46 protein-coding genes and 1 pseudogene (1 of these 47 running past the window's edge) are annotated in these 57,671 nt (G+C 39.9%); 26 read left to right on the top strand and 21 right to left on the bottom strand.

Annotation, left to right across the window (positions count from 1 at the left end):
• Nucleotides 1-154 precede the first annotated feature (154 nt).
• The 5 genes from ABD985_RS00005 to recN all read right to left on the bottom strand — a co-directional run bounded on the left by ABD985_RS00005 (nt 155) and on the right by recN (nt 6,852).
• Entirely contained in the window at nt 155-1,441 is a 1,287-nt protein-coding gene (locus tag ABD985_RS00005; RefSeq protein WP_345368349.1) for a WD40 repeat domain-containing protein, read from the bottom strand.
• A 41-nt stretch (nt 1,442-1,482) separates the two neighbouring features.
• Nucleotides 1,483-2,367, bottom strand: a complete 885-nt coding sequence (locus ABD985_RS00010) for a DUF4625 domain-containing protein (protein WP_345368350.1) — start codon at nt 2,365-2,367, stop codon at nt 1,483-1,485.
• A gap of 119 nt (nt 2,368-2,486) precedes the next feature.
• Nucleotides 2,487-4,865, bottom strand: coding sequence for a TonB-dependent receptor (locus tag ABD985_RS00015; protein WP_345368351.1), 2,379 nt, complete (start codon nt 4,863-4,865; stop codon nt 2,487-2,489).
• A gap of 131 nt (nt 4,866-4,996) precedes the next feature.
• A complete protein-coding gene (locus ABD985_RS00020; protein ID WP_345368352.1) occupies nt 4,997-5,140 on the bottom strand; it encodes a hypothetical protein in 144 nt (47 codons plus the stop codon).
• Nucleotides 5,141-5,196: 56 nt separating this feature from the next.
• A complete protein-coding gene (gene recN, locus ABD985_RS00025; RefSeq protein WP_345368353.1) occupies nt 5,197-6,852 on the bottom strand; it encodes a DNA repair protein RecN in 1,656 nt (551 codons plus the stop codon).
• Between the two features lie 401 nt (nt 6,853-7,253).
• On the opposite strand from recN, the gene ABD985_RS00030 reads away from it, so the two are divergent.
• Nucleotides 7,254-7,898 carry an NUDIX hydrolase gene (locus ABD985_RS00030; protein ID WP_345368354.1) on the top strand — a complete coding sequence of 215 codons (645 nt, stop codon included), beginning with the start codon at nt 7,254-7,256 and terminating at the stop codon, nt 7,896-7,898.
• Nucleotides 7,899-8,090: 192 nt separating this feature from the next.
• Here the strand turns inward: ABD985_RS00030 and ABD985_RS00035 are convergent, their stop codons facing one another.
• Both ABD985_RS00035 and ABD985_RS00040 read right to left on the bottom strand, forming a co-directional pair.
• Nucleotides 8,091-8,897, bottom strand: coding sequence for an exonuclease domain-containing protein (locus ABD985_RS00035; protein ID WP_345368355.1), 807 nt, complete (start codon nt 8,895-8,897; stop codon nt 8,091-8,093).
• A gap of 89 nt (nt 8,898-8,986) precedes the next feature.
• Entirely contained in the window at nt 8,987-10,834 is a 1,848-nt protein-coding gene (locus ABD985_RS00040) for a M61 family metallopeptidase (protein WP_345368356.1), read from the bottom strand.
• Between the two features lie 168 nt (nt 10,835-11,002).
• On the opposite strand from ABD985_RS00040, the gene ABD985_RS00045 reads away from it, so the two are divergent.
• Together ABD985_RS00045 and ABD985_RS00050 are read left to right on the top strand one after the other, a co-directional pair.
• Nucleotides 11,003-11,761 (top strand): SPOR domain-containing protein, encoded by a 759-nt coding sequence (locus ABD985_RS00045; protein ID WP_345368357.1) that lies wholly within the window; start codon nt 11,003-11,005, stop codon nt 11,759-11,761.
• 173 nt (nt 11,762-11,934) lie between these two features.
• Nucleotides 11,935-12,864: a hypothetical protein gene (locus ABD985_RS00050; protein WP_345368358.1), complete on the top strand. Its 930-nt coding sequence runs from the start codon at nt 11,935-11,937 to the stop codon at nt 12,862-12,864.
• A gap of 127 nt (nt 12,865-12,991) precedes the next feature.
• Here the strand turns inward: ABD985_RS00050 and ABD985_RS00055 are convergent, their stop codons facing one another.
• Complete coding sequence (locus tag ABD985_RS00055) at nt 12,992-13,921, bottom strand: DMT family transporter (protein ID WP_345368359.1); 930 nt, start codon at nt 13,919-13,921, stop codon at nt 12,992-12,994.
• Nucleotides 13,922-14,169: 248 nt separating this feature from the next.
• Here ABD985_RS00055 and ABD985_RS00060 point away from each other — a divergent pair, with 248 nt between their 5' ends.
• Nucleotides 14,170-14,655 carry a hypothetical protein gene (locus tag ABD985_RS00060; protein WP_345368360.1) on the top strand — a complete coding sequence of 162 codons (486 nt, stop codon included), beginning with the start codon at nt 14,170-14,172 and terminating at the stop codon, nt 14,653-14,655.
• Between the two features lie 151 nt (nt 14,656-14,806).
• Here ABD985_RS00060 and trpF read toward each other — a convergent pair whose 3' ends face one another.
• The gene (trpF, locus tag ABD985_RS00065) at nt 14,807-15,427 is read right to left on the bottom strand and encodes a phosphoribosylanthranilate isomerase (protein ID WP_345368361.1); all 621 of its coding nucleotides are present in this window, start codon (nt 15,425-15,427) and stop codon (nt 14,807-14,809) included.
• 330 nt (nt 15,428-15,757) lie between these two features.
• On the opposite strand from trpF, the gene ABD985_RS00070 reads away from it, so the two are divergent.
• The 9 genes and pseudogenes from ABD985_RS00070 (at nt 15,758) to ABD985_RS00110 (ending at nt 24,284) form a co-directional block, all read left to right on the top strand.
• Nucleotides 15,758-16,072, top strand: a complete 315-nt coding sequence (locus ABD985_RS00070; protein WP_345368362.1) for a thioredoxin family protein — start codon at nt 15,758-15,760, stop codon at nt 16,070-16,072.
• 550 nt (nt 16,073-16,622) lie between these two features.
• A pseudogene (gene hisE, locus ABD985_RS00075) lies at nt 16,623-16,898 on the top strand (phosphoribosyl-ATP diphosphatase); the annotation flags it as partial.
• Between the two features lie 84 nt (nt 16,899-16,982).
• On the top strand, nt 16,983-17,378 hold the full coding sequence (locus ABD985_RS00080) for a response regulator (protein ID WP_345368364.1): 396 nt from the start codon (nt 16,983-16,985) through the stop codon (nt 17,376-17,378).
• 195 nt (nt 17,379-17,573) lie between these two features.
• On the top strand, nt 17,574-19,679 hold the full coding sequence (locus ABD985_RS00085; RefSeq protein WP_345368365.1) for a tetratricopeptide repeat protein: 2,106 nt from the start codon (nt 17,574-17,576) through the stop codon (nt 19,677-19,679).
• A 114-nt stretch (nt 19,680-19,793) separates the two neighbouring features.
• On the top strand, nt 19,794-21,098 hold the full coding sequence (locus ABD985_RS00090; protein ID WP_345368366.1) for a sigma-54 interaction domain-containing protein: 1,305 nt from the start codon (nt 19,794-19,796) through the stop codon (nt 21,096-21,098).
• Nucleotides 21,099-21,119: 21 nt separating this feature from the next.
• On the top strand, nt 21,120-21,644 hold the full coding sequence (gene lptE / locus ABD985_RS00095; RefSeq protein WP_345368367.1) for an LPS assembly lipoprotein LptE: 525 nt from the start codon (nt 21,120-21,122) through the stop codon (nt 21,642-21,644).
• Between the two features lie 447 nt (nt 21,645-22,091).
• Nucleotides 22,092-23,330, top strand: coding sequence for a hypothetical protein (locus ABD985_RS00100; RefSeq protein WP_345368368.1), 1,239 nt, complete (start codon nt 22,092-22,094; stop codon nt 23,328-23,330).
• A 21-nt stretch (nt 23,331-23,351) separates the two neighbouring features.
• Nucleotides 23,352-23,693 (top strand): preprotein translocase subunit SecG, encoded by a 342-nt coding sequence (secG, locus tag ABD985_RS00105; RefSeq protein WP_345368369.1) that lies wholly within the window; start codon nt 23,352-23,354, stop codon nt 23,691-23,693.
• Between the two features lie 132 nt (nt 23,694-23,825).
• A complete protein-coding gene (locus tag ABD985_RS00110; protein WP_345368370.1) occupies nt 23,826-24,284 on the top strand; it encodes a DUF4920 domain-containing protein in 459 nt (152 codons plus the stop codon).
• 81 nt (nt 24,285-24,365) lie between these two features.
• Here the strand turns inward: ABD985_RS00110 and ABD985_RS00115 are convergent, their stop codons facing one another.
• The 3 genes from ABD985_RS00115 to hemW form a co-directional block, all read right to left on the bottom strand.
• Nucleotides 24,366-25,457: an aminotransferase class V-fold PLP-dependent enzyme gene (locus ABD985_RS00115; RefSeq protein ID WP_345368371.1), complete on the bottom strand. Its 1,092-nt coding sequence runs from the start codon at nt 25,455-25,457 to the stop codon at nt 24,366-24,368.
• 217 nt (nt 25,458-25,674) lie between these two features.
• Nucleotides 25,675-27,294 carry an aspartate:alanine exchanger family transporter gene (locus ABD985_RS00120; RefSeq protein WP_345368372.1) on the bottom strand — a complete coding sequence of 540 codons (1,620 nt, stop codon included), beginning with the start codon at nt 27,292-27,294 and terminating at the stop codon, nt 25,675-25,677.
• Between the two features lie 179 nt (nt 27,295-27,473).
• The gene (gene hemW / locus ABD985_RS00125) at nt 27,474-28,604 is read right to left on the bottom strand and encodes a radical SAM family heme chaperone HemW (protein ID WP_345368373.1); all 1,131 of its coding nucleotides are present in this window, start codon (nt 28,602-28,604) and stop codon (nt 27,474-27,476) included.
• A gap of 45 nt (nt 28,605-28,649) precedes the next feature.
• On the opposite strand from hemW, the gene ABD985_RS00130 reads away from it, so the two are divergent.
• Nucleotides 28,650-29,768 (top strand): TRAP transporter substrate-binding protein, encoded by a 1,119-nt coding sequence (locus ABD985_RS00130; protein ID WP_345368374.1) that lies wholly within the window; start codon nt 28,650-28,652, stop codon nt 29,766-29,768.
• Between the two features lie 359 nt (nt 29,769-30,127).
• On the opposite strand, the gene ABD985_RS00135 is transcribed toward ABD985_RS00130, so the two are convergent.
• From ABD985_RS00135 to ABD985_RS00155, 5 genes are all read right to left on the bottom strand, one after another.
• Nucleotides 30,128-30,712: a TetR/AcrR family transcriptional regulator gene (locus ABD985_RS00135; protein WP_345368375.1), complete on the bottom strand. Its 585-nt coding sequence runs from the start codon at nt 30,710-30,712 to the stop codon at nt 30,128-30,130.
• A gap of 162 nt (nt 30,713-30,874) precedes the next feature.
• Nucleotides 30,875-32,179, bottom strand: a complete 1,305-nt coding sequence (gene eno / locus ABD985_RS00140; protein WP_345368376.1) for a phosphopyruvate hydratase — start codon at nt 32,177-32,179, stop codon at nt 30,875-30,877.
• A gap of 259 nt (nt 32,180-32,438) precedes the next feature.
• Nucleotides 32,439-33,689: an RluA family pseudouridine synthase gene (locus ABD985_RS00145; protein WP_425550427.1), complete on the bottom strand. Its 1,251-nt coding sequence runs from the start codon at nt 33,687-33,689 to the stop codon at nt 32,439-32,441.
• A gap of 286 nt (nt 33,690-33,975) precedes the next feature.
• A complete protein-coding gene (locus ABD985_RS00150) occupies nt 33,976-34,755 on the bottom strand; it encodes a tetratricopeptide repeat protein (protein ID WP_345368377.1) in 780 nt (259 codons plus the stop codon).
• Nucleotides 34,756-34,916: 161 nt separating this feature from the next.
• Nucleotides 34,917-35,798, bottom strand: a complete 882-nt coding sequence (locus ABD985_RS00155) for a prephenate dehydrogenase/arogenate dehydrogenase family protein (protein ID WP_345368378.1) — start codon at nt 35,796-35,798, stop codon at nt 34,917-34,919.
• 565 nt (nt 35,799-36,363) lie between these two features.
• Here ABD985_RS00155 and ABD985_RS00160 point away from each other — a divergent pair.
• The 5 genes from ABD985_RS00160 (at nt 36,364) to rfaE1 (ending at nt 41,938) form a co-directional block, all read left to right on the top strand.
• Nucleotides 36,364-37,665, top strand: a complete 1,302-nt coding sequence (locus ABD985_RS00160; protein WP_345368379.1) for a hypothetical protein — start codon at nt 36,364-36,366, stop codon at nt 37,663-37,665.
• Nucleotides 37,666-38,259: 594 nt separating this feature from the next.
• Nucleotides 38,260-38,892, top strand: a complete 633-nt coding sequence (locus ABD985_RS00165) for a glucosaminidase domain-containing protein (protein WP_345368380.1) — start codon at nt 38,260-38,262, stop codon at nt 38,890-38,892.
• Nucleotides 38,893-39,054: 162 nt separating this feature from the next.
• Nucleotides 39,055-39,405 carry a hypothetical protein gene (locus tag ABD985_RS00170; RefSeq protein ID WP_345368381.1) on the top strand — a complete coding sequence of 117 codons (351 nt, stop codon included), beginning with the start codon at nt 39,055-39,057 and terminating at the stop codon, nt 39,403-39,405.
• Between the two features lie 209 nt (nt 39,406-39,614).
• Entirely contained in the window at nt 39,615-40,841 is a 1,227-nt protein-coding gene (locus ABD985_RS00175) for a pyridoxal phosphate-dependent aminotransferase (RefSeq protein ID WP_345368382.1), read from the top strand.
• A 122-nt stretch (nt 40,842-40,963) separates the two neighbouring features.
• Entirely contained in the window at nt 40,964-41,938 is a 975-nt protein-coding gene (rfaE1, locus tag ABD985_RS00180; RefSeq protein ID WP_345368383.1) for a D-glycero-beta-D-manno-heptose-7-phosphate kinase, read from the top strand.
• Between the two features lie 210 nt (nt 41,939-42,148).
• Here the strand turns inward: rfaE1 and lepB are convergent, their stop codons facing one another.
• Together lepB and ABD985_RS00190 are read right to left on the bottom strand one after the other, a co-directional pair.
• Entirely contained in the window at nt 42,149-43,291 is a 1,143-nt protein-coding gene (lepB, locus tag ABD985_RS00185) for a signal peptidase I (RefSeq protein WP_345368384.1), read from the bottom strand.
• 545 nt (nt 43,292-43,836) lie between these two features.
• On the bottom strand, nt 43,837-44,613 hold the full coding sequence (locus tag ABD985_RS00190) for an NYN domain-containing protein (RefSeq protein ID WP_345368385.1): 777 nt from the start codon (nt 44,611-44,613) through the stop codon (nt 43,837-43,839).
• Between the two features lie 172 nt (nt 44,614-44,785).
• Between ABD985_RS00190 and ABD985_RS00195 the strand changes: the two genes are divergently transcribed.
• The gene (locus ABD985_RS00195; RefSeq protein WP_345368386.1) at nt 44,786-46,333 is read left to right on the top strand and encodes an NFACT RNA binding domain-containing protein; all 1,548 of its coding nucleotides are present in this window, start codon (nt 44,786-44,788) and stop codon (nt 46,331-46,333) included.
• Between the two features lie 663 nt (nt 46,334-46,996).
• The gene (locus tag ABD985_RS00200) at nt 46,997-48,502 is read left to right on the top strand and encodes a hypothetical protein (RefSeq protein WP_345368387.1); all 1,506 of its coding nucleotides are present in this window, start codon (nt 46,997-46,999) and stop codon (nt 48,500-48,502) included.
• 174 nt (nt 48,503-48,676) lie between these two features.
• Here ABD985_RS00200 and ABD985_RS00205 read toward each other — a convergent pair whose 3' ends face one another.
• Nucleotides 48,677-49,591 (bottom strand): acyloxyacyl hydrolase, encoded by a 915-nt coding sequence (locus ABD985_RS00205; RefSeq protein WP_345368388.1) that lies wholly within the window; start codon nt 49,589-49,591, stop codon nt 48,677-48,679.
• 402 nt (nt 49,592-49,993) lie between these two features.
• Here ABD985_RS00205 and ABD985_RS00210 point away from each other — a divergent pair, with 402 nt between their 5' ends.
• The 5 genes from ABD985_RS00210 to ABD985_RS00230 all read left to right on the top strand — a co-directional run bounded on the left by ABD985_RS00210 (nt 49,994) and on the right by ABD985_RS00230 (nt 56,461).
• Nucleotides 49,994-50,983: an aspartate-semialdehyde dehydrogenase gene (locus ABD985_RS00210; protein WP_345368389.1), complete on the top strand. Its 990-nt coding sequence runs from the start codon at nt 49,994-49,996 to the stop codon at nt 50,981-50,983.
• Between the two features lie 494 nt (nt 50,984-51,477).
• The gene (locus ABD985_RS00215) at nt 51,478-52,818 is read left to right on the top strand and encodes a Na+/H+ antiporter NhaC family protein (RefSeq protein WP_345368390.1); all 1,341 of its coding nucleotides are present in this window, start codon (nt 51,478-51,480) and stop codon (nt 52,816-52,818) included.
• Between the two features lie 288 nt (nt 52,819-53,106).
• Nucleotides 53,107-53,628, top strand: a complete 522-nt coding sequence (locus ABD985_RS00220) for a transposase (RefSeq protein ID WP_345368391.1) — start codon at nt 53,107-53,109, stop codon at nt 53,626-53,628.
• 473 nt (nt 53,629-54,101) lie between these two features.
• A complete protein-coding gene (locus tag ABD985_RS00225; RefSeq protein ID WP_345368392.1) occupies nt 54,102-55,517 on the top strand; it encodes a hypothetical protein in 1,416 nt (471 codons plus the stop codon).
• Between the two features lie 737 nt (nt 55,518-56,254).
• The gene (locus tag ABD985_RS00230; protein ID WP_345368393.1) at nt 56,255-56,461 is read left to right on the top strand and encodes a hypothetical protein; all 207 of its coding nucleotides are present in this window, start codon (nt 56,255-56,257) and stop codon (nt 56,459-56,461) included.
• Nucleotides 56,462-57,360: 899 nt separating this feature from the next.
• Here ABD985_RS00230 and ABD985_RS00235 read toward each other — a convergent pair.
• Nucleotides 57,361-57,671, bottom strand: the end of a protein-coding gene (locus ABD985_RS00235) for an NAD-dependent succinate-semialdehyde dehydrogenase (protein ID WP_345368394.1). 1,147 nt of this gene lie beyond the right edge of the window; the window shows 311 of its 1,458 coding nt (coding positions 1,148-1,458); the start codon falls outside the window, past its right edge; the stop codon is at nt 57,361-57,363.

Below are 57,671 nucleotides of genomic sequence, written 5' to 3' on the forward strand. Positions count from 1 at the left end.
GTGCTGCGTTTTCTCAACAGCCCGAAGGGCTACTCAACGAGCGAAGCTCTACTCAACCAGCGGCGTAAGCTGCCTCAACTGTCAGGTATTTATTCCAACTTAATAATCGCACCCCTACAGAATTACTTCTAAAGTATCAGGTACATCCCTTCGATTAATGATCGTGGTCGTGATCATGATCGTGCTCTCCTTCTAATGAGAACCCGTTCTTCATGATTTTTTCGATCGGGTGATCCAATGTGATTGTGTGTACGTGCTCCAGCTCATGGATTTCCAATACCTTGATCTGTGTACGGTTTGGAGCCAAAATGTACAAGAACTCATCTGAAGCCACTAGAATTGGATCCTCTTCCTCAGATAAACGTAATTGTGCGATCTCTGAATTTGCTGATCTTTCGTTAGATGCTGCAGGGATATTCGCCATCTCTACTTTTCTGGAAGCAACCTCTTCTCCATCATGTGCATCGAATACTCTTAGCATATTATCTGACGTATGTACGATGTAGTACTCCCCATTGAAGCTAAACATATCTCCTACGACATCAGCACCTTCGTAAATAGGCGTCAATGTTTTAGCAATAGGGTCAATCATAAATACACCCTGGTTTCTTGCTCTACCAAAGAATACATCAGCATTATCGTGACCTTTCAATGTACCGATCCAGTTCCCTGACTCGCTATTCAACTGCTCTGTGTTAGGGATAAGGCTAATGTTATTTTGGTTATCCACCAGGATTACTCCATCCGTTGAACCAAACACACCAAACTCTCCATTCACGGCATCTCCGTGGATTCTACCTACTTCCACTTCACTACCGTCTTTAAGTACCGTTCCGTCTGCATTCAGGAAGTGTACCACTTGTGGCAATACATCTTCGCTATTGGTCTTATAAGTGATCGCAAAAACACCATTATTCAATCGGAAGCCAGCTCCGTGGTGTGCTTCTGTACCTTCCGGCATCACTACTGCAGGAGAATAAGAAGGGATTTCCAATTGCATTTCATTGATATGAGTAAAGCTACCATCACCATCATTAAAAACTACACTATGGCTTCCATATCCAGCATAGTGTGTTGGCAAAGGAGCTTCTACATTTACATCCAGCAAACGAGGGGCATACTCATGTCCGTGGTCATCATGCTTTTCTACCCCTGAATCAAAAAACTTCAAACTATTTCCTGCACGATCAAGGATAGAAATATATCTTCCCGAACCACTTGTGTACAGATATGCTCCTTCAGGAAGTTCTTGCTCCAGGCTATATGTGATTGCTCCAGTATTGGCTTGCATCAACTCAATCTCTCCGTGGTGAATCAACGTCAAGCGCACCCAATCACTTTCCATCTCTGCAAAGTTTTCCTCTGCATCTACATGGTCATGATCACAAGAAGCTAATAGTCCAATTAGCATAAAGAATGGTAAGTAGAATAACTTTTTCATTTTAGTATTTGATGTTTGATTTTTGTTAGATGATTCAATGATTAAAATTCAATTCGTTTCAGACTGATATTTCCTGCCGTATCCTCAGCCCATACCACTAAGACCTCTTGGTCTTTGATTTGAATATTCTCGCTCAATAGTTCCTGTAAGCTTAGTTCTTGTGTACTTGGTAAAGGAGCTCCTGAAGTCGGTCTAAACTGATGTGGCCAGTTGGACTCTCCAAATACCCACTCTTGTGTTACTTCTCCTTCTTGCCAAGGGTTAACCCCTGCCCTGTTCTCGATGTATATCCAAACAAAACGCAGGTCGGTTGCCAAAGCATTCGCCTCATTTTTACGGATACTCAACTCCATCTGACTTAGATTTCTATTGGTCGTCGTATACTCAATTTGAGGCGCATAAGGACGCTGAATCAGCAAAGTCGTATGATAGGTGCTATTATCAGCGTAGCGGCTTTCATTTCCATTAAGGTCTGTTGCTTGTATAGAGAAGTGGTAAGGCCCTGCCAGAATATTCCCTGTTCCTATCTCTGGATTTCGGTCATCCAGGTAAATCATTAATTCCTCTCCATCAGCTGTAAATGTATTCGCACCCGCCAGGTTCTCCTCTGTCAATAGCTGATAATGTCTGAAGAGTATAAAGCTGAAATCGTTCGCAAATCTTCCATGAGAGTGCCCATCAAACCCACTATGGGACTGTAATTTGATTTGGCTTATGCCAGAAGGATCTGTCACCTTAAAGTGAATCGGAATGGCATTATCTTCAGCTCCCACCTCCTGAAAATACCCAGGAGCAATAGGGATATCCTCCGCAATGCTACTGATCTCAGGAGGCAACAGATCAATATCATCCTCTGATGTACCGCTCAGGCACCCACTAAAAGTCATCAATCCCAGTAGGCTTAGGATATGTACAAGTCTTATCATCTTTTGTCTGTTCATCTTTAAAGTACTACACAATTGCATTTACGACATTGTCGCAATAATAAATTACACAAAAGCCTTATCGGAAGAGGTTTCTTCCCACTTCATACACTATTTTGAAATTATCGTGATGAAAGAAGAGGCATTTGTAGTTTGACCATAAAATTCCTGCCTTGTTCAGGAAGATTAATCAATCGGTATCTACTGATATGGTTAAAATATGGTGTATTAAATAAATTCTCTACAATGAACTGAAACTTGAGCGTTCGATCAAAAAGCTCCCATTCGTGATTGGAAGACACATTAAATAGAAGTGCCGAAGGTGTTGTTTGCTCGTTTCTTGCCACTCGATTTTGCGCAAAGTAATAACGTACTCCAAAGGATAGCTCCGTCTTCAGCTTCTCACTGCTCTTAGAGAGTCCTTGATAATGGTACACATTCAAAATAGAGGCTGCTGGTGTTAGCGGAAGTGGCAACCCTTCATCCAGGTTCAAGTTTTGAACCATCTCGGCAACCAAATCAATCTTTAATGGCACCTTAAACTGATAAGACCCCGTAAACTCATAACCGTTATAGACGGCCTTATTCTGTTTATATTGCCACATGGTTCCTCCGGAAGGAAGAAAAGAATACTTTCCTGAAGGAGACAGGTAAATATAATTTTCATAATAGGCAAAGAAAGCAGAAGCATCCAACGACCATCCTCCTCGTTGATGAAGGATATTCAAATCTGCTTGATAGCCATTCTCCGGAACAAGCGTATTATCCCCAATCTCATGCCTGAAGTTTCCATGGTGCACCCCATTAGAGGCCAACTCTATGACCGTAGGGAACCTAAAGCTATTGCCCAGGTTCAACTTGATATGCGTATCCTTTGAAAGTAAGTAATTGACCCCTATCGCAGCACTGACATTACTGAAATTGCGATCAAAATCGGGAGTTCTTTCCATAAATTCCCCCGTAGGCAATAGTGTATTACCATCATACAACGGTTGTAAATGTTGAGAAACAGCATGAGAAGCTACATCATAACGCACCCCAAAATTAGCTACCCAATGTTCATTGAAGGTATACAAATGATGCTGAAATACTCCAATACTATTACTTGTATAAGCTGGAATCAAAAACTCAAATCCATCTTTACTATTCTCATTATACTGCCACTGCAGACCATTAATGACTTGATAATGGTCTCCTTTCGCAAAAGTATGTCGGAAGTTTGCGGTATAGGTATTAAGGTATAACCCCAAAGCTAAATTAGATATCAACTGATCCTGGGCAATCCCATGAGCCGCAGGAAAAGATAGCTCACGACGCTGATTACGTTGAAAACCAAGATCCAACTCCAACTTATGCTGCTTAGTCAAGGCATAAGAAGTATTGGAAGTTACCATTAAATGACTATTCTCCTGACGGGGGTATTCAATATTCCTATAATCCCCGGCATGTTGTAAGTTATATGATCGAGGAAGCCCAATCGCACCTGTGAAAATCCCTACTACCTGATTGAAACTGGCCACTTTCCAACTACTTTTCAAGCGAGGGCCATCATATCCAAAGCGAAGGGAGGCATGCAATTCTTTCCCAGCTGTATTTTTTAGTCTATGCTCATAAATAGGCAATATGTACCCCGCATATGTAAACTCTTCTGAAGGCACCCTATAATCTCCAAACGATTGATGAGTCAACCGTACATCATAATACAATCTATCCTGACGCCAACGGTATTGTAAAGAGTTGGAAAATGCGTGATTATTGGCTTGATACATGGACTGCCAGTTCAACTGACGACTCTCCGAAAGCTGAATAGGCTTATCTTCAATTCTGATAACTCCCCCCATTCCATCTGAGCCATATAGTAAGCTTACCGGACCTTTGATCAACTGCACTTGCTCTGCATCAAAAGGATCTATTTCTAATCCATGATCTGCTCCCCATTGCTGGCTTTCTTGCTTGATTCCATTCTGAGCAACCATCACCCGATTACCACTCATTCCTCTGATCACTGGCTTGGAAATTCCCACTCCTACATTCATGTTATTCACTCCTGCCAACGTAGAGAGACTCTCTGCAAAAGTTCCTTTAGTACTTTGCTGTAAAAAGTTTTGATCGATATTTTGGACAGAAAGCGTATGATCTACCTTAGCCTCAAGTATTCCTTGCTCTTGTACCTGTACTTCTTCTAAGGTTACAGAAGCCATACGAAGAGAAATCTCCAAGAACGTATCCGCACTCTGATTATTGACTTGTAGTGCCTTTGCCTGAAAACCTGCATGCGTCACCCATAAGCGATCTGGTTGCTCCGCACAATCTATTAGAAAATTACCTTCCTCATCAGTGAAAACCTGCTTTCCTTCTGGAATAACGCGTATAAGGGCAGCTGCTATGGCATGGTTCTGGTCATCCGTGACCTTACCTTGCAACCTAATCTGAGCACATACCATAGTATATGACACCATCAAAAAGATCGTAATTAGAAAAGCTCTGCCGTTAGTTCTCATTCTTATCATTCATCAAATTCCCCACCCTGTAGAAAGGAGGGATAAACATGCATACTTGCTACATATAAAATGCAACAGTGTCGCAAATATAGAAGAGGAAATAATTTTATGCAATGAAATGGCAAGTATTATTAAAGAAGGGAAAAGGTAAAAAGTAAAAGGTAGAAGGTAGAAGGTAGAAGGTAGAAGGTAGAAGGTAGAAGGTAGAAGGTAGAAGGTAGAAGGTAGAAGGTAGAAGGTAGAAGGTAGAAGGTAGAAGGTAAGTTACTTTTCATCCTTGTAAGTGAAGCACTCACAAGGATGAAAAACATTCATTAAAATGAAAAATTTATTAGCGAGCTTCAATCAGCTCCCGAGCACTATTGAGGGCCATCTCACTTGGGTTTTGCCCTCCAATCATTTGTGCAATTTCTTGTAAACGCTCCTGATCATCCAGCGTACGCATACGGCTAATGGTTTTTTCAGAAGAGTTGTCTTTATACACATAGTAGTGTTGATCTCCCAAAGCTGCTATCTGTGGCAAATGGCTAATGGTTATCAACTGATGCTTCTGACTCATTTCACGCATAATCTGCCCCATCTTGATAGCAATCTCCCCGGAAATACCCGTATCAATCTCATCGAAGATAATGGTTGGCAATGCCGTTTTGGTCGCCAGGATATATTTAACGGAAAGCATCAAACGAGAAAACTCACCACCAGAAGCTACTTCTTTTAGGGGTTGTGGTGCGCGTCCTTTATTGGCTGTAAACAGGATACTCACTTCATCGATTCCGTTAGTGGCTGGCTCCATATGGTGATGTTGCATCACGACTTTTCCTTCTGGCATCCCCAAGCTGGCCAGTAAACCATTTAGGGCTTCTGACATGGTTGGGATTACTTCCTGTCGCTTGGCTGAAAGTTGTTCGGCCTCATCCATATAGGCTTCCAATGCCACTTTTTTCTCTTGCTCGGCTTCCAATAAAGCATCATCAAATCCGACCACCTTATCAACCTTATCCTGAAGGTCATTTCGTACCGCCAATAATTCCTCTAGGCTTTGTACCCTATGTTTTTGCTGCAAGCTATAGATGGCATCCAGGCGATCTTTTAAGGTCGCTATCTGCTCTTCATCAAAGAATAAATCTCCTTCTTCTTTCTCTAGTTCAAAGACCAGGTCATTCAGTTCAATCAAGCAACTATCCAAACGTTCACTCAAGCCACCCAACACACTAGAATAAGACGCTAACGTTCTCAAAGAACTCAAGGCCGTTTTCATACCACTCTCTGCAGAGTATTCAGAACGCGTCAACAATTCCAGTGCCTCATTTAGGCTGGCCTTAATCTGCTCAGCATTCTCCAGCTTCTCCAGTTCCTGCTCCAATGCCTCCTGATCCAAGCCATCCAAATCGGCATCGATCAACTCCTGTAATAAGTGCTGGTGATACTCAAAATCACTTTTAACCTGCTCATGTTCTTCCAATAGCGTGCGATAGGCTGTCTCTGCCTTTCGGTAAGCCCTATAACGCTCTTCTACCCTTTTGAGCTCCTCTTGATGCTGCCCATACGTATCCAACAATCCCAATTGATAGACATTGGACCCTAATTGTAAGGTATCATGCTGAGAGTGGATATCCATCAAGCGTTCACTCACTTTTCTCATCACCTCCAAACGTACGGGAGTATCATTGATAAATGCTCTAGACTTTCCTGATGGGGTAATTTCTCGGCGAAGAATAGTGATTTCTTCATAGTCCAACTCCATTTCCTCAAAAAACTCCTGCATCTGGTATTCCTTCACCAAAAAGGAGCCTTCAATCACACACTTCGTGCTTTCGTCGAAAAGTACTTTGCTATCCGCACGGCCTCCCTTAAGCAGACCCAATGCCCCTAGCATGATGGATTTACCTGCACCAGTCTCACCGGTCACCATGTTTAGTCCTTTGGATGGCGACAGTTCTGTTTGTTCTATTAGTGCATAGTTCTTGATCAGCAGATGTTTCAGCATAATCTATGAATGTTGACGGGGTTTACTCAAAAAATTGAATATTAGCTTATAGAGCTTGTTGGGACGAAGACCTCTTTCGCCTCAGTCCGTTGGGCTCAAATTTATAATTATTTAGCTTATTTTATTAACAATGGTGGATTATTTTTTAATCTCCGTTCATTTTTTTAACACTACTGTAGATCCTTGGACAACCTTTTGTATATTATAAAGTTAACTCAATAGTGGTTGAGGTTGATACTGATACATGTTTATCGCTTATCGGTTATCGGTTATCGGTTATCGATTATAAACAATAAGCGATAACCGATAAGCCGTTACATAATGATTATTCCATAGACAGTAGTATAGGATTAACCTTAAACACTATAGAAACAGTAGATCCGCTTGAACCGTTGAATGTCATGAAAGAGATTTATCAATATATAGAAAACCTGCAACATTACTTAACCCATAGCCATTTACCCGGGATAGAAGCCCAACAGCAAATGGCCTCTACTCATCACAGTAGAAAATACCAACCTGCAGTACCCGAGGATGCCCGAGAGGCTGCTGTACTTATCTTATTACACCCTACAGAAGGTCAGTCACTCAAATTCCCTTTAATACAACGTCCGGTTTACAATGGGGTACATAGTGGGCAAATGGCCTTGCCAGGAGGGAAAAAAGATGAGGAAGATGTATCATTAATTCACACCGCCCTCAGGGAATGCCAGGAAGAAATTGGTATTACCATGACGGAGAATAATGTATTGGGAACGCTCAGCGAATTGTATATCCCCCCTAGCAATATGCTGGTTACTCCTGTCATTGCCTTTACGGATACTTCCAGGCTTTCTTATGATACAGACCAACGAGAAGTGGCCGAGGTCGTAGAAAGTAAAGTAGACACCTTGCTTCAGGAAGAGAATCAAAAAGTCGTGGATATACAGATTAGCGGCAATATATCTTTTGCGGCTCCTGCCTACCATATTAAGGGAAAAACCGTATGGGGAGCAACGGCGATGATCCTGAGTGAGTTTGTGCATATCCATCAGGAAATAAAATAACCGTTGAGGTCATTACATAACGTCAGTTATACTGCTTGTTGAATCGTTGAATTTCACCTTTGGTGAGTTGAATTGAGCTTCGCTCGTTGATTCGAGTTGAACTGTTGATTGATAATAAATATATGTACTCATACAACTTATCAACTCGAATCAACGAGCGAAGCTTAATTCAACGATTCAACAAATCAACAGTTATTTCTGCATGAAGAGACTTAGCTTTATCTCTGTCAACTTCTGCTTGGTATTCAATGGGAAGTCATTATTCTGAATCCAATCATAGTAGGCTGGATCTCTTTTCAACACCTCCAATACAGGCTGGTTTCTATATTTCCCGAAGTTAAATACAGCGACTCCTTCTTTATTATAAACCATTCTTCCGGCAAAGTCGACCAGGTTATTCATGGATAGTTTATGCAAAGCGGCAATATCATTTTTGACTGGCTCTACTTCCTTACCATCTTTATCCTTAATTGTCGCTCCTTCATAATGCTTCACCTGCGCATCCAATACCTCAAAGGTAGCCAGGGTATCCGCTTCTGCTGAGTGGGCATTGATCAACTCCTTATTACAATAAAACTTGTAAGCAGCCCCCAAGGTACGAGGCTCCATCATATGGAATATCTTCTGTGCATCTACAATCTTACGATTGCTTACATCAAAGCTTACACCAGCTCTTAAAAACTCCTCCACCAAGACTGGAATATCAAAACGCAATAAATTATACCCTGCCAAGTCTGCTCCTTTCAAAAAGTCTGCAATTTCTTTAGCCACTTGTTTAAAGGTAGGAGCGTCTTTAATATCCTCATCGTAGATTCCATGAATCAAACTTGTTTCCAATGGAATTGGAATAGTAGGATTAATTCTCAGCGTTTTAATTTTCTTCTCTCCATCAACCATTACCTTGACGATGGATATTTCTACAATTCTATCTTTAGCCGTATTGATTCCTGTGGTTTCCAGGTCAAATACTGCCAGTGGATTCCGAAGTTTTAAGTTCATATAACAACTGACCTATAGGTCTCTCTGATTAGTTTTAAATTTTCACGAAATTACTATTATTCCTTTAAAGTGAAAGTACCCGACAAGCTCTATTCTAGATCTCCTGCTCCCAACCATCGCTGTCTCATTCGTTTTTGTTCATCAGAAACTTCCTCCATTCCCTCCACTACATGCACTCTATGGCGATAAATAGGGCACACCTCTGCCTTTAATTGCTTTTTTTCTCCACCCCTTAAAACCAATACTGATAGCTGATCTCCTTCTTTTAATCGGCTAACTTCCTCATCCAATACCTGCAGAAAATCCTCTCCCTCTAAAGAACGCCCCTGCAACTCCAGTAATATATCTCCCTTCTGGTATCCCATACGTATTCCAGTGCTATCCATCTGCTCTATATCTGTCACGTATAACTGTCGTTTCTCATTAAGGTCGACTTCTACATTTCCCAAGGTATAATCCGCTTCTTTAAGCTCCAAAGCAAAACGAACCCCCACTTCTTCCAATAGTGCTGTCAAGGGTAAAGGCTCCCCACCTTCCAGGTAACGCTCATAAAACTCCTGAAAATAAGTGACACCACTCTCTTCGATCATCGCGGATATTAACTCCTCATCAGTAAACGGGTGATGCTCTCCATAACGATTAATCAGTGCAAAAAGTAGTTCTCTCAGCCCCATCTCACCTTGCGTATATTTTAATAGGGTTAGATCAATCGCCATACCGATCAAAGCTCCTTTTTCATATACATTGGGATACTGATCTTTATAGGTCGTGAGACATTCCTTGCTCAATACCGTAAAAGGTAAGCTGTCGTTATAGGTATTATGAGCGGCAATCGCCTTTCGCATCATTCGTTGCAAAAAATCCTCTCCCTCTATCAGTCCCTGATGTACTTGCATATGATGTGCCAGGTACTCCGTCACTCCCTCATACAGCCATAAGTGACGAGACATTTCAGGCTGATGAAAATTGAAGTAACGGATTTCTTTTGCATGTAGCTTTAAAGGGGTTAATATATGAAAGAACTCATGAGCGGCAATATCCGTGAGCACCTCTTCCATCAACAACCCTTTATATTCTGGCAAGAAGTAAAAGGAAGAATAATTATGTTCCAAGGCTCCACTTAGACCTCCCATAGTAAAATCGCCATTGAAGTAAAAAAGAAAAGCATAACGCTCTACTGGTAATTGCCCTCCTAAATAATCTTGCTGGGCACGTAACACCTTCTCCAAAATAGGTTGTAGCATCGTAGCTTTTAGCTCCCCATTCGTACTATATACCGCAATCTCTATCTCTGTTCCTTCCCCCAACATCAATTGCACCGTATCCGCCTTGGCATACAGTATAGGGCTATCGGCCAATTGCCCATAATTTTCGGTTTGAAATAAGTCCCATTCGTCTCGCTCATCCTGGTCTTTTAGGGCAGAAGCACCATAGAGTTCCGAGTCATGCCTTACGCTCAACTGATAAGGATACTCCTCATACCCTTCAAAATAACCAAAGAAAGCAAAAGGGTTGATCACATAGTTCTCCCCTTGGGTGATATTACTGCCAGCCGGTGGGAAAATACCTCCTCCATCCTTGAAGTCCCAGGTATCATTCACCTGATAGACCACTTCCCGAAGACGACTAGGTTGGGTACATTTCCAGCTATTCTCCCCTACTTTATGCCCTTTTAGGCTTTTTCCTTTCTCATCCAAAAAGCGTAATCCAACCACAAAACGACCATAATTACCATAAGCATAAGTTCCTGGAACCACTGCAGGTAAGTGAAAAGTTACTTCTTCTTTTTCTTTTAGAGAAGGCACCTTTAATCTCACCGTCAAACGATCATTTTTGACCTTATTCAAATCCAGTTCATAGTGATATGAAAACGTTTCTTGCCCCCTTACCTGTACCGACAAAAACAACAACATCAACCATAACCCTACCCTATTCATAATTCAAACACCCTATTTTAAAACCCTTTATTCTTTTAAATAACATTTTTCTATTTTCCTACTCTAAGCACTCCTTACGTAGGAAAATTTGTTATTGATCACATTAAATTATATTTTCAAACCCGAGAAGGAATCCCAAAAAGCCAACAGCTAAAATCAATGATCTTTATGTTAAAAAAGATACACATATTCAAAGCCATTACCGCTGCTATTTTATTGACCAGCACCCCCATTCTTGCGCAAGAACCCATGGAAGGCCCTGTAACAGGCGTAGCCATTCCAAGTGGAACTGCTGACACTTACGAGGATGTGGGAAAGATAACCGCTTTCAATTTAAAGAAAAAAGTTCCTATTCTTAGGGAGCAAAAGCAAAGACTTTTACAGGAAAGAGAGTCACTAATGAATCAGAACAAGCAATTGTCTTCTGAAAACCAATCGCTAATGGAGCGTGTCGTAGAGCTTGAACAAAATATTGCTCACTTGGATGCACAACTGACCCAGATGCAACCTAAAGTACAAGCCTATGAGGAAATGCAGGTAGAATTGGCTCGACAAGACTCTCTCAAAAAGGCGGGTGTACCTGCTCCAGATGATAATAGGTTTTGCGCTAAAAAGCATGGGAAGCTACAGGTTGACCGTTCTTACTTTACAGATCTAAAAAGTCAGGTAATCTCCAATGGATGGGGACTACAGATTTATTCTTCTCCTAGCTTATGCGATGCTCAAGAAGTTGCACTTCAGTTTGAGGCATCCCACAACTACTGGAAGACCTATGTCAAGGTAAAAGAAATCGATGGGCAAACCATGTATGCCGTAATTTATGGTTCTCTGAAATACAAAGAACAAGCCCAGTATTACTGTAATCAATTTATTAAGAAGGTAGCCAAGACAGAGGGCGAGCTTAATGCATTTTTGGTGCAACACTAAAAAAGATTCCCGCATTCTACTTTTTAGAAAGATTACTTATGACAATACAAGGTATATGGCTCTCCATATGCCTTTTTCTATGAAAAGTTCAAAAAAAGAGGAGTTAACTACAATGAGTAATAGGTATTACTCGTTACAATTAATGCAACAACCAGCTTACAAATGGGCAGCTTATGGTAATTAAAAAAATACTGGCTCCAAAGTCTCTAAAAGATAAACTATTTGCAGGGTTCTATTTTTATTCGGCCCTCTCCTTTCTCGTCACATTTCTTATTTTCAATACTTTTCGAGAAATGGAGGATACCGACCGTGCTGCATCTACGATTAATCAACTCTACGCCTATACGCTTAATATGGCTCATTATGGGGAGCAGTTTCTAGCATACGAAACGACCAATGAGCACTTTTTTAAGACAGGAAGTAGTGATATTCTCAATCAGCAATTTTCCTATCTCAAAAAGGTAAAGAAGCTCTCTACGGATATTCAATCCTCTAAGGGAAAATGGAAACACTCCTATCAAACAGAATTGGTACAGTTTGACCAGCTTATCGCTACCTATGAACGAACCTATACCGAAATTATTAAATCCATCAAGTACAAAGGCTTTATGGATTACGGGTTACTCGGTCATATGAAAGAGCAAATCAATTACTTGGAAGAGTCTTCCTACATCAATAAGGAGTATTTGCTGCTAATGCAGCATCAAGAAAAAGAATACTTGATTCGTGGGAATAAAGAGCACTTGTACAACACTCGAAGCTATGCCGCTCGTATCAAACGAGAATTGAACCAAAATCCCAATATCTCCATGGGAGAAAAGATTCGACTGACGGAACATCTCCGACGCTATAACTCTGCCTTTTTACAAGTTGTAGAAGAAGACTTGAAGGTGGGGTATAAAATGAACAAAGGACTAGTTCCGAGAATACAACAACTTACGAAAGATATCGGACACCTCGTAACCGCTATCAACGAGCAAGCCAAGAGTAAGAAGAACGATCTTTATGACAAAGCTCGAGTAGGGGTCGTTACTGCGACAACAATCTCTGTCATTTTACTACTGATTCTCAGCGTATCCTTCAATATTATCTTAAAGAGGTAAGAGGTAAGAGGTAAGAGGTAAGAGGTAAGAGGTAAGAGGTAAGAGGTAAGAGGTAAGAGGTAAGAGGTAAGAGGTAAATTACTTTATATCTTTTACTTTTTACCTTTTACCTCTTACTTTATACCTTTTACCCCCTTTTATTTCCAAAAATCTTTTTTGCTAGTGGAGGTGCAGTCAAGGAAGCAATGATGATTAAGGCTCCTGCATAAAAGTATACATCCATTACTTCTTGTTCTCCAAACAATAGTAAAGCGGCTACTCCTCCATATATGGGTGATAAATTGTGAGCGATAGACACCTGAAAAGGTGTTAAGCTACTCATCACTTTAATAATCGACGAAAATGCAATAATGGAGAATATAATGGCCAATACAACGACCAAAATACAATCTGTCAATGTAGGCACACTCCACAGCTCCTCTCCCGTGTTCAGGTAATTTTGGAATAAGGGTATCACCAAGATGGTTCCTATCCAAGCCCCTAGCATCTGATAGAAAGTAATTACTCGATGATGATATTCCTTGGAATACTTACTGCTCACTACGGTCACCAAAGCCGCAAAAAAGGCTGCTAATATCGCCATGACCATTCCCTCACTATAAGCAAAGCTGGAACTGAAAATCATATACACACCAAAGATCGCATTGAGTCCCATCATGATTTCATTGAAACGCAAATGGCGTAATCCCAAAAAGGGTGCGATCAAACTCACCCATAGCGGAGTAGTTGCTACTCCAACCAAGGCTACCGATGCATTACCAATCTTAGCGGCAATCACAAAGAAGATCCAATAAAAGGAGGTCATAACTCCTGTAAACAGCAACTCTAGTATACTAGACCACGGCAATCGAAAATGCAGCCGCTGTCGATAGATCAATATACCAAGTGTGGTAAAAGCGATAAACGTACGAATAAATACGATCTGTACAGAAGATAGTGAAATAAAGATATTGATACTGGGAATAAAACTATTCAGAAAGATCCAGAAGTGTAACTCCACCAGATGTCTATACTCTTCCTTGATCCCTTGTTTGTGTATTAGTTGTAAAAAGCGCACCGATTCTCCGTTGATTAATATGGTTTAGTAATTTTAATCTTAGAAAGACGTCCTATATAAAAAATAAATCCCATTCCTTTTCTAATTTTGAGACTCATTATGATTATCCAAAATCTCACAAGATAACACTTGATTGGTATGGGTATTGACATACCTATACTCCATTTTGTCTTTATTACAAAAACGGATAAGCACAAAAATAGGTATTTTAATTCAGGTATTTTTACCAAAAATTATTCCAGTAATTTATGAAAAAAAACATTACTTCAGCGATTGTAGCACTTTTTGCTATCTTATTTATGACAGGTTGTGGTATCGACCTTGATGTTGTACGAGGAGACCTTACCTTCTTTGCCAATGACTCTGCCGGAAATAGTGGAGGGATTATTTCTATCATTATTGAAGATATAGACACTCAAGATACGGTAGAGGAAGGAGAGCTTACGCAAAGCTCAACAGGACAAGGTATTGATTGCGACACCCCTTCTTCAGAAAGTGTGTTCAGTACTTCCCTTCCAGAAGGACAGTATATTATCAGAGCATTTGAAAGAGATTTTGATGGTGTAGACGGAGGAGTATTTACTCCACTAGATGGGCAAACCTTTGAGGTAAGAGGAGAAACTTGTTATCGTATCGAACTTGGTGTAGATGAGGGCTTTGACAATGCTCGCCTTGCTGGAGGCGTACGTCCAATGATGATCAAGAATGTGACGATTATGAGCACTTCTAAATAGTGATGTTGAATCGTTGAATCGTTGAATTTCACCTTCGGTGCGTTGATTCGAGTTGAATCGTTGTCTGACTTTCATTTTAAGCTCAATCAACCGTTCAACTCGAATCAACGATTCAACTCACCGAAGGTGAAATTCAACGATTCAACATCATTTAAGAGGCAAATTCATCCGTATCAATCGCCTCCAAAACATCTGCCAAGGCATCAAAATCATTCAAGCCAGTTTTGATTTCTACCCCTCCTTGCAATCCAATACCTTCCGGATGAACGGCATCCAATACCTCATTGACATTATCTGCATTCAGACCAAAACCAATAAAGACTTTATAGTCCTTTGCCAAGTCTGCAAGCTGTTGTTTTTGCTCAGCAGTGATTTCCTCACTTTCTGCAGTCAACAAGAAAAACGCCACTGTTGCACTATGCTCGGCCAAAAGTGTCTTTACTTCCTCTACCGATAAGGTGGCTACATCCACAGAAAGAATCAATGGTTTTTCATATTTCTTTAATGCTGGCAGCAGGGTCACATTATTGGTCTGTAGATAATCAATGGCTTCATACGCTGCAAGATCAATAATCGAACTTTCATTTAACTGCCCTACAAACTGGACTCCTGCAAGCCAACCTGCAATCTCTTTAAATACCTCCGCACTGATATGGTGAGGGTGCCCTGCGTCCAAAGGGAAACCAATCATGTCTACCCCCATACCGGCACAGTATCTACCGTCATGCAAATTATTTACCTCACTAACAATTACTCTGGTTTTTAAGGCCATAACTCCTGCTTATTATATTGAATCTTTAAATTTCGTTTTCTATTCTTTTTGGAGAATGAATACAAGTACCCCTTGCTCAAACTCTATCTGGAACCTTACAAAACTGATAATAAATCTTACAATTGTCAATATAAGTAAGTACTCTGAAACCTTTTGCTCCCTAACATCCGTTAATTACATCGTTTAGATTTATCTATAACGATATAAATAATAAGCATAGCGGGATATACTCCGAGATGCTACCTTTGTAAGGTCATCAAAGTAAAAGCCCGTACGGCTAGTGACATCGCAATAGATCATATATTCAAATACTTTATAAATATTATAGATATGGCTTACGTAGAAACAAACGATCAAGGGTTCAAAAATGAAGTTGAAAGCAACGAAAAAGTAATGGTGAAATTCTATGCAGGTTGGTGCGGGAGCTGTAAGCTTTTTAAAGGAAAATACCGCAGAATCTCTGAAGACGAGCAATACAATGGTGTAAAGTTTTTGTATATCAACGCAGAGGAGAACCCTGAAGCACGTAAAGCTGCAGGTGTGACCAACTTACCATTCTTTGCAACCTTCAAAAATGGCTCATTGGTAGCTGCCAATGCAACCAATAAAGAAGATGTTGTACGTGATATGATTACTGCCCTTTAATGGTATTAAATTACCTGAAACATACTATTTATCCCTATATTAAGGGGGTATAAATACCAAATTAAGTGTATTGAAATAGTGATATTTCAAATTAACCGAAGGTTCATCCGTAACCTTCGGTTTTTTTTTATATTTTCACGTCTTTGTTACATACGTATTACCTCTGAGAGGCATGAGAACACCTCGTCCTCCTATAAAAGAACTAATATTTTACATAAAATAATGGTTTAAACATTAAGCTTTCTGATAGAAACAAAGACACTACTTCCAAATGCATAAAGGCACAGAAGCTTATGGGTAATGGTTATTAATCATTTATCCTTCTTCCTTAGACCATTTGAACATAACACTTAACTATAGCAATCAATCCATTAGATTCAAGACACTATCCGAGACACCGTTTAATACCTTTAAGATTATTTTACGAACAAAATCAACACCTGTGAGTTAGTTCAATCTATATTAATTTTACGAGAAGTAGTATTAATACGACAAGCAACTCATTAGTTATTAGAAATAAAATATCATGAAAAACGAGCAAACACTACTATTTTTAAGTCAACTAGAAGAAATTATTAAGGATCGTCACGATAACCCTTCAGAAAAATCTTATACCAGTAGTCTTTTTGAAAAAGGAATTAATAAGGTAGCACAAAAGGTAGGAGAAGAAGCTGTGGAAGTAGTGATTGAAGCAATGGACGATAACATGGATTTGTTCCTTAATGAGTCTGCAGATTTGCTATATCATTACCTTATCTTACTTAGAGCAAAAGGGGTGGAACTTGCTGATGTTGTTGAAGTTCTAGCTGAGCGACATAAGAAATAAACTATTATGTTTTTTTCTTTTAAATCATTATTATTAATACTATAATACTACATAGTACAAACATAATCCAATATTCGATAACCTATGGTCTCTTCTGTTTTACTTATCGATGATAATAAAACTGACAACTTTATCAATAAGCGTATTATTGAGCTTGCCGGTTTTGCCCAAAATATATTCGTGAAGCAATCAGCGCAGGAGGCTCTTACTTTTCTGAAAGAAAATGCCGAAGACCATTCTGATTTACCAAAAATCATTTTTTTAGACATCAACATGCCTGTCATGAATGGCTTTGAGTTTATTCAGGCATTTGAAAACTGTCCTGCTGAGGTAAAGAACCATTGTAAAATTGTAGTACTCTCCAGTTCTAATAGCAAAATGGATGTCGATCAAATGAGTAATAGTCCTTATGTCATTAAGTATCTAATAAAACCGTTATCCAAGGACTCTTTGGCCTCCTTAGAGGAAAGCATACAATAATCTTTCCTATTCTAACAGAGCTATTTATACTTTTTTATTAAGAAGTTTCGTTATAACAACTAAATATAATTTTGTGAATTCCCTGAATAAGTCAACACTTATTCTATCTCAACGTATTCACTAAATGAACGGATTGGTGCTACATACCTTCATGATAATATACCTATGGTTGCTTTGCTAAAAAAAACATCAGAAATGAGTAACCCAATAAACATTCATTTTTCCAGAGCATTTTTTCAAATGCTGCTATTTATATGCTTACTTTTTTTCTTTAAGAATGGGGTAGCCCAAATGAGTGGTGAAGAAATTAAAGTGCTAAAACAGCAAGCCAATAAAGATAATGCCCCTAACTATACTTTATACCAAGCAGGCTTGGCTTATAAACAAGAAGGGAAAATCAAAAAAAGCTTAGATATATTAGAAAAAGCTCAACGTCATCTACCATCTTTTGTACTTCTCGGCGACATTTACCAAGAGGAACGTAAATTGCCTGACTCTATAGGCTTCTCTTACTATGTTAAAGCCACAGAAGCTATTTACCCTTTGCGTACAAAAGAAGACTCCGCTGCAAAAATTGCAGCCAACCTAAAAGCGGGTCATGCTTACTATCAGGGAAAAGGAATACAAGCAGATACCACCCTTGCCATCAAACACTATTTTGTAGCTTACGATATGGCCTCGGAAGAAAGTAAGCCTTTCCTGGATACCATTAAAAATATTATACAGTATATTCCAGAACTCTCCCTGCTCCCTTCTTCTGAAGAATACTTAGCCAATAGAGGATATGTAGAATACCTGGAAATCTCGGGCAATCGAATGATTACCCCTTCCAACAGCAAGAAAGAAATACAACAAGGAATCTCTTACCTGGAGCAACTTTCAGAAAAGGGGAATACTAAGGCCATGTTACGCCTGGGGCTACTTTATAAAAAAGGAATTGACGGTAAGTTATTAGCAGACCAACGAAAAGCCATATTATACCTTCTGAAAGCTTATAACCATGGAGACGAAGTAGCGACAATGACGCTGGATAACCTTGATATACGAACATTTATTGACCAAGACCATATTGATTACCTAAGATATATGGCTGACCGTTATCAAGACCCTAAAAGTTTCTTCCGTCTTTACGAGAAATATAAAGAAGGAAAGGATGTCACTCAGGATTACAAAAAAGCGCTAAACTACTGTAAAGATGCTGCCTATTTTGAGTATGTCCCTGCGATTATTGCCTTAGCTACAATCTATGAAGAGGGTTATCCAGCATTACCCAAAAAGTTAACGCTGGATGAACGCTATCAAAGAGCCTTGGAGTTATACACCAAAGCTGCTCACCTGAACGACCATTATGCCAAGTTCAAAGTAGGTTATTTCTATGAAAATGGACTCTCCGTTCCTACTAACCTTGGAGAAGCTATTAAATGGTACCTGGTAGCAGCCACGGAAGGAGTGGATCCTGCAAAAGTAAGACTATATGCGTTACAAGATAAGATTCCTCAATTTATTGATAAAGGAGACTTTACCTATGTACAGTTCTTGGCAAGTCAACCCAATGTAGACTCGGATGTATACCTTACATTGGGCAAGTATTATATGAATAAGAAAAGTGCTGTCTGCGAAGAATGGCTCTTGAAAGCTGCCAATAAAGAAAATGAGGAAGCTGTGATGATTTTGGCTGACCTCTATACGACCAATACCATTGGCATACCACAAGATCCCTTGAGAGCCAAAACCTTTTACCATAGGGCACTCAACCTAAATGTACATCAAGCTGACTTAGAACTGGCCGCCTTATATTGCTATTTTAGTCCAGCATTTACAGATGGGCCAAACCCTTATATGATGGCATTAGAACATTTAAACCGTTACAAAAACAAGAATCTCCAAAACCACGAGAACAACTTGCGTTTGTTAATGCTATCTGGTGATATTTATTTAAAGCTCAACGATCCTATTCCAGCAATACAAGCTTTTTCTGATTACATCAAATTATTCAGTATCGACCAAGACGACGAACCATTTAAGTTATTTGAAGCGCTTTATAAACGAGGAGAAGCCTTATTCTTAGCTCAAAAATATGATGCCATTCATTATGAAGCCGATATTGCTTTATCCCGTTTAGAAGAATTTAAGGGAACTTCCATTTTTAAACCAACGGAATACAATTATATCAAAGGACAATGGTTCTATCTACAAGCCAAAGTTGACTTTGCTCAGAATAAAAATGGATGTACTAAAATTATTCAAGCCAAAACGATGGGGGTAGATGTAGATTCCCGTTATCTGAATGTCTGTGAATAGTCTTTGCACAAGTACTTCATAAAAAAAGTAAAAAGTTTAACGATCTATTCCTATTGCCAAGGATAAAGCGTAATTTTGTCACTGTCAAAAAGTCAGCAACAAAATATTACGCAGATGGACACCCACGAAATTCAATCAGCAAAACAAAGATTTGGTATTATAGGCAACTCGCCTAAACTCAATTACGCCATACAAGTGGCCTTGCAGGTAGCCCCAACAGATCTTTCGGTTTTGATTACCGGAGAGAGCGGTAGTGGTAAAGAATCTTTTTCCAAAATCATTCATCACCTCAGTCATCGTAAACATGGTAATTTTATAGCGATCAACTGTGGTGCGATTCCAGAAGGAACCATTGACTCAGAGCTTTTTGGCCATGAGAAAGGTGCTTTTACGGGTGCTGCCGATAGTCGAAAAGGATATTTTGAGGTCACCGATGGAGGGACTATTTTCTTGGATGAAATAGGAGAAATGCCCGTAGGAACTCAAGCTCGTTTACTTAGAGTACTCGAAAACCAAGAATTTATTCGGGTAGGGTCATCCAAGGTACTTAAAACCAATGTTCGTGTTATTGCCGCTACCAATGTCAACCTGTTGGAAGCAGTACAAAAAGGAAAGTTTCGAGAAGATTTATATTATCGATTGAATACAGTGCCTATCGAAGTTCCTCCTCTGAGAGAGAGAGGCAACGATATTCTATTGCTATTCAGAAAGTTTGCCAGTGACTTTTCCGAGACCTATAAGGTAAAGCCCGTACAACTCACTCCTGATGCACAAGAGAGTCTATTACGCTATCGTTTCCCTGGTAACATCCGTCAATTAAAAAACATTGTTGAGCAAATTTCTGTACTTGAAATTGATCGACAAATTGATGGCTCTACCCTTAGCAAGTACCTTCCCAACCAAGGATCGACAGTTCCTGCTTTATGGAAAGAAGAGAAAAAAGAAGAAAGCTTCAGCGAGCGGGACTTATTGTACAAAGTGTTGTTTGACATGAGGAAAGACATGAATGAGCTCAAGAAACTCATTCTAAAAATGGCTCAGGAAGGACAATCTTCTCAGCTTATCGCCGAGCATCAACATCTGTTTCAGAATATGTCCAACTATGAACGAGGTACTGACACTTCTTCTCTTACACCAAGTAGCAGTAATCTCCCTGCCCCAAGTTCTTTAAGTAACCTATCTCCTTCTGCTCCTATCATCTATCATCCTGATGAAGAAGAGGAAGAGGACCATACCATTGAGTTTGACAAGGCTGAGATTTTACAGGAGAACGAGTCTCTTTCCTTACAGGATGTTGAGAAAGAAATGATTATAAAAGCCTTAAAAAAGCATAGCAATAAACGAAAATATGCAGCCAAAGAGCTTGGCATTTCTGAGCGTACACTGTACCGAAAAATCAAGCAATACGAAATTGAATAGTTTTCTATACTTCTTTTATCTATGAAGAGCAATAAATTTTTTAGCTGCCTCTCTTGCCTATGGCTTGTATTCAGTCTTAGTGGCTGCGCAGGGGTAAACTTTACTTTTACCGGAGTCAACCTTGATCCAAAGATCAAGACCTTTTCTGTGACTACCTTCTACAATGAAGCGCCTAATGGTCCCTCCAATATGGGGATTGACTTTTCTGAACGACTCAAAGAATACTTCCAAAGAAATACCTCTCTCAAACTCGTTGACAGAGGAGGAGACCTGGAGTTTGAAGGAACGGTAAATGGCTTTCGTGTAAGCCCGTTAGCTCCAGGAGCCAACGATCGAGAACAAGCGGAGCAACAGCGATTGACCGTGAACGTCAAAGTCAACTTTATCAACAACTATGATGATACCCAAAGCTTCAATCAAGCCTTTTCATTTTATGAAGATTTCCCTGCAGAGCAAAATGTACAGGATGTAGAGGCCGATTTATTGGATGTTATCTTCGAAGCGATTATTCTGGACATCTTCAATAAGTCTGTTGCTAACTGGTAGTAAGTCAGTAACTATGAGGGTGTAGGGGTGTAGAGGTTTTTAACTCATTATAAACTCCTACACTTTACACTACCCTTTGGATTATTATATAAAGTAACTCAGGTTCCTCTTTTAATCCTATTGAGTATAACCGTGGTCTCCTTGACTTCATGAGATATCTAAAGATATGACTCGGATACTTTTCAGATTCCTTATAAATAATATAATGAATCTACCATTTGTTAGCACTTTCTTTTGTAAATTACTTTTTATAAAAAATACAGTGGAAATAGCCACCTCTGTACTTTTAAAGGGCAATCTGCAATGTTAAATGGAGCCTTTTACTCTTAGAGTGCATCATATACAAACAAGAGGAGGGTCTTGTAGCCATAAAAACATTCTACTGCGACAACATCATTAGTAAACTTTTGCCCATTTGCCCTATATGCGAGAAATAGAATCATCACCGTGGACAAACAACGACTCATACACCTGGTAAATCACCCTAATCAGGCTGATGCACTAGACATCATGAACCTGAAATCGATTTGTGAGGAGTATCCTTACTTTCAAGCAGCTCGTTTATTACTAGCCAAAGCTGCGAATACCCCTGAACTGGTAAAAACAGCAGCAGCATTTACACAGGACAGAAGCATTCTCATGCAAATTATGAATAGTGAGTTTGATGCAAACATTAATCTCCCTAAGACTGATGCTATTCATATTTCTTCCGATGACATCAATGCTTTTGAGAAACTGTCAATGGAAGAGGATCAAGATCTGGAAACAACCGGGCAAGATGATGCTACGATCTCTTCTTCTATAGCCACAGAAGAAAGTATCTCCCCTGAAGAGGAGATTATTGAACCGACTCCTTCCTCTACTCCTGAAGAAATATCTTTTGATAGTATCTCTCAAGAGTTGCTTCCTAATGAAGAAGAAGCTACCACAGAAGAAGACAGTTCTACCATACAAGAAGCTGAAGTACCTTCCTCAGAGGAAGACGATATTTCTGACTATACGATCTCCAAAAACAAAGAAGGTATTCCTTCCGAAGATGAGATGCTAGCGCGTTTACAAAGCTTCGTTCGTACCCGTGAGCACCTTAGACAAGATAGTATTCCTGAAGAAGAAGAAGAGGATGAGGCGATCAACTTCTTGATGAAAAAAGAAGACATTAATACTTCCAAAGAGCTATCGCCTTCCCAAGAAGAAGAAGAGGTTCCTTCTCAAAAGCCTGTAAGGAAAAAACTTCCTAAACCGATAAGTAATAAACCTTCTGCATTGAAGAATGCATTCTTTGATGCTACTCCTAGCCGCATTCTTCCAGATAAAAGCTTACCAAAGCCTAAAGGAAATGCCTTGCTTCCCCCGGCTTCTATGTTCAACCTTCACCAATTCATTAGTGGATTTGAAAGCAAAAAGGATAGTCAAACTTATCAGAAAAAAATTATAGAACGCTTCCTACAAAAAAGCCCTGCATCACATAAAATGCAAGAAGAGGCCCTTACGGAGGCTCCACAGGAAGACCTTTCACAAAATGCAGCAGAGCTCAGTGGCCCTTTGGCGGAAAACTATGCCAAGTATTTGGAAAAAAAAGGTAAATATTTGGAAGCGATTGAGATTTATGAGTCTTTAATATTGAAAAATCCAATTAAAAAGGTTTATTTTGCCAAACGCATTGATTACTTGCGAAGTATTATTTAGAAATCATAAATAACTGCAATAATGACAAACTTTTTAATCATTTTTATTCTGGTAGTAGCAGTTCTACTTATACTACTGATTTTAGCGCAAGACTCTAAAGGTGGTGGTTTGACGGGTGCAGCTAGCAGCGCAAATCAGGTAATGGGTGCCAGAAGATCAACTGACTGGATCGAAAAAGCCACTTGGTGGTTGGCAGTTATTATGCTGGGATTAAGTATCGGCGTTAACTCTTTTTCAGTAGATAGCGACGTTGTCCCTGCTCAAAGAATCATCGGAGCTGGTGAGCAAACGGAAACGCTTTCTATCGAGCCTGAAGCTACCCCAGTAGAAACAGAAACTGAAACGCCAGCAGATGCTGAATAATGTTTATTTATAAGCATTAATATAAACGATCTTCTTTACTATAAGGAGATCGTTTTTTATTTTTAAGGCATTTAGAATCTTTGTCCCTCTCAATAGACATCATCTATCCTTATCTATAACTTAACTTTTACTATGAAAATCAAAACACTACTACTAGCTGCTTTGGCCTTACTTATAGGTACGTTTGCCACAGCTCAAGACACGGCTTACTACGGAGAAAAAATCAATAAAAAGCGTATTCTCTCCACCAAAAAGTTTTCATCTAAAATTGCTGATCAAGATTCCCTTACTGACATTAAACTAAAAGGAGAGATTTTGGATACTTGTCCTATGAAAGGCTGCTGGATGAAAGTACGTCTGGATGACAACTCTGAAATGATGGTCAAGTTTAAAGATTATGGCTTCTTTGTACCCAAAGGACTTAAGGAGGGTAATACTATCGTAAGAGGAAAAGCTATTCGAGAGGTGACCTCTGTAGCAGAGCTAAAACACCTGGCAGAAGATGCCGGAAAAAGCAAAGAAGAAATTGATGCTATTACAGCACCGAAAGAACGTGTGGTATTTTATGCCGATGGCGTAATCATTGAATAAATTTTCAATGATCAATTATTAATTTTCAATTTTCAATGATTGGTTATTGAAAATTGAAAATTAATAATTGAAAATTGATCATTATAAAGTTTCTAGTACGTCTGCTAACTGGTAGAAGATTTCCTTAGAATGTGTAGGGAAGTTCGCAATTCGAATTTGCTTATCTTTAAACTCTCCGTATCCTTTTCCTACAACAATACCGTGTGCTTCCAATTTCTCTATAACTGTTGCAGCGGTATAGTCCTCATCTATAATATCAGCGACAATCACTGTTTGAGAACGATGTTTTTCCTCCCTTACGAATGGCTTAAACTTCGTATGTCTCTCCAGCAATCCATAAATTGTAGCTGCCTTGAACACCGTTTCTTGTCGGATTACCTCGACTGTACGGCGGTTCATGTCTTCCGCTACCTTACCAAGCGTATAAATACCAATTACATTAGGAGTCGCCTGTGTCATATGCTTCTCTGCATTCTTCAGCATGGTGTCCATTGCATGATAAGGAGGCACAACCTGTCCCTTTTCTTTTAACGCCTTAAAGCGAGCTACACAGCGATCATTAAAGATCCACACTCCTAAGCCTGCAGGCAACCCCATTCCTTTCTGCACAGAGAAGAATAAACTATCAATCTGCTCAAAGTCAATAGGTGCATAAGGCACTGCCGATACCGCATCCACAACCAATAGTGCTTCTGGATGTTCCTTTCTTAAGGTATTGATATCCTCCACTGGCATGCAGGTTCCAGCACTTGTCTCATTCTGTGTCACACAGATCATCTCTGTTTCGGCAGGAATATTCGCCTCTGAAATATCAAAGCCTTCTCCAAAAGGCACCTCCAGTTTCTGGGCATTTCGGTTGAGCTCTTTAGCAAATTCATAGAAACGGCTAGAGAATGACCCATTGACAAAATGGTAGGTAGACTGCTCCGTGCAATTCGCTAGCAACAGTTGCCATACCTCAGTGGCAGAGCCTGTAAATACGATGTGATAAGAAGAAGGTATATTCAGTAATTGGCGTAATTGCGCAGTTGTAAATTGAAAAATCTCCTGAAACTGCTTACTACGGTGAGAAATAGATCCCAAGTCATTTCGTAAAGCATATTGCATATGCTCTGCGGCAGTGAAGTACAATTCACTAGGTCCTGGCGTAAGGTAATAGCGCTTGTTTTTCATGTAAAAAAAACTCTCAAAATGTTACAAATGAATTGCCCTAAAACTACAAAAAAGCCTTGTGTAAATTATACTTCCACTCTTACAAAAAAAGAATATCCCTATAAATAGGGAAAAGTCGTTTGATCACTGATGGAACAGCACACATAGAAAAAGAGAGAAGAAAGAAAGGGCGCCCCTTGTGGGCGCCCCTTCCTAAACCAATATGCCAAACAAGCTCTTAGAGCGTAGCAACAATTTGCGCACAGATAATAATCATTACCAAGGCAAATGGATATACGGTTGCATAAGCCACTTGTGGTGCATCGTTGTCTGTCATACCATCGACGGCACTAAGTCCTGGTGTACTCGTCATCCCACCGGTCAATGCACCAAGAATAGATAGGAAATTACTCTTGAACCAGAACCTCCCTAAGATCACCACTAGAACCATAGGGATTAATGTGATCAAGGCACCTATTCCAAATAACCCAAATCCATACTCTTCAATCGTCGCTACCAGCTTGGCCCCGGCACTTACCCCTACAGGTGTAAGGAAAAGCAACAAACCAAATTGTCTCAAGATGGAATTCCCTGCACTCGGTAAGTTCCATATAATCGGCCCTGTTTTTCCTTGGCGAGAAAGTAAAAGTGCTGCAATTAACACACCTCCTGTTAATCCTAATGAAAAAGTTCCTCCTCCTGGGATTGGTATATTCAACTTACCCAGTAAGACCCCTGCAATAATACCAAGCGCTACAGGCAAGAAACTCGTCGTTTCTACCTGTTTGATACTATCTCCTAACAACTGTGTCAGCCCATCTACATAACCTTTGGTGGAAGCAATCAATAACTTATCACCATAACGCAATCGTTGCGATGGCCTTGCTGAGATATCCACACCAGCCCTACGGATACGGGTTACCGTCGCCAGGTAGTTATCTTGTAGTGCCAGCTCTTTCAAACTCTTGTTTACAATATCCCTTTTGGACACCACATACCAACGAATTTCATATTGCCCACTTCTAGGAATTTTGATATCGGTAGGCTCTCCCAATAAAATCTCCACCTTTCTCAGAGCATCTTCTGTTCCTACTGCTCTGACCAAGTCTCCTTTATAAATGACCGTATCGGGTGTAGGAGACTTAGGCTCCTGGTCTGGACGCATTACCCTGGAGACATTCGCCTTGGTCATAAAACGAATATTGAGTTCTTTCAACGTTTTCTTGTGGGCATTTTCATTAGATACAATGAAATTCCTATTCAATACTTCAGGAAACTCTGAAGAAGTACTTTCTTCATACCTTTTCTCTTCAGTATCCAGATTCACACGAAACAGCTTTGGTGCTAACTTCACAAATAGAATCACCCCAATCACCCCGAACGGATATGCAATACCATACCCAATAGAAGCTACCGAGGACCCCGAAGCGTCAATAGCCGCTGCCAAACCCGGTGTACTGGTCAAAGCCCCCGTCAATAACCCTACGGCTAGCTTGAAATCTATATCAAATGCATAAGAGGAAACCACTGTTACTATACTTCCCGTCAATACCGTTAGTATGGCTAAAATAATTAAGTTCTTTCCTTGGGACTTGAAAGCCTCAAAGAAAGATGGGCCTGCCTGCATTCCAATTGTAAAAATAAAAAGCACTAATCCTACCTTCTGTACAATAGAAGGCATCGCCATCTGTAACTGTAATTTATCTAAAATGAAACCATAGAAAATCGCCACAAAAATCACTGCCGAAGCACCAAAAGAGATCCCCTTTACACTAATTTTCCCCAGCAAAATCCCCAAACCTATAATGAGAAATAGTGCCACATAATCTACTTGAAGTAGTTCAAGTATCTTTTCCATAAAGCTTTAATACAGTCTATAATCGTTCTACCATTGTTTGTCATAGAAAACACAAGTCTTCCAAGGACGAAGAAACGGCTAATCTCACTGTAGAACAATCACTAAAATCACCTATTGATATTAATCATAGTACAATTTATTTGGAAAATTTTACCATTGCCCAACGGCGTTGCCGTGGGCTATAATAAAAATAAATTCTCCGATACCATATCAGCCATCAGTTTTCCATTTTCTGTCAACTGCAATAAACTCCCCTTCCATCGAATCCATCCTTTTTGTTCCATATCTTTTAGGACCGCTTGAAATTGCTTAGGAATGTCTACTTGGTAAGTATTCTTTATATATGCCATATCACTACCCCACATGGTTCTCAAGGTCGTCAGAAGGTACTCATTGACCTGATCCTTCACTGTCAACTGCTCCCGCTCTGCAGGAATGATTCCTTGATGGATTTGTTGGGTATACTTTGAATTGTTGGCAATGTTATACTGCCTACTTTGTCCATTATAAGAATGTGCTGCAGGTCCAATTCCAAGATATTTTTTCTGCTGCCAATAAGCGGTATTGTGCTTCGAATACATCCCTGGTTGAGCAAAATTAGAGATCTCGTAATGCTCATACCCATTTTCTTTCATTACCTCTAGTAAACGTTCAAACTGCGTAGCTGAAAACTCATCTTCGGCAGGCTTGAAACGACCTTTCTTAGTCCAGTTTCCTAATACTGTTTTCTCCTCAATGGTAAGACAATAGGATGATATATGAGGAACTTTCAAAGCCATTGCCTTTTGAAGGTCCTCCTCCCAATACTGATGAGTATCTGCTGGAATTCCATAAATCAGGTCAATAGAAATATTTTCAATTCCGGCATCCTGTGCTAGCTTCACACAAGTATCCGCCTCTTGGGCGTTGTGTGCCCGATGCATCATTTTCAGGAATGGATCATGAAAGGACTGTATCCCAATACTCAATCTATTGATACCAACCTCTGCTAAATCCTGAAGTTTTGAGGCATTTAGATCATCCGGATTAGCCTCCAAAGTAATTTCTTCTAGCATAGAGCAATCATAGTATTGCTCCACTGCTTCCATAATCTGCTGTAATTCCTCCTTACTTAGCAAAGAAGGAGTCCCTCCCCCAAAGTAAAGGGTCTTCAATTGAGAAGGATTACCTAAATAATACTGCTGCATCTCCAACTCCTTTACAATTGCTTGCACAAGGTCTGTCTTCAACTTCAGGTTAGTACTAAAATGGAAGTCACAGTAATAACACGCCTGCTTACAGAAAGGAATATGTATATAAATTCCGGACATATAGATATTTTAATTATTTTTAGAGGGAGTAGGATTTTTAAGCTTATGACAAAGTTAAAGAGAAGAAACTTCATAAAAAAAGCAACCTCTGCTGCGGGGTTACTTGCTACGACAGGACTAACTGCTGCCTGCACCCAAAACACTTCAGAAAAAAGTACGCCTCATCTACAGACTTCCTCCAAAACCTATAAATGGAGATGTGTTACGATATGGCCACCCAATTTTCCTGTGCTTGGTACAGCCGTCAACGAGATGGCTAAAGAATTAGAAAAGTTATCTGGAGGACGATTACAGATACAGGTATTTGGTGCCGGAGAACTGGTCCCTGCCATGGAGGTATTTGATGCCGTACAGCTAGGTGCTGTACAAATGGGCCACTGCGCAGCCTATTATTGGTCAGGAAAAATGCCCTCTTCTGTATTTTTCACTTCTATTCCTTTTGGAATGTTAGCGGATCAGATGAATGCCTGGTTACTTCATGGAGGTGGTTGGGACCTTTGGAGAGAGCTTTATGAACCGCTAGGCCTTGTTCCTTTTCCTTGTGGAAATACAGGCGTGCAAATGGGCGGCTGGTTCAACAAAAAAATAGATACAGTTGACGACCTTAGAGGGCTAAAAATGCGTATTCCTGCATTGGGTGGAAAAGTCTTTGCCAAAGCGGGAGGAGCTGCCGTTCAACTAGCTGGAGGAGAAATCTATACTAGCTTAGAAAGAGGAGTGATTGATGCTACCGAATGGATTGGTCCTTATCACGATTATCTGATGGGATTCCATAAGATTGCCCAATACTACTATTACCCAGGGTGGCATGAACCAGGCTCTGTACTAGAGCTCATCTGCAATAAAAAAGCACTGGAAGAACTTCCCGCTGAACTACAGGAAATGGTAAAAAGTACTGCCTTGAAATACAATACATTGATTCATGCAGAATTTGAAGCCAAAAATAATGAATACCTTAAGAAGATTAAGGCCGAAAGTGACGCCAAGGTATTGCCATTCCCGGAAGAGGTATTGGCTCACTTAAAGCAATATGCTGAAGAGGAGTTATCCTTATTAGTGGATAGTGACCCTTTTGCTCAAAAGGTATACGATAACTTCAGGACATTTAAACAGGAAATCAATGCCTGGGAAGAGATTTCTTCCAATGTTATGAGGAAGTGGTAATTTCTAATATAAGTACACTGTTCAAAGTACTTGTTGATAATGTTTAAGAGCTTGTTTGGAACCACATCTTTTGGAATAAAATTCCTCTAATTTTGACTGATAAAACCCTGATTATCCCCAAATAGAACCACTATTAGGCTCAAATCAGGACTTTATCAGTCAATTTATAGAAGTTTTATTCTCAAAATATGGATTCCAAACAAGCTCTAATTGAGCTCCGCTCGTTCGTAATGTTTAGTTGTAATATTTCCATATACCTTATTAAGATATGACTAAACATTATAAACGACAAAGCAATTACGACACAACACTATCAACAAGTTTACTTTGGCATTATGTAACGAGTGTCAAATATTAATCTAGGGGCGTAATGCCTTCATACAAAGGTTTGTCACCTTGCGGGCATCCTCCTCGGTTAACTTCTCTTCTGAAAAAATCTTCTTCACCCTAGAAGAAGCATATTCAATACTGATTGCAGGGAATACTGACGTAAATTCCTCCAATGACAAGTTAGGATCTACCTCTCCCGATTTTTGTCCTCTTTCCAGTAGCTTATCGAAAGACTCAGGAATACGCAAGCGCATATCCTTTGACATCAAGAACGTATAGTCATTCATCAGCATGTTGATAAACATCGCTTTAGAAGGATTCTCGTTGGTCATCTCATAAATAGCCTTATTAAACTCAAAGATGATAGTATCAAAAGAGTTATTACTCTCCATGATTTCATACACCATTTGTCGGAACTGATCGATATGTGAGCCATATAGGAACTGTACTAAGGCTTTCTTGCTTGGGAAGTGTCGGTACAAGTAGCCATCCGCCACCTGTGCTTTCTTGGCAATAGACGAAACGGAAGCACCTCCGTACCCTTTCGTAACTACCATTTCTATTGTTGCTTGCTTAATTCTCTCTAGTTTCGTTTCGTCTATGCTTTTGGCCATATCAAAAAATTTGAGTTGATGAAGATATTGGTTTGAATATATTTTCAAACAAATTGATCCGGTAAAGCTATAAAAATTAGGCTTTAAAGAAAAGAAAAAAGCCTTGCAAGGAGGTTATCCCTGAAGGCTTTTTTCTGTAATTCAGTATTATAATGCTAAATATTACTTAGCAAAATCGAATTTCTGCTTGAAAGCACCCAATCCTAGGTATTGAGCAACTTCTCCTAGGCTCTCCTCGATTCTAAGCAACTGATTGTATTTCGCCATACGGTCAGATCTTGATGCAGAACCTGTCTTGATTTGTCCACAGTTCAACGCTACTGCCAAGTCAGCAATAGTAGTATCTTCTGTTTCTCCTGAACGGTGAGACATTACAGAAGTATATCCTGCTCTGTGTGCCATTTCAACTGCAGCGATCGTTTCTGTCAACGTACCGATTTGGTTTACTTTGATCAAGATAGAGTTTGCAACACCTTGGTCGATACCGTCGCTCAAACGCTTCACGTTTGTTACGAACAAGTCATCACCTACCAACTGACACTTGTCTCCTACCAGGTCAGTAAGGATTTTCCATCCTTCCCAGTCGTTCTCATCCATACCATCCTCGATTGAAGTGATAGGATATTTTCCTACTAGCTCCGCAAGGAACTCTGCTTGCTCCTTAGGAGATTTCACGCCACCTTTTGTGTCGTTGAATTTAGTGTAGTCATACTTTCCATCCACGTAGAACTCAGCTGAAGCACAGTCCAAAGCCAAAGTGATATCTTTTCCTGGCTCATATCCTGCGTTCTTGATCGCCAACAATACGCTATCCAATGCATCCTCAGTAGAATCAAATGCTGGTGCAAAACCACCCTCATCACCTACTGCAGTACTCAAGTTACGGTCATGGATAACTTTCTTCAAGTGGTGGAATACCTCAGCACCCATACGGATTGCTGTCGTGAAGTCTGTTGCGCTGATAGGCTGAATCATGAACTCCTGGAATGCGATAGGCGCATCCGAGTGAGAACCACCGTTGATGATGTTCATCATAGGTACTGGCAATGTGTTTGCAGAAACACCCCCTACGTATCTGTACAATGGAAGACCCAACTCAGCTGCTGCTGCTTGAGCTACTGCCAAAGAAACACCTAGGATTGCGTTAGCACCCAACTTAGACTTGTTCTCTGTTCCGTCAAGCTCAATCATGATCTTGTCGATCAAGTTTTGCTCGAATACAGAAAAACCGATCAATTCTTCAGCGATGATGTTGTTTACATTGTCAACCGCTTTGGTTACACCTTTACCCAAGTATGCATCCCCACCGTCTCTTAGCTCTACTGCTTCGTGTTCACCAGTAGATGCTCCAGAAGGAACTGCTGCACGGCCAATCTTACCGCCTTCAGTCCATACTTCTACTTCTACAGTTGGGTTACCTCTTGAATCAAGGATTTGTCTTGCGTGGATGTTTTGAATAAAACTCATTATTTATATAAAATTATTTGGTTTGAAACGAACTTTGCGACAATATAAACCCCATTACAGCACAAAAAACATGATAAATGTCAATTTTAAAGTTAACATTTCGCACAGAATAAGCTTTTTATTGACATCTTCCCCCAAAGGGCTCCTGATAATCAAAGAAGTATATAAATGTAACTCCTACACTAATCAGGAAAATATTTTTTAGGGATAAAAAAGAGCTGTTGACTCCTCAGAATCAACAGCCTATCCTTAGTTCTTACTATACATATTTCACGTACTTCTCCCACTTCTCGATCACCTTTACCATATCCTCCGGTAAGTCGGAATCAAACTGCATCCACTCCCCGGTTGTAGGGTGCTCAAACCCTAATGACTTGGCATGTAATCCTTGTCTTGGCAACAGCAATAAACAGTTCTCTACAAACTGCTTATACTTGGACGTACGAGTCCCTTTTAAGATCTTATTTCCACCATACATCACATCTCCAAACAGTGGGTGCCCCAAGTGTTTCATATGCACCCTGATCTGGTGTGTTCTTCCTGTTTCCAGGTTACACTGCACCAAAGAGACATATCGCATACGTTTCAGCACCTTGTAATGTGTGATCGCTCTCTTCCCATAATCTTCGTTAGGGTAAACGACACTGACCCTGCGATCATTCTGGCTTCTACCGATATAGTTATCAATCGTTCCTTGATCTTCTTCCGGCTCTCCCCATACCAACGCATAATAGGTACGCTCAATAGTATGGTGGAAGAACTGCTTAGCCAAATGGTTCATGGCTTGCTCCGTCTTTACAGTCACCAACAGTCCAGAGGTATCCTTATCAATACGGTGTACCAATCCCGGCTTGTCTTCTGCATTAAAAGCGGTAGGCAAGTGCTTCACATGGTGCATCAATGCATTTACTAAAGTACCACTCCAGTTATTATGTCCCGGATGCACCACCATTCCAGCTTCCTTATTCACAATAATGATTTGATCATCTTCATGAACAATACGAATAGGTATATCCTGAGGAACAATTTCTGTTACTCCTTTCTCTGGTGGCATAATCACCATGACTACATCACCACCCTTTACCTTATAGTTTGTTTTTACAGGAAGGCCATTAACAATAACATCTCCATTTCGAATGCCACTCTGAATTCGACTTCTGGAAAGGTTTGGAATCTTAAGGGACAAATACTTATCAATACGCAGCATAGACTGTCCCATGTCTACCTCCAAACGCATTTCATCGAATTTCTTATCCTCCTTTTTGGGGTGCAACGCCTCCTCTTGCTCATCGACCAGCTTTTCCCCCTCTGTGTCCATCTCTTCCTCCAGATAAAAGTCAAGTTCCTTGCCCTCCCCTTCTTCTTTGGCGACCAAAGGCGTCTCCTCTTTCTGGTCTTGTACTGGTGTGTTATAATCCTGAGTGTTACCCTCTTGGGATAGCTCCTCTTGCTCTTTATTTTTATCTGACATCCCTTTTTGCATATGGTTTTGAGTATAAGTCTCCAACATAATTATGTGGAGTATCGGTACGTACACTTGTTTGCAAAATAACGTACCTGCAAAGATAATGAATCTTATTAAGTTAGTCTAAATATGACTGCGCCATATAGGTATAAAAAAAACCTCCCAATGAAGGTTCATTGAGAGGTCTATTTTTTGTTCATAATGTTTAATTGAGCTTCGCTCGTTCATAGTGTTTAGTTGAGACAATTAAAATCCATTTCATGGATTTTTGAAACACAACAACTAAACATCATGAACGAGCGAAGCTCAATTAAACATCATGAACAATCAGTTATTTTTCAATCTTATCTTCTTCCTTCAATTGAAAGCCATTTTTGACAAACCCCACAAACTCACTCCACAGCTCTTTTTGAGAAAACACTCCCTTGATAATTTGCCAGTAATGCTTGGGGCGAATCGCCACAGCTTCCGTCTTAATGGTATGGGCAACCGTTTGGTCTGCTGCTGGGGTAGAAGCAGCCTCTGCCTCAGCTTGCTCCTTCTTCCATTCCTTGATCAACTCATCCATATCCGGACGTTCAAACTCCTGATCCTTATGCTGAATGCCGGCTAAATCATCTGCTTTCTGGAAACGTTTCTTAGCGGCTTCAATCTTCCCTGCCTGTTCTTCCAACAAGCCTAGGTTATTGTGTGCGATGGCATCCTCTGGATCTAACTTAAGCGCTTGCTCATAATCTGCAACGGCTCCTTTTACATCCTTCATGGCAGCCTTAATAAAGGCTCTACTAGAATATCTGTAAGCATTCTCAGGCTCTAGTTGCTGTGCCTTATCAAAATCCTTGATGGCCGCCTGACTATTACCAGACATATGTTGTACAATACCACGATGCGACCAGGCATCCGCATTATCAGGTACTAACTCCAATGCCTTATCGATATCCTGTAATGCTCCCGCAAGATCCTGTACTTTATATTTAGCCGCTGAGCGGTTATAATATGCTTCAAAATGATGAGGAGAAGCCTCTAGTGACTTATCAAACTCCTTAATGGCCAAGGTATAGTTCCCTTGTTCTATATATTGTAAAGCTTTCTTGTATGCTGCTTGTTCCATAATATATTTTCCTTCCTCTCTTAATTACAAGGTTCGCAATTACTATATAATCTGTTTGTTATCAAAAAAGTTTAAGTAAATAAGGGAAAAAGTAAAAGGTATAAGGTAAGAGGTATTCCAATACTATTACCTTATACCTCTTACTTTTTACCTTTTACTTTTTAATTTAATTTCTCCAAATACACACCAAGCTGTTCAATCAAATGAGTAGATACCTCTCGGTCTTGCTCATTCTGCTGGAAGTACGGTTGCATTTCCTCTATATAATTAACAAAACCTTGTCTATCCCGTGTTTGTATAATATCAAACAAGCGATTCATCTCATCCCTAAAAATTCTTACGACCTCAAACACATATTCATTATTCATTTGAATATCCGCATACAGCAAAGGGTTCTGAAGTACGTAACGGGTAAAGAAAACGATAAAGATACGGTAAGGAGGCGAGGCTACTTTTTTGATATCCTCAAAATCTCCCTCAAAACGTGCCAAAGTTCTCGCACTGACAAATACATTAAAGTGATTCAACCCTTGTACAATACCCATCATCTTGTCATGCTCTACATAAGGAATCTCATACAACTCTGCGCCATCGGCTTGTAGTAGATCCTTCAATCCCAATAGGGTATTGGCTTCTAGATTTTCCTGATGATTGAACAATACCACTTGTCCCGTCAGCGAATGTATTCTTGGGCCAAACATAGGGTGTATAGAACAGAATCCTAACTCCACTGCTGGGTATTGTTGTCTTAACTGCTCGTAATGCTCAATCAAGAATTTTTTCACACTACAAATCTCTATCAATACCTTTCCATGAAGCAAAGGGTAGATTTCTGTTAATACAGGCACCATAGAGGAAATAGGCACAGCCAACAGAATGATATCCGCATATTCTACCAATTCCTTATTGGAGGCCATCTCGGAATACTCATCCGTAGAAGTAAACGTAACCTCTACCTGTCTCGACCGAAAATACGTTACAAACCAGCTTCCCAGTCCCTGGCTTCCTCCTATCACTCCTATTTTCTTGCTCTGTAAGTTCACCTGTTATTGAAGTTTAAAAATTCTCTACTATTTAAATTAACCCAAAATACAGCCCTTTACACAGGCCTATGTATCATAATTGTGATTATTGTTGTAAATTATGGCATCTTGCCAATATCTATAGTAAGGACGTTCCTGAACGATTTCCTTCTATAATACTTCGGTAGACACCTCTATGTCAGCTGTAACGGGGCAAGTCATAAAAAACATGTGCTGATACAGTGTGAAAGGCACCTTGACCAAGGTCAGGCAAAGCAACCATGTAAAATTCTGTTTTTTTTCGAATAATGAAAAAAAATACAGTAATATTAAAAAAGAAGCAGACGATTTACCCTGCTAAGCACGTTACACCTCCTTTGAGAAGGAGTCTATATTAATGGATTGATTATTAAGTAAACTTATAGCTAAGTACTACTTCCAAATGGAGGAAGGAATAGGAACCTATGGATAGTAATCCTTTATCCTTCTTCCTTAAACCCCTTAAAAGTAACACTTAACTATAAGTTTGCTTGGCGTTCAGTCTACTAGAAAGTTATCAGTCTTATTTTCCAAGCAACAAACAACCATGAGTATCCAGAGTATGATTTTCGAGTTTGATATGCCAGAAGTATGTAATGGGAAGGCCTTGGATGACTATTTGGAAAATGGCTGGTTCCGAGATGGAAGTCTCATGTCTAGATATGAGATGATTCACTTTCGGGAACAAATCTACTCTGTCGTGCCTCTAAGGGCTCAATTGAATGGATTTTCATTTTCCAGAAGTCAACGTAAACTTCTTAGGCGAAATAGTTTCCTCACACAGGTAATCCAACCCATTACTTTTACAGAAGAAAAAGAGGAAATGTACCAAACGCACCGCATGCGTTTCAAGTCCAAGAACTCACCTAAAACCCTCAAAAGTTATTTTATAGAGGAAAGTAGTAATATGACTCCCTTTGAAACTTGGGAGCTTTCATTATATGATGGAGATACACTAGCAGGGGTAAGTTTCTTTGATGTAGGTGAAAAAAGTATTTGTAGTATTCTTGCCATCTTTAACCCTGCTTACGAGCCACAAAGCATTGGTATTACGACGATGCTGAGAGAGGTTGAATATGCCCTTTCCTTAAACAAGGAATATTACTACCCTGGGTATGTGCTGGACCAACCTTCTGTTTTTGACTATAAAAAACGCCTAAGCAACCTGGAGTTTTTCAATTGGGAAGGAAATTGGGAGTCAATGAACTACTTTGATCCCACCAAAGCGGCAAACCATATCATCCGCAGTAAGCTTACAGCAGTTTTACAGTTACTTGACCGTTCTGTCTTAAGACAACTCCATCTGGTACATAATGAACAGTTTTTCTATCATGTATGGCACCAGACTTTTGATCTGGCTGATGTCATCCCAGCACCTATGTACCTGGAGTGTATCACACCCTGGGCGCATAAATTGAATATTCAATATGACCTGAAGCAGAAAGAATATATTCTATCGCTACATCATTACTATGCCATTTTCGCTCAAAGTAGCGACCCTGAGGAGATTGCTGGGAAACTGATGGATATTTATCATGAGATGAATACCTCTGCCAGTTATCAGCAGAACCAATTGAGTAACTTAAAGCAACAAATAGAATATCGTCTATCAGAGGATAATCGTACACATCTTTACAGTAATGGAAATAAAACAGATGGTTTTATTGAACTGGCCGTAGAAGGAGAATACCTTACGCTATACATTTCATTCCTTACATCAGAAGACACCTATGAAGTAACAGCTAGTAATGGCGTGAGGGAAATACAGGCAGGTGTCTATTACTCCCTTCAGGAAGTGCTGGATGCCCTGAAGATTTGGGTCAATAAGAAAAGTTTAGGAAAGGTTTAGCTTTTGGTTTTTATTCAAAAGTTCCCTTTAAGATTAAATATTTGTTAACAAACAGGTTATATCTCTTAAATACAGAGGTATAAGATATACACAAGCACATCATTCGTTACTTCAACGTTAATGATGTGTTTTTTTTATGGACTAAAAAGACACTTTTAATCAGGGTGTAATATGTTATCTGTTGATAAAGCCCTCTCTCACAGTATTTAAAAATTTCAACAAGTGTGGATTCACTAGTCAATAAAGCAGGGAATACTCACAAGTTCCAAACAAACTTTCACAACTGAGTAAAATACCATATAATATTTTAAAATATCCTACTATATTCTTCAGCTCATAACAGTATATACGCTATAAAATGTACAAACGACACTTTATATAACCCTATAAAATTCCGCCATATTTAAATAGTACAATAAAATCATCTAAAAACCCTTATTTTTCTTCATTTATCCCTATAAAATGGGTTTTGTAGTTTGATTTTTTATTCTACCTTTGAGTTCCAATTAAGATTAAATCATTAGAATTTAGCCGCTGAAAATCAGCACTAAAGCCAATTATTAGCTTTAGATCATTTACCAAAATGTTTCTTCGATGAATAGACTGATCTGCGCACTAACTGTGTTGTGGGGTTTGTTGATCATCAATCAATCATTTGCCAACTCTGGTGACCCGTTGTTACCAGAATCCGAGAGACCATCTATCCGACTAAACACTACTCAGAAGGAGTACGTCACAAAGCTTTTTTATGCTTTTGACCCCGTTTGTCAGAAATATGGTATCAACACAAAAGTAGCCATTACCCAAGCAATTGTAGAACAAGGGTGGACATTGAGAGAAGACTTCCGAATCTTTAATATCATGTCCCTTTCCAAGGAAAACAGTAAGCTGGTTTATGATAATGGTGAAAAGCGCTACCGTCGTTACAGGGTATATGAAAACCTTCAAAACGCTATTGAGGATTATTGCAAAGTTCTTGCCAACTATCCAACATACCGCTCCCAAGGTTTATTTAATTCCATAGACCCTCGAAAACAGATCAAGGCGATCGTCAAAGGAGGCTATGCCACCAACAAAAATTATGAACAATTGTCCTTGAAGGTACTGTATCTAGTGGCTCCTATTGTGGATGAGCTCAGAACACTACAAGCCCTTGGGAACCAAGATGGTTTTAAGCAAGAAGTAGTGTATGGATATTCCATCAAGCAACCGCTTAACGAGATGTAAAATGAATTAAAATAGTACGTATAAAAGAATTAGGTCTTCGGGAATTTTTCCTGAAGACCTTTTTTTATTCCCTGAGTCGAAAAGTTAAATAATTGTATATGTAAAAACATTAATGTATTATTTATGACAACCTAATAGTTTACCCTAACCCCTACTACCACCATGTACCCATACCTCCTACCTTTGCTATTGGCTGGCTTATGGAGCCTTTCTCCTATTACAGAAAATACAACAGCCCAGGTTACCGTTGAGATTTTAAGCAAAACACAAAAACCACTCCCTGCAACACTAGACATCTTCAACGAAGATGGTGAGCTTCTTAAAAGCTATCAAGGTGATGGCATTATCAAAACTTCCCTCCCCCAAAAAAGCTACCTATTCAGTCTTACACATTGTGATCAGCAATATGATTTCAAAGGAAAGATTCACCGAAAGCAACAGCATATTGTTCTCGTTATAGAAGAAGGAGAGTGTGGGGTACAAACCATCCCTGAAGAACTCCCTGTCTTATAGATGTTGAATCGTTGATTTGTTGAATTTCACCTTTGGTGAGTTGATTCGAGTTGAATTGTTGATTGAATTCAACTCTCTGAAGGAGAAATTCAACGAATCAACACCTTTTCTGTAGCTCTGCATTATTTATTAATTTTTAGGGGTAAGTTTTTTGTTTTTTTTGTAACCTTACTCCATCTATAAACCAACAAACAAAGGATCGTTTTTTTATGAAGGAAGGATTAAACCCTCAAGGACTCTCGGAAAGAATCAATCGCTTGGAAGAGTCTGCGACTATTGTAATGGCTGTTAAGGCCCGTGAGCTTCAGGATGAAGGACACCACGTGATCAAGCTAAACCTGGGAGAGCCTGATTTCTCTACTCCAAAACATATACAAGATGCTGCTGTTGAAGCTATACAATCAGGACAGTACTTTAAATACCCTCCCGTACCGGGCTATCCTGAGCTTCGTCAGGGAATTGCCGATAAATTAAAAAGGGATAACCACCTTTCTTATGACCCAGCGCAAATTGTGGTCTCTACGGGTGCCAAGCAATCTATTGCCAATGCACTATTGAGCATTATCAATAAAGACGACGAGGTTATTATATTCACTCCTTATTGGGTTACTTATATTGAGCAAGTAAAACTTGCTGAAGGCACTCCTGTCCTTGTTGAAGGTACATTGGATAATGACTTTAAGGTAACTGCAGAACAATTAGCGAATGCGATTACGCCAAAAACCAAGGCTATACTCTACTCTTCCCCTTGTAATCCTACCGGAGCGGTATACAATGCGGCAGAACTTCAAGCACTGGCTGAAGTGCTGAAAGAAAGAGAGGATATTTATGTGATCTCTGATGAAATTTACGAATTCATCAACTTCGAAGGAGCTCACCATAGCATGGCTGCCATTGATTACATGAAAGAACGTACAATCATCATCAACGGCTTCTCTAAGGGTTATGCGATGACTGGATGGAGATTGGGGTATATGGCAGCGCCTATGCATATCGCGAAGGCTTGTAATAAAATGCAAGGGCAGTTTACCTCAGGAACTTGCTCTATCGCACAGCGTGCGGGTATTGCCGCGATCAATGGACCTATGGATAGTGCTCTCACTATGAAGGAAGCTTACCAAAGAAGAAGAGGGTTAGTAAAAGAAAGACTAGACCAAATCGAGGGAGTGAAAACCAACCTTCCGACGGGTGCCTTTTATATCTTCCCAGATATCAGTGCTTACTTTGGTACCTCTTATAAAGACTATACCATCAACAATTCCGATGATTTGGCAATGTACTTCCTGCAAGAAGTCCATGTCTCTACTGTAGCCGGAAGTGCCTTTGGTTCACCGAACTGTATTCGTATCTCCTTCGCTGCTTCTGATGAAGAGCTAAGAGAAGCTTGTGACCGAATCGAAAAAGCCTTGTCTTTATTGGAAAAACGTAATCAGTAAAAGGTCATAGGTTTGATATAATCTTTTCTTTTATCTTTGTGGGCGCAATAAATTTCGCCCTGATATTTAGGGGCGACCACAAGGGTCGCCCTTACCTTTTACCTTTTACCTTTTACCTTATTTTGGAAAAATTATTCGACTCTTTTAATCAGCTAAAAGTACTTATTATCGGTGACGTAATGATTGACTCCTACGTTTGGGGAAAGGTCTCACGCATCTCACCAGAAGCGCCTGTTCCTGTCGTAGATGTACAGCAACGAGAAAGCAGACTTGGAGGAGCTGCAAACGTTGCCAGAAATATAGCTGCGTTAGGGGCTACCCCCATTCTTTGTAGTGTAATTGGTGATGATGAGGAAGCCCATACCCTTGAAGGCCTGTTACAAGAAATGGAAGTTCCTACACACGGGCTAATCAGGAGCAAAGACCGAAAGACAACTGTAAAGCATCGTATCCTGGCCGGTTCCCAGCAAATTGTACGCATTGACTCAGAAGATACTCACCCTATTTCAGAAAGTGAAAGCCATGCGTTAGTCCGTAGGGTACAGGAATTACTGCAAGAAGCCGATGTCGTGATCTTTGAAGATTATGACAAGGGGGTACTGACACAGGAAAATATACAAGCCATCCTCCAAGTAGCCAACCAACTTGGTATACCTTCTACGGTAGACCCTAAGAAAAGGAACTTCATGCATTACGAAGGTGCTACCTTGTTTAAGCCTAATTTAAAAGAAATGAAAGAGGGCCTACAAGTAGACATGGAAGGAAGCGTATTAGAAATCGTTCACAAGGGTAGTCGATTACTGCAGCATCAAATGAAAGTTGACCACCTCCTCATCACCCTTTCCGAACATGGTGTATTCATTACCGACTTCAAAGAAGATTGGCACATCCCTGCTCATAAAAGAGAGATTGCCGATGTATCTGGCGCTGGTGACACTGTGATCAGTATCGCGTCCCTTTGTCTGGCTAAAGGCATTCCGCTGCCTCAAATTGCAGCCCTTTCTAACCTGGGCGGTGGACTGGTTTGTGAACACTTAGGAGTAGTGCCTATTGATAAAGCAAAACTGCTGGAGGAGGCTAAGAAGCTATATATTTAGTTGAATCGTTGAGGTAGCTTACGCTACTTGTTGAATCGTTGATTCGAGTTGAGTTGTTTGCTGATCTCAATAAACAATTCAACTCAAATCAAGACGCCATGTAATGGCGCAAAGCTTAATTCAACGGTTCAACTGACTATTATGAACAAAAAAACCTTCGATTCATCATCGAAGGTTTTTTTGTTCATAATATGTATTAGACGATCGGCCTTAGTCAACTAAATCAAATAAGCGGTCCCAACGGATACCATCAATATTTCCTTTAGACATCCAGATCATCATCGCTTTACCAATAATACGGTCCTCAGGGACAAAGCCCCAATAACGAGAATCTTCAGAGTTATGGCGATTATCTCCCATCATAAAGTAATAGTTCTGCTTGAAGGTATACTCTGTGAGTTCCTCTCCTCCCTGGAATAATTTACCATTATTGAACATTACCCCACTATTTCCTTCATATTGCTCAATGATCGTTCTATACAATGGAATAGTCGCTTCTGTCAACTCAATCTTATCTCCTTTTTTAGGAATATACAGTGGACCAAAATTGTCAATACTCCAATCATGGTATCCTGTAGAGTTTGCAAAAATACCACTCTTAGATAGTGGGTTAGATGCCAAATCTACTTTTTCAACCGCTGTAATAAAATCATATTTAGCCAATTGAGCAGCCTGATCTTCTGTCACAGACACCTGGTAAATATATTTCCCGTCATTACTCACCCTTGGCGTCAGATATTGCTGGTAAGCATAGGTGTTATTAGGGGAAGTAAAATAAGTATACAGGTTATTGTCATCCATAAACATATTAGAGAAACGCTGCGTAGACTCAATCTGATACCTTACCTGAAGGTCCTCTGGTTGCTCTCCCGCTTCTCCATTAATATGTACCAATTGATCAATAATTTGCAAGGTATCTCCAGCTATTCCCACACAGCGCTTGATATAGTTTAGCTTAAGATCTGCAGGGTGATCGCCATAGGTATTTGTAGGATCTGGCGTGTTGAATACTACTACATCTCCTCTTTTTACTTCTGAAATCCCTGGCAATCTATATTGCGGCAACTGAATCCAATCCAAGTAAGATGGAATATCCGTTCCCCAAATGGTCTGATGTGTCAATGGGACCTGTAAAGGTGTCTGAGGTGTTCTAGGTCCATAATGCACCTTGCTCACAAACAAAAAGTCTCCCACCAACAAACTCTTCTCCATAGACGCTGACGGAATAGTGTAGGCCTCAAAAAATGCCCATCGAATCAAGGTGGCAGCAATGACAGCAAAAACAATCGCATCCCACCATTCTCTCAACACCCCTTTTTTCTTTTTCTCTCTCTTCTTACTAAAAAAACTCATTTTATATTATGCTATGTTATAATCTTAGCTTAAAACCATTTCGAATATATACGAAAAAAAGAGAAAGGACAGCTATTGTATGTCCCTTTTTAACTTTCTTAAACAGAACGGAGGCAGGGAGCAAAATTAAATATCCTTCGTCGGGGCGACCACAAGGGGCGCCCATCCTTCATCAAAAAAAAGAGACATCTCACAAACATAAGACGCCTCTAACTAGCCAACATTCATTAGTGCATGTCACAAATATAAGCAATAGAATCTTATTGACAAATATTTAAACTATTAAAAGTTAATAATAATAACATATTTAATAAAATAAACATTAGACTTTATCACGGTTAGTTTCGTATAAGCAAAAGACTCTGAGCTCTTAACATAGGTCAGTGGTATGCTATAGCTTTTTTTAATTTTCAATGATTAATTATCAATTTTCAATAATTAATACACTCTAGAAGTAATTCAGTAGCCTTTTGGGTAATTCATTTTAATTAAAAATTGAAAATTGATCATTGAAAATTAATTTGCCCACTGTTCACTGCCCATTGTTATTTCACTCTGACATAAATCTGCTTGCTTCCTCTGGCCCCTTTACCAGAATCTCTCCTTTCTACTTCAAATACCTTCGTCATAGATTCCAGCATATCCGTCAGCTTATTGAACCCATAGTTTCTTGGGTCAAAGTCAGGACGTTTCTTAAGAATTAGCTCTCCTACTTGCCCTAAGAAAGCCCATCCTTCATCATCTCCCAAGTCATTAATCGTTGTTCGGAAAAGTTGAATCAGGCGATGATCTATCTTGTCCAAACCAGAGCGTCGGCGACGTGTAGTAGTTTTCTTGTTACTACTACTTGTTTTTGCAGGCTCTTGCTCCTCTTCCTCATGTGCATCTAGAATCTCTATATAGATAAATTTATCACAAGCCACGATAAAGGGGCGAGGCGTTTTCTTCTCACCTAGCCCTAACACAAACATGCTCGACTCTCTTAATCGTGTCGCCAATCGGGTAAAATCGCTATCACTGGACACTAAGCAAAAACCATCTACCTTACCACTGTGTAAAATATCCATTGCATCAATGATCATCGCAGAATCCGTGGCATTCTTGCCAGTGGTATAACTATATTGCTGTACAGGGGTAATGGCGTGCTCCAACAATACAGACTTCCATCCTGCTACGGTAGGCTTAGTCCAATCTCCGTATATTCTTTTAATTGTGGGATTACCAAACTTGGCCATCTCATCCATCATTCCCTTTACGTTCTTATAGGGCACATTATCTGCATCTATTAATACGGCTAGGCTTAGTTCTTTCTTATTATTCATATCGTGTTGTTCATATTGTTTAATTGAACTTCGTTCGTTCATATTGTTTAGTTGAGTTTATTGTTTGTTGATTATCCTTTAATTTATAAGGAAATTATCCGCATATACAATAAGTTTGAATCTGATTTACTCACAAGCAAGTATTCATACAACAAATCAACCACTACTGCCCGTGTTTAATAATTACTACTTTTTAAGACAACTAAGTGCTGCACTAGCACCTGCAGTTCAAGGACTCGAACTGGCTACTTGTTTCAGTCAAAACAAAGATGAACTCATATTGGGTTTCTGTGATGACAAGAGAGAGTTCTGGATACGAGCAGCCCTAATTCCCAATGTTAATCTACTGACATTCCCAAAAGACTTTCACCGCAGCAAAAGAAATAGTGTCGAACTATTCAAGGAAGTTCTTGGAGTAAAAGTACTTGGAACTACCCAGTACTTAAATGAACGTGCTTTCAGTATCGATATGGAGCAGGGTTATCAACTTGTTTTTAAGATGTACGGAAACCGTTCCAATATTATCCTCACTAAAAAGCAACAAGCTATTGCGCTATTCCAAAACCGACATCAGGAAGACTTACAACTAAATACCGCTACTTTAAACCGTCCTTTGGTACAAACCAAAGAACAGTTCTTAGCGGAAGGTTTGGGAAAGTGCTACCCAACATTAGGAAAAGAAGCTAAAGGATACCTCAAAGAGCAAGGATTTGACGACAGTACTCCAACAGAGCAATGGCAACTTGTAGAAAAGCTTATACAGCAACTGGAAGCCCCTTCTTACCATATTACCGAGTGGCAAGAAGTCACACAGTTTATTCTCTTTGAAGCTGGCAATGTTTTGAAGACGCTCAACAATCCCATAGAAGCCGCCAATGAGTTTTTCTATGAATATAGCCGAGACTTCTTCTTGCAACAAGAAAAACAGCCCTTGCTTAAAATGCTGCGTAAGAAAATCACACAAGGGGAGAATTATGTTCTGAAGAATCTACAGAAACTGGAAGAGCTGGAACATCATAGCCGACATGAGGAAATTGCCAATATCATTATGGCTAACCTACATCAAATTCCTGGCAGAAGTAAAAAAGTCACACTGTTCGATTTTTATCAGGAAAAGGATATCAAGATCAGGTTAAATGAAACCTTGACACCTCAGAAAAATGCTGAAAACTATTACCGAAAGGCCAAGAACCAGAAAATAGAGATCGAGCGACTTACGGAGAATATCAAACATAAAGAACAAGAGCTAGCAACCCTAAAAAAGCATATAGAGATCTTACAGGAGCTAAATAATGTCAAGGAGCTGAAAAAGTATGCCAAGGCAGAAGGTATTCTTAAACTGAGAGAGCAGCAGAATGAAGACCTATTCCGTAATTTCCATTTTATGGGATTCGATATTTTGGTGGGAAAAAGCGCTGCCAATAATGACCTGCTTACCCAGAAGTATGCCAAGAACAATGACCTATGGTTACATGCCCGGGATGTCAGTGGCTCTCATGTGGTGATTAAATATCAAGCAGGAAAAAACTTCCCTCTACCAGTGATTGAGAAGGCTGCTTCTTTGGCTGCTTACTATTCCCAGCGAAAGACAGATAGTCTCTGCCCAGTCATTTATACGCCCAAGAAATTTGTTCGCAAGCGAAAAGGAGACCCTGCCGGAGCGGTAATGGTCGATAAGGAACAAGTAATTATGATAGAACCAGAAAGATGGAGTGAGTAACGGGAGAAGGAAGAAGGAAGGTAACGTGTTAGCATAAAATATACAATCCTTCATCCTTCTTCCTTTACCCTAACAATTCTCGTAGACTATCTCTTTTTAGTTTGGAATACTTTTTGAACCACTCCCCTAACACTGTGTTCTATACAAGTGTATTTTTTAAGAAACCTGCTCTTTCATTTTTCTCCATTCAAAAAAAATAACAAACTCAAAAAAAACTTACATAAGCCCACTTGAAGAGATTTCACTCAAAAAGAATCACCCCATTCAGAGTATAACGCACTATGTTATTGAATGTTTCTTCCCTCAACTAGAGAATACACTTTATTAAAACAATCCTATTATTTCTAAGTATTAGAATGAAAAAGGTACAGTTATTGAATTACTTCCTACAAAAAAGTACATCATAGATTTCCTGAAAGATTTTTGCTTTTTCTCACCTGCTAATAAAAAATAGGGGATAACTAATACGCATACCTCCTGAAGCAAGACCACCTATTTAGGAACACTACTAGTGTACATTTTTTATGACTCCTCGATGCCTATCAGAAGTCTTTTTGAACTCGCAAATAAACTATAACCAAGCATATGATCACTCAATCAATTTCTAACGACAATATTGTTTATTGTGTAATCAGATATTCTCTATTGAAATCCTCTTTTATAATGATTTTAATGGTCTCTATCAATCTACTAAACCATAACGTAGGTTATGGACAAGTTACTCAAATCGGATGTGATATTACTGTAGGCAGTGCAGGTGCGAGTTCTTCAGAAATTCGGGATGCAATAACCACTGAAGAGTGTAGAAATCCAGATATTAGAGTAATGGGACCTCTCGTTGTGGATAATGGTACTGATTTTTCTTCTTTAGATGGTTCCAATATTATTGTTTACCCAGAAGGAAGTCTTGACCTGAATGGAAATGAACTAATTCTTACTAACGGCTCAAGCATTACCATCGAAAGGTTAGAGAATGCTTGTCCCAATCCAAATAGCCTTATCGGAACAGGTAGTATTAGTTTTTCTCGTTTTGAATGGAATGGAGGAAATCTTGGACTAGGAGATTGGTTCACCATTATTTTTAGATACTTACAAGCATTAGGTGAAGGAAAAAGCAGTGAAGAAGCTATCGCTATTGCTATTGAAGGTTTCGGGGAGAATGTTGTTATTCCTTCCGGAGAGAGTCTGGAAGATATTATTTGTGCTGGATATATTGATATCAATGGCCTTGGAAACTATAGCAATTACATAAAATCTTTTTCTGCCACTCTAGATGATGAAGTACTTCCTCACGTTGTTACTTTTGATTGGGAAACCTTTTTTACTGATGACAGTGGTCTAACTGCAACTTCAGTCTCTATTTCAGGAGGAGATAATGTTTCTGCTTCAACTTACAATGCATATACAGGATCTCCATCTATCTCCTCTGGAGGAGTCACTTTCACAGATACTGATGGCAGCAAAATCACAGACATTTATAATCACTACTACAAAATTTCTACCACTGTAACCTATACTGGAGGAGACATTACGGATACTGATGTATGCTCTTGCCAATATACCATTTCTAGTGGAACCGGTTTAGGGGGGCTCGCCATCACGGCATTACCGGTAGAACTCGCTTATTTCTCTGGAAATAGAGATAATGGCAATGTAGTACTACAATGGGCCACCACTTACGAAGAAAATAATGACTACTTCGAGGTGCAACGTTCCATAGACGGAAAAAACTTTCAGGAAATCGCTCAAATTGAAGGACTTGGGAAAGGTGAGTATGAAGAAATCACTGAGTATACCTATACAGACGAAAAAGCTCCTCAAGGTTTGATCTACTATAGATTAAAGCAGGTCGATATTGATGGAAAGTTTGAGTACTACAACTTAGTCATTAATCCATCGAGCAGTCAAAGAAGTATTAGTGTAGAAAACTACTCTGGGAACCCACATAAAGGAGGAGATCTACAGCTTCAAATGTATAGTCCTGTTACCCAACAAGTATATATGGTCTTAGTCAACCAACAAGGACAAGTTACCTATGAACGTCGAATAAGCATTAAGGGAGGATATACCCGTATACTAGTTCCTGAGCAGCAATTTAGCAAAGGGTTATCTATCCTAAAGATTATTACGGCCAATAAGCAACAGACCATAAAATTGATTAATCCGTAGATAGCAGGGGCGCCCCTTGTGGTCGCCCCCAATGCTGTTAACTTAAGGAAATAGTGCATGTAGAAAGCGTGGTGCAAACCCGCTTCAGGTCGTATCATTACATGACGTGGTCGACCCTACGACCAGTTTCTACCTTTTTACTTTCAGCTTAAATTGACAGCATTGTGGTCGCCCCTACCTCATTCGATAAGCAACTCCCCAACCAACCCCATCGGATCTGCCTGTAAAGGTCTTCAGCAACAGACTCCCCATCCATTGATCCGTAATACGATAACGTATCCCCACTTTTTGAAATACTAAGGGAATCCCCATCCCTTTCGGTTTGTAGACATGAGCACCAATCAATAATGGTATCGACACCCTCCCTAAACCAAACTCTACCCCAGAAAGCATCGCCAAAAGACTTTGTTGCTCCGGTATGCTCGTCTCATTCATTCGGTTGATAAATTGAATTTCTTCCCTAAGTGCTGGGCTATAACTCCATTCTGTTCCTATCACCCATTGATTACTAAATGAAAAAGGCTTTCGAGCCAATACGGACAAATTATAAAAAGGATAGCGTCCACTGTTTACCTCATAGGACTTCCACCCTATTTCAGAAGCGACTAACCATTGCCATTTTTTATGATACACAGGATAAGGCTTTGCTTGCGGTAACGTCTGGGAAGGAGCATACACAACACCTCCTTGTAAGGTCAACGTATTAATACCATCATTGGGCTGAGCTAATGATCCATTGGAGTAGTGTAATATTTTAATACTCCCCTCCAATTTCCAACCAGGAGCTATTCTTAAGTATTGCTGTATGCCTGTATACAACAAAAATGAAAAAGACTGACCAATCGCATTGTTCAATGGATTGTGCTGTACATCATAATGCTTCGGGGTATAAGCAGCTCCCAGACCCAAAGGAAAGTAGTACTCCAACCGCTTACTCCTCCAAATGGGCTGCTTATAATCCAAAGAAAAAGAATACAGTGACTCCACGACTGAACCAAAATCCAAAAAATGAAATGATATCCCCCATAACGGATAATGGTTAGCCACCTGCCATGGTTTTTGGCCATTTGTTTGCTTGAGATAGGACATTTCCACTCCCTTAGCTCTTAAATTCGAGAGGTGTGATGTATTTTCATTCCATAGGAAATAACTATAATTGAGGTTTGCTCCTATGTGAGGAACTTGAGTTTGTCCTCTTCCAATAATCGGTATTAGAAAAAATAGTAGGGGCACTATTAATCTTGCCTGTACAAGTAATTCGCTCGTAAGGCGTCTCCATATATCGAAAGTATATATCATCTCTATTAATTGAGTTGATAATTTACAACAAGTAACCATAAGCATGTTTTAAATAATACACGGAGTATTATTAGTCACAATTAGTGTTTTATTTACATTATAAAATACTCAAATATATAGGGTATTTGTTGTTATATTTCTACTTTTGAGTCGAATAGTTCAATAATTTCTCATAGATAAAGGAAAAAGTCAATGAAGTTAGCGTTAGTTGGTGCAACTGGTTTGGTAGGCGAGCAAATGTTACGTGTCATCGCCGAAAGAAAATTTCAATTTGATGAACTGCTGTTGGTTGCTTCTCCTCGTTCTGCAGGAAAAGTAGTAAGCTACCAAGGCAAAGAATATACGGTGGTCACTCCTGAAGATGCTATTGCGCAGCGTCCAGATATCGCCATTTTTTCTGCTGGTGGAGGAACCTCTTTAAAATATGCTCCTCTTTTTGCAGAGGCAGGCACTACAGTGATCGATAACTCTTCAGCATGGAGAATGGATCCTACCAAAAAGCTAATCGTACCAGAAGTAAATGCTGACGCATTGACAACAGAGGATAAGATTATCGCCAACCCTAACTGTTCTACCATACAGATGGTCGTAGCCTTGGCTCCTTTGCACAAAGCTTATAAAATCAAGCGTGTAGTGGTTTCTACTTACCAGTCCGTAACAGGCTCTGGAAAAGCGGCCGTAGACCAGCTATTCAACGAACGTAAAGGCGTAGAAGGAGAAATGGCTTACCCTCACCGCATTGACTTGAACGTACTTCCTCACATCGATGTATTCCAGGATAATGGTTACACCAAAGAGGAAATGAAGATGATCAAGGAGACTAACAAGATTATGAGAGACGATAGTATCCGTGTTACTGCTACAACGGTACGTATCCCAACTATGGGTGGACACTCAGAATCTGTAAACATAGAGTTTGAAAAAGATTTCGACTTGGCTGAGGTAAGAAAGATCTTGGAGGAAGCTCCAGGCATTATCGTACAAGACGACCCTGAAAACAATGTTTATCCTATGCCACTGAATGCGCACAATAGAGATGAAACATTTGTTGGACGTTTGAGAAGAGACGAATCTCAGGACAATACCTTAAACATGTGGATTGTTGCCGACAACCTTCGTAAAGGCGCCGCAACCAATACTGTGCAAATTGCAGAGTACCTGGTAGAGAACAAGCTGGTTTAAGTTGAGGCAAGAAATATTTGTTTATCGCTTATTGTTTATCGCTTATCGTTTAATAATGACGAGCAATAAACGGTAAGCGATAAATCTTTTATAGGCATTAGCAGAAGAATAAGAGATATTTATTTCATCCTTCATCCTTTATCCTTTATCCTTCATCCTTTATCCTTCATCCTTTATCCTTTATCCTTTATCCTTTATCCTTCATCCTTTATCCTTTATCCTTTATCCTTTATCCTTCATCCTTTATCCTTTATCCTTTATCCTTCATCCTTTATCCTTCATCCTTCATCCTTCATCCTTCATTAACAGCAAATTCCCCTATTATTCCCCGCCTCACTAGAATAATCCTATAAAACAACCCCTTGAACGAGGAGAAATCCCCCCTTCTTCCTTTCAGTGTTAGAATATACAACGCCCCTTCAGAAAACGTAAAAGGCAGAAACCCTTACCTTTGCATCTTTAACAAAGCAAAGAATAAACTAAACGATATACAGATGTCAAGCATCGAAACAACTGCAACGCCCGAGAAACAACAGGCTGTTCCGAAAAAAAGCGGAAAAGCACTACTGCCTTTGGGGGTATTTTTGGTAACGTATTTAGGCACTTCTATTATCACTGGAGACTTTTATGCCTTTCCGGCTATCCTGGCATTTTTGGTGGCGGGAGCATCTTCCCTTTTATTGGACTGGAAAACTCCTTTTGCAGAACGCATCGCGTTATTTGCTAAGGGTATGGGACACGGTGATATTATGCAAATGAGCTTGATCTTTATTCTGGCAGGGGCATTCGCACAGGTAGGTAGGGAAATGGGTGCCATTACCTCTACAGTCAACCTTGGACTTACGCTATTGCCGGCTGAGATCTTAGTCGCCGGCCTTTTTGTGGTGGCTTGCTTTATTGCTATTTCCATTGGCACTTCCGTGGGAACCGTCAGTGCCGTAGCACCCATAGGTGTTGCCTTAGCAGAGCAAATAGGACTTCCTTTACCCATGGTGCTAGGCGCAGTAATTGGAGGGGCAATGTTCGGAGACAACCTGTCCATGATTTCCGACACCACCATCGCCGCATCCCGTACACAGGGAGCCAAGATGAGTGATAAGTTTCAGGAGAACTTCAAGATCGTTATGCCTGCGGCAGTCCTAACCATCATCATTTACGTCGTTATGAACTACGGTAATGTCCCTTCTAGTGGAGAGGAATACCCTTACGAATGGATCAAAGTACTCCCTTATGTACTAGTATTATTAGCTGCCGTAGCCGGTGTACATGTGATGATCGTACTCTCTGGAGGTATTCTTATCTCAGGGGCTATCGGACTATATACTGGAGCCTTTAACTGGAAAGCCTACGGAGCTGCCATACAAACCGGTATCAGTGGCATGTCTGAGCTAGTCGTCATGTGTTTAATCATTGGAGGAATGGTTAGTATGATCCGTCATAATGGAGGAATCAACTTTATTATTGATCAAATCCTTAAGCGTGTCAAAAGTAAGAAAGGAGCCGAACTAGGCATAGGTGTATTGATTTCTTTAGTGGGCGCTTGTACGGCCAATAATACGATTGCCATTATAGTTGCAGGTCCCATTGCGAAGGATATCGCTCAGAAATTCCAGATCACCCCTAAAAGGTCTGCCAGTATTCTGGATACCTTTTCCTGCTTTGCACAAGGCATTCTACCTTATGGAGCACAGATTCTGATTGCCGTGGGGATCGCCTCCCAAGCCGTGACTCCACTGCAGATCATGGGCTATATGTTCTACCCTTACCTGATGGGACTGAGCACCCTTCTCTTCATCTTCCTGAAAAAAGATCAGGAAGCGACCACCACCGCCTAAGAACCACTCTTCTCACGGGCGACCCTTGTGGTCGCCCCGACGTAACCTAAAAGCAGTAAACCAAAAGCTAGCAACACCTCCTCCAACGGCAGCCTTTAGAAAAAATTGAGAGCTTCCGTTTTCATAGAGACGGTCGGGCGCCCACAAGGGGCGCCCCGGCGAGGGCACTGCTGTTTATTAACTTTTGTGAAGGCCGAGACCATATAGTTATCTTCTGACTTTTTATCATCGCTGTTCTGCCAGCTACTTCTGGCATCCTCATTATTAACCCAAATACCTACTACAGCGATGTACTATCACCCACTCATTCATAAGCGACGTTCAATTCGCAAGAAAAATCATGATTACAAACAGAAAGGCCTCTACTTTCTCACCATCTCCTGTCAGCATATGAAACGCTTTCACCCCTTTGCTAGAGTTCGATATAAACAGATGGCTCTCTCTTATCCCGGCATGATGGTCGAAGAAGAATGGAAAAAACTCACTAGCCGCTTCGACAACATACGACTACATGCCTTCGTAGTCATGCCCAATCACTTTCATTCAATTTTAGAGATCACCTACAGCAATGAGCATACATCTGCATTAGGGGAAATTGTAGGAGCTTTTAAATCCATCACCACCTGCGAGTACATCAAGGGCATAAAATCAAGAGGATGGAAGCCCTTTCACAAAAGACTCTGGCAAAGGGACTACTGGGACATCATCATACGAGATGAACGGGCGTACTTCAACATCTCCCGTTACATCCACAACAACCCGAAAAAATGGATAGAAACACGTAGTCGATACTGGGAGAGAAGACAGTAACTATAAGCAGCTCGCTCCCGCGCTCCACACTTCTCACGGGCGACCCTCGTGGTCGCCCCGACGTAACCTAAAAGCAGTAAACCAAAAGCTAGCAACAAACCCTCTAACAGCAGCCTTTTAAAAAAAATTGAGAGCTTTCGTTTTCATAGAGACGGTCGGGCGCCCACAAGGGGCGCCCCGGCGGGGGCACTGCTGTTGGCTTGCTTTTGTGCAGATTGAGATACTACTGTCGTTGACTAGCTTTTCTTTCTCTGTCCTCAACTACTTTTTCCATAGCCAACAGTACTCCGTTAGCCGCTAAAAAATACTAACATCCTGCATTTTCATCATTTATAGCTTTTATTGCACCTTCTCTATATTTTTTTTAAAATATTTATATAACATTCTTTAACTTGCATCGTTTTTGAAGGGATAGAAGAAATAACTTCTAATAAAACATGACTACTTCCTTGCCACTTGATTTAGCTAAAAATATGAGAACTTTTATACGCTCGTTAGTACTTATTATAATTAACATTGTACTTTCCAATACATGGATACATGCAACCACATATAATGTTACATTAAGTGGTACAAGCACAAAGGATCTATCATCTATCATTCCAGACCTCAGCCCCACCACAAGCACTCTAAAAGCAGGTGATGTTGTAAATATACAGATCACAAGTGGAACAATAACTTTAATAAATGATTTCAAAACAGCTACAGATGGGAATGGTGGTGAGTTTACTGTCATAATTACAATTGATTATGATAATTCTGGAATCTTATGTGTTGACAAAGACAATAAGTTACTTCTTGCTTCAGGTTCAAGTATCAACGTTTCCTCTTCATGCCCCACTAGTGATGCTATTGTAGATTGTACTAACCCTGGTCTAGGAACTAAAGTAATTGACATCGGAGGCACTGAATATCAATCAGGAGATTTAGACGAAGTTTCATGTTCAGGTAGTACCAACAATGATGGACCTATTAATATAGATTTTTCAGCAACATCTCCACAAGACAAAGCACCTTTCAATGTAGATATCATATGGAGCTCTAACTTTTCCGACAATGCAAGTTTCACGTACGAATATTTACTAGAAGGCGGTGAATCAGGAACTTACTCTACAATAGAATCAGGTTCATTAACCTATAGCGATATGACTTATGATACGAGGTCTTTAATTAATAACACAACAGATCCAGATAACTATTACTATAGACTTACTTTTACTATTACCAATACTAGCTCAAGTGATATAACGATAGACAGTGGTTGTGGATGTACTTTTGAAATTCGAAAAAATGGAAAGTCACTAACAGGCTCTGCCATCACCCCCCTCCCCGTAGAGTTAGCCTACTTCAATGGCAACCGTAAAGAGGGAAATATAGCCCTTTCATGGGCGACTACCTATGAGGAAAATAATGACTATTTCATCGTACAACGCTCTATTGATGGAAAATCATTTGATTCTTTGGATAGGGTAGATGGATATGGAGAAGGGGAAATCGAAGCTGTGACAGAGTATAGCTTTACAGATTTCAACGCTCCATCTGGTATGGTATATTATCGCTTGAAGCAGGTGGATATCGATGGGAAGTTTGAGTACTATAACCTGATGATCAATCCTTCTTCTAGTGTTCGTACGATGGAGGTGAATAGCGGTAAAAACCTTCTTGGAAAAGGAGATAACTATAGTATGCAAATCTATAGCCCAGTGACACAGCAAGTGTATCTGGCATTGGTTAACCAGCAAGGTCAAGTGACGTTTGAGAAGCGTGTGACACTGAAAGGTGGCTATACGATGATCAACGTACCGGAGAAGCAGATTGCTAAGGGGCTTTCGGTCTTGAAGGTGATTAGTGCGAATAAGCAAGAGAGCTTGAAGATACTTCGTCAGTAGACAGTGAGCAGTGAGCAGTGAGCAGTGAGCAGTGAGCAGTGAGCAGTGAGCAGTGAGCAGTGAGCAGTGAGCAGTGAGCAGTGAGCAGTGAGCAGTGAGCAGTGAGCAGTGAGCAAAATTATGACTTTTGTGGGAGCGTTGCTCTTACATTGAAATAAATTTTAAGAAAGAAGCCTCATCCCTTCGGAATGGGGCTTCTTTTTTTTGTGGCCACTGCGGATAGGGATTAGCTACTCAGCTCCTTACGCTTCACACTTCTCACGGGCGACCCTTGTGGTCGCCCCGACGTAACCTAGAAGCAACTAAGCGCAAGGGCGGCCCTCGTGGTCGCCCCGACATCAGCTAAGAGCACCAACACTAAACCGAAGCCTACGCTTTCATAGAAAGGTCTCGGCTGCTCTTACGAAAACAAATTGAAAACTACTCTTTTCATAGAGACGGTCGGGCGCCCACAAGGGGCGCCCCGGCGGGAGTACTGCTGTTTGTTGGCTTTCGTGTAGACTGAGATCTTTGTGCTATAAACTATCGCTTCCTCATGCTACTTCTTCTCACAAGAAATTTTTACTTCTTATTAATTTTTTTAATAAAAAATTGTATTATTTTAGCTTTATAGGGAGTAGCGTTCTATTGGCTACCTTCTAATTTCCACAACGTGCCTGCCTTTTATTTTAAGAATATGAGCAGGCTATGTTATTTTTAGTAATACCCCAAAATGGGATTAGTCCGGAAAAAAACTTATGAAGCGAAAACTTCAATATATTCACGACCAAGATGGTAATATTTCCTCGGTGATCGTTCCTTATGAGGAATGGTTAAAGATCGAGGAATTGTATCAGCAGCTCAAAGAACAATCCTGGGAAGAAGTCTTAGATAAAGCTAACTCAGAGAAAGCCCTGGAGGAGCGCAGTCTCCGTATGCTGGATGAGTTGGTGTCAAAAAAATAGGGTTTGAAATAAAATTTCAAACCCTATCGTTCTTTGTGTGTCTTTGAATGTCTATCAGAGTATCAAAAGATCTTCCCTGCAGCCCCTTCTTACACATTCTTTCTCTCTCTGCTTTTCGTTCATTGGTCAATCGCAAATGAAATGACTGGATACTTTTCCAAACTTTGTATTCAATAGTTCAGGAAAGTGGTTCCTGTTTTTCTTGTAAAGTCTTACTGACTTTATACGGGTGCTTCAGCTATCAATAGATGCAAGGGGTACGCCTTAGCGTCTCTTCTTATCCAACTTCACCATATTCTTCTTCACTTCTTGTAAATACATTGCGTCTTGTTTTAGGATTTGCTCTCTGTTCATTGCACTAAAATTTTGAGATGAAGGAATAAATTATGATGTCAATTTTAACCGAAACCGGTTGCGTAAAATACGCGTAGAACGAAATACTTGGTACATATTTCCTTATTGGTTCATTACAAATATAACTGACATAGTAAACATTCCCACCCCTAAAGAATTGATAATCTTACGCTAAGGGATATTTTTATACTTCAACCCTTAGCAGTGAAATTGGTGATTAACATCAATAAAAATAGAAGAATACATCGTAATTCTTAGATCTTGAAAATTATTCATTTGTTTTGTGCAAAATAAAAATGCACTAAACACGTTAAATGTTACTCACTTGTATTTTTTTAAGATTTATTTGCATCACTTGCTTTTAAGTCATGTAGCCTTTTTTGTTGTTGAATCGTTGAATTTCTCCTTCGGAGAGTTGAATTGAGCTTCGCTCGTTGATTTGAGTTGAACTGTTTATTGAGCTGTTGTATACTTTTCAATTAACAAATCAACTCGAATCAAGACGCCATGTAATGGAGCGAAGCTCCATTCAACGAATCAACCGCTTACTGTATTCCTCCGAAGCATAAGTATTTTACCTCTACAAATTCCTCTAATCCATAGAAAGATCCTTCTCTTCCTACCCCACTTTCCTTTACACCTCCAAATGGCGCTACGGCAGTTGAAATCATTCCTGTATTGATCCCTACCATACCGTACTCCAGCCCTTCAGCAACTTTCCATATTCTACGGATATTATTTCCATAAAAGTAAGAAGCTAGGCCATACTCCGTGTTATTGGCAGCTGCAATCACCTCTTCATCGGTTTCAAATTTGTATACGGGTGCTACTGGACCAAAAATCTCTTCATGGGTGA

Origin of the sequence: Algivirga pacifica (assembly GCF_039543525.1) — a bacterium.
GTDB classification, from domain to species: Bacteria; Bacteroidota; Bacteroidia; order Cytophagales; family Flammeovirgaceae; genus Algivirga; species Algivirga pacifica.

Bases quoted from the DNA above. Each gene is read 5' to 3' on its own strand.
- ABD985_RS00050 (WP_345368358.1), top strand. From the start codon at position 11,935: ATGGTAATTAAAAAAATACTGGCTCCAAAGTCTCTAAAAGATAAACTA.
- ABD985_RS00010 (WP_345368350.1), bottom strand. From the start codon at position 2,367: ATGATAAGACTTGTACATATCCTAAGCCTACTGGGATTGATGACTTTT.
- ABD985_RS00220 (WP_345368391.1), top strand. From the start codon at position 53,107: ATGTACTATCACCCACTCATTCATAAGCGACGTTCAATTCGCAAGAAA.
- lptE (WP_345368367.1), top strand. From the start codon at position 21,120: ATGAAGAGCAATAAATTTTTTAGCTGCCTCTCTTGCCTATGGCTTGTA.
- ABD985_RS00090 (WP_345368366.1), top strand. From the start codon at position 19,794: ATGGACACCCACGAAATTCAATCAGCAAAACAAAGATTTGGTATTATA.
- ABD985_RS00160 (WP_345368379.1), top strand. From the start codon at position 36,364: ATGAGTATCCAGAGTATGATTTTCGAGTTTGATATGCCAGAAGTATGT.
- ABD985_RS00040 (WP_345368356.1), bottom strand. From the start codon at position 10,834: ATGAATAGGGTAGGGTTATGGTTGATGTTGTTGTTTTTGTCGGTACAG.
- ABD985_RS00045 (WP_345368357.1), top strand. From the start codon at position 11,003: ATGTTAAAAAAGATACACATATTCAAAGCCATTACCGCTGCTATTTTA.
- ABD985_RS00215 (WP_345368390.1), top strand. From the start codon at position 51,478: ATGTCAAGCATCGAAACAACTGCAACGCCCGAGAAACAACAGGCTGTT.
- ABD985_RS00190 (WP_345368385.1), bottom strand. From the start codon at position 44,613: ATGAATAATAAGAAAGAACTAAGCCTAGCCGTATTAATAGATGCAGAT.
- ABD985_RS00110 (WP_345368370.1), top strand. From the start codon at position 23,826: ATGAAAATCAAAACACTACTACTAGCTGCTTTGGCCTTACTTATAGGT.
- ABD985_RS00230 (WP_345368393.1), top strand. From the start codon at position 56,255: ATGAAGCGAAAACTTCAATATATTCACGACCAAGATGGTAATATTTCC.
- ABD985_RS00165 (WP_345368380.1), top strand. From the start codon at position 38,260: ATGAATAGACTGATCTGCGCACTAACTGTGTTGTGGGGTTTGTTGATC.
- ABD985_RS00135 (WP_345368375.1), bottom strand. From the start codon at position 30,712: ATGGCCAAAAGCATAGACGAAACGAAACTAGAGAGAATTAAGCAAGCA.
- ABD985_RS00200 (WP_345368387.1), top strand. From the start codon at position 46,997: ATGATTTTAATGGTCTCTATCAATCTACTAAACCATAACGTAGGTTAT.
- secG (WP_345368369.1), top strand. From the start codon at position 23,352: ATGACAAACTTTTTAATCATTTTTATTCTGGTAGTAGCAGTTCTACTT.
- ABD985_RS00030 (WP_345368354.1), top strand. From the start codon at position 7,254: ATGAAAGAGATTTATCAATATATAGAAAACCTGCAACATTACTTAACC.
- ABD985_RS00225 (WP_345368392.1), top strand. From the start codon at position 54,102: ATGAGAACTTTTATACGCTCGTTAGTACTTATTATAATTAACATTGTA.
- ABD985_RS00145 (WP_425550427.1), bottom strand. From the start codon at position 33,689: ATGTTGGAGACTTATACTCAAAACCATATGCAAAAAGGGATGTCAGAT.
- ABD985_RS00115 (WP_345368371.1), bottom strand. From the start codon at position 25,457: ATGAAAAACAAGCGCTATTACCTTACGCCAGGACCTAGTGAATTGTAC.
- ABD985_RS00035 (WP_345368355.1), bottom strand. From the start codon at position 8,897: ATGAACTTAAAACTTCGGAATCCACTGGCAGTATTTGACCTGGAAACC.
- ABD985_RS00130 (WP_345368374.1), top strand. From the start codon at position 28,650: ATGACAAAGTTAAAGAGAAGAAACTTCATAAAAAAAGCAACCTCTGCT.
- ABD985_RS00015 (WP_345368351.1), bottom strand. From the start codon at position 4,865: ATGAGAACTAACGGCAGAGCTTTTCTAATTACGATCTTTTTGATGGTG.
- eno (WP_345368376.1), bottom strand. From the start codon at position 32,179: ATGAGTTTTATTCAAAACATCCACGCAAGACAAATCCTTGATTCAAGA.
- ABD985_RS00070 (WP_345368362.1), top strand. From the start codon at position 15,758: ATGGCTTACGTAGAAACAAACGATCAAGGGTTCAAAAATGAAGTTGAA.
- ABD985_RS00175 (WP_345368382.1), top strand. From the start codon at position 39,615: ATGAAGGAAGGATTAAACCCTCAAGGACTCTCGGAAAGAATCAATCGC.
- ABD985_RS00210 (WP_345368389.1), top strand. From the start codon at position 49,994: ATGAAGTTAGCGTTAGTTGGTGCAACTGGTTTGGTAGGCGAGCAAATG.
- ABD985_RS00085 (WP_345368365.1), top strand. From the start codon at position 17,574: ATGAGTAACCCAATAAACATTCATTTTTCCAGAGCATTTTTTCAAATG.
- ABD985_RS00170 (WP_345368381.1), top strand. From the start codon at position 39,055: ATGTACCCATACCTCCTACCTTTGCTATTGGCTGGCTTATGGAGCCTT.
- recN (WP_345368353.1), bottom strand. From the start codon at position 6,852: ATGCTGAAACATCTGCTGATCAAGAACTATGCACTAATAGAACAAACA.
- lepB (WP_345368384.1), bottom strand. From the start codon at position 43,291: ATGAGTTTTTTTAGTAAGAAGAGAGAGAAAAAGAAAAAAGGGGTGTTG.
- hemW (WP_345368373.1), bottom strand. From the start codon at position 28,604: ATGTCCGGAATTTATATACATATTCCTTTCTGTAAGCAGGCGTGTTAT.
- ABD985_RS00205 (WP_345368388.1), bottom strand. From the start codon at position 49,591: ATGTCCTATCTCAAGCAAACAAATGGCCAAAAACCATGGCAGGTGGCT.
- trpF (WP_345368361.1), bottom strand. From the start codon at position 15,427: ATGGCCTTAAAAACCAGAGTAATTGTTAGTGAGGTAAATAATTTGCAT.
- ABD985_RS00020 (WP_345368352.1), bottom strand. From the start codon at position 5,140: ATGAAAAGTAACTTACCTTCTACCTTCTACCTTCTACCTTCTACCTTC.
- ABD985_RS00150 (WP_345368377.1), bottom strand. From the start codon at position 34,755: ATGGAACAAGCAGCATACAAGAAAGCTTTACAATATATAGAACAAGGG.
- ABD985_RS00060 (WP_345368360.1), top strand. From the start codon at position 14,170: ATGAAAAAAAACATTACTTCAGCGATTGTAGCACTTTTTGCTATCTTA.
- ABD985_RS00080 (WP_345368364.1), top strand. From the start codon at position 16,983: ATGGTCTCTTCTGTTTTACTTATCGATGATAATAAAACTGACAACTTT.
- ABD985_RS00005 (WP_345368349.1), bottom strand. From the start codon at position 1,441: ATGAAAAAGTTATTCTACTTACCATTCTTTATGCTAATTGGACTATTA.
- ABD985_RS00120 (WP_345368372.1), bottom strand. From the start codon at position 27,294: ATGGAAAAGATACTTGAACTACTTCAAGTAGATTATGTGGCACTATTT.